This window comes from Nonomuraea sp. NPDC049486, assembly GCF_040676925.1.
Lineage (GTDB): Bacteria > Actinomycetota > Actinomycetes > Streptosporangiales > Streptosporangiaceae > Nonomuraea > Nonomuraea ferruginea.
Genome location: NZ_JBFAPV010000016.1, coordinates 1 through 54624, shown reverse-complemented (window position 1 = coordinate 54624; position 54624 = coordinate 1). Strand labels below are relative to the sequence as shown.

Genomic DNA, 54624 nt, shown 5'->3' with positions numbered 1-54624 from the left:
CCGATCAGCGCGGCGATGCCGACGGCCACGATGCCGACGTAGAGGGTGGTGCGCGCGCCCACCATGAGCTGGCTGAAGGTGTCGCGGCCGAACTTGTCGGCGCCCAGCAGGTAGCCGTCGCCGGGGCCGTGCAGTTTGTTGCCCGCGTCGACGAGCACCGGGTCGTGCGGCGTCCACACGAACGACACCAGCGCCATCGCCACGACCAGCCCGACGAGGACGGCGCCGCTGACGAGGCTCGCGTTCAGCCGGCCCTTCATCGTGCCCCCCGCAGCCGGGGGTCGAGCGCCGCGTAGGCCACGTCGACCAGGAAGTTGATCAGCAGGACGGCCAGCACCAGGACCATGACGACGCCCTGGACGAGCAGCAGGTCGCGGCCCGCGACGGCGTTCAGCAGCAGGTCGCCCAGGCCGGGGATGACGAACACCCGCTCCACCACGACCGCGCCGATGAGCAGCGTGGCCAGTTGCAGGCCGAGCACGGTCACCACCGGGACGGAGGCGTTGCGCAGCCCGTGCCGCCACAGCGCGCCCATCCGGCCGCGTCCCTTGGCGCGGGCGGTGCGCAGGAAGTCCTCGCGCATCACGTCCAGCACGGCGGAGCGGACGTAGCGGGTGAGCACCGCGCCCTGCACGAGTCCGAGCGACAGCCACGGCAGCAGCAGGCCGCGGAACCACTCGACGGGGTCCTCGGCCAGCGGCACGTAGCCGCCCGACGGCAGCACCTGGGCCTGCACCGCGAACACGAACACCAGCAGGATGCCCGCCAGGAACGCCGGAATCGCGATGCCCACCTGGCTGAAGGCGCTGATGGCGACGCCGAGCGGGTTGCGGTGGTGCACCGCGGCGAACGTGCCGGCCGGCACCGCGATCAGCAGGGCCACGAGCATGCCGCCGCCCACCAGCACGGCGGTGACGCCCAGCCGGTCGTTGATCTGCTCCCCGATCGGGGAGCTGGTCACGTACGAGGTGCCGAAGTCGCCGGTGGCCAGCCCGCCGAACCAGTCGAAGAACTGGGCCGCCGCCGGCCGGTCGGTGCCGAACTGCTCGCGCAGCTCGGCCACCGCCTCGGGGGTCGCGTTCACGCCCAGCGCCACCTCGGCGGGGTCGCCCGGCAGCACGGCCATGAACGAGAACACCAGCACACCGGCGACCGCGGCGCTCAGGACGAACACCGCGGCCCTCTTCAGCAGGTACAGGATCACTGCTTGGCGAGACCGGTGAAGTCGAAGGACTCGGAGATGGCGTTCTTCGGCAGGCCGGTCACGCCCTTCTTCGCCACGATCAGGTTCGGGAAGCCGAACAGGAAGTCGGCCGCGGCGTCCTCGGACAGCAGCTTGGCCGCCGCCTTGTAGTTGTCGGTCTGCTCCTGCTCGGTGCCCTCGTCGGCGGCGGCGAGCAGCTTGCCGAACTCGGGGTTGTCGTAGCGGAAGTAGTAGGACTTATCGGCGAAGATGCGGATGTCGCGGGGCTCGACGTGGTTGATGATCGACAGGTCGTAGTCGGCCTTGGTGAACACCGAGTCCAGCCAGCGGGCCGGGAACTCCAGCGGCTCGATCTCGGCGTTGATGCCGACCTGGGCCAGCTGCGACTTGACGACCTGCGCGCTGGCGACCGCGTACGGCAGGTTCGGGATGCGCATCTTCACGTCGTACGTCTTGCCGCCCAGCAGCTCCTTGGCCTTGGCGACGTCGTACGGGTAGTCGCCGGTGCGGTCCTCGTACCACGGGTCGGTCGGCGGCACCATCGAGCCGATCAGCTGGCCGCGCCCGGCCCAGGCGGTGTCGAGCAGCGCCTGGTGGTCGATGGCGTGGCGGACGGCCTGGCGCACCTTCTTGTCGTCGAACGGCGGCCGGCCGTTGTTCATGGACAGCACGACCTCGCCGTTGGTGGTGCCCTCGATGGTCTCGAACCGGTTGGGGTCGGCGAACTGCTGCAGCGACTCGGGCGCCTGGACCGCGGAGATGACGTCGATGCCGCCGGTCAGCAGCGCGTTGTTCATCGCCGTGGCGTCCTTGAAGTACTTCAGCGTCACGGACCCGATCTGCGGCTTGGTGCCCCAGTAGCCGTCGTTGGAGTCGAGGCGGATGTGGTCGCCGCGCCGCCACTCGCCCAGCTTGTACGGGCCGGTGCCGACAGGGGTGTTGGCCAGGTCGGAGACGCCGGTGCGGCTGAACATCGCGCCGAGCCGGGTGGCGATCGTGTAGAGGAAGCTGTTGCTCGGCTTGGAGAGCGTGACGACCGCGGTGGCGTCGTCCTTCTTCTCCACCTTCTCCACCACGTCGAGCTGGGAGGTGATCTTCAGCTTCCAGTCGCTCTTCAGCCGCTCGAACGAGAAGACCACGTCGTCGGCGGTGAAGGCCGCGCCGTTGGTGAACTTCACGTCCGGCCGCAGGGTGAAGGTGTAGGTCTTCAGATCGTCCGAGACCTCCCACTTCTCGGCCAGCAGCGGGACGATCTTGCCGTCCTGGTCGAGCTTGACCAGGCCCTCGTAGACGTTCACCAGCAGCGCCTGCGGGATGGCGGCGCCCTCGGTCGAGGTGAAGTCGAGGTTGGCCGGCTCGGCCACGAACCCGACCGACAACGTCTGCGCCTGGGGGGCCTGCTGCTCGCCGCCCGCGGTCTCGGATCCGCCGCCTCCGCCGCAGGCGGCGATGCTCAACAGGAGACCGCCCGCGGCGATCCAGGTCCCGATTCGCCTCATGTCCTTCAGCCTCCTGGCTAGTGCACTGGTCTGACCAGTAGGCTGCACATTGCCAGTCCGCTACGGCTCAGGTCAAGGGGGCTTCAATGGGTGGTCCACGGTTCGAGCCGGTGCGGACCGTACGCGCTTACGAGCGGATCGTGGAGCAGATCGAGGAGGCCGTCGAGACGGGGGCGCTCACGCCGGGCCAGCGGCTGCCGAGCGAGCGCGATCTCATGGCGCAGTTCTCGGTGAGCCGCTCCACGGTGCGTGAGGCGCTGCGCGTGCTGCAGGCGCGCGGGCTGGTCCAGTCGCGGCCCGGGGATCCCAACGGCGCCGAGGTGCAGCCGTTCTCGCCCGCCGCGCTGCACAAGTCGATGACCACGCTCGCCCGGGTGGACGAGCTGTCGCTGGGCGAGCTGGTGCAGTTCAGGATGGTGCTGGACGCGTCGGCCAACCTGCTCGCGGCGCGGCTGCGCACCGACGAGCAGCTCGCCGAGATGGACGCGGCCATCGAGCGGATGCGCCGGGCCGCCGAGGTCAGCTACGACGAGTTCAGCGCCGCCGACGTGGCCTTCCACGACGCGGTGGCGCGGGCCTCGCGCAACAAGCTCATCGAGATCAGCACCGGCGTGGTCCGGTCGATCGTGCTCAACCTGATAGCGGGCAAGATCGCCTCGTCGGACGACCGGGTGGCGCTCATGCGGCGCAGCATCCGGCACCACGAGGAGGTGCTCGACGCCGTGCGCGCCGGCGACGGGCCGCTGGCGGCCCGCCTGTCGCGGGAGACGATGTACGACTACTACGTCGACTACGTCCCGGCCGACGAGCGCCCCGCGCTGCGCGCACTGCTGGAAGAGTGAATGGTGCCGGCGGCGCAATCCGGGTAAAGAGTGTTATGTTGCAGCCGTGGCTGGGGAGGAGTCGGTGGCCGAGGCGTTCCTGCGCGAGCCCCGCCGCTACACCAGCCACCAGGTGGCCGAGATGGCAGGGGTGCCGGTCTACCGCGCGCGGCGGTTCTGGCGGGCGCTCGGCTTCGCGAACGTGGCCGACGACGCTGTGGAGTTCACCGACTCCGACGTCGAGGCGCTCAGGACCCTGCTCGGCATGGTCAGCGACGGCCTCTACGACGAGGAGCACATGCTACTGATCGCCCGCTCACTCGGGCGGGCGACGGCCCGGCTGGCCGAGTCGCAGGCCGAGCTGGGCGCCGAGGAGCTCGACCAGGCGGGGGTGCCGCTGGCCGAGCGGCCCAGGGCGTGGCGCCGGCGGGCCGAGCGGGTGGTGCCCGACCTGACCGGGCTGCTGGTCTACGCCTGGCGGCGCCAGCTCGCCGCCGCCGCGGGGCGGCTCGCGGTCCAGGACCTCAGCGCCGTACGGGTCACGGTCGGGTTCGCCGACCTGGTCGGGTTCACCAGGCTGAGCAGGCAGATCACCGAGACCGAGCTGGCCGCGCTGGTCGACAGGTTCGAGGGCCGCTCGGCCGACATCGTCACCTCCTACGGCGGCCGGGTGGTCAAGACGCTGGGCGACTCGGTGCTGTTCGTGGCGGACAAGTCGCATGTGGCCGCCGACATCGGGCTGCGGCTGGTGGAGACGCACGCCAAGGGCCGGGGCATGCCGGAGCTGCGGGTGGGCCTGGCGGCCGGGCCGGTGGTGTGGCGCATGGGCGACGTCTTCGGCACGACCGTCAACCTGGCCAGCCGCCTGACCGCGCTGGCCCTGCCGGGGACGATCCTGGCGGACCCGCAGGCGGCCGAGGAGCTGGAGGACAACCGGGCGTTCCAGCTGAGGGCGGTGGACCGGCTGTCGGTCCGGGGTCTCGGCGAGCTGGTCCCGTTCACCGTGACCCGCGCCTGAGCGCCGCCGGGCAACCGGGCCGTCGTCCCATCGCGTCTGTACCGTCAGCAACGCTCTGATGGGGAGGCGCATCCCGTGGCGGATAGAGCCATGTTTCAGGACTTCGTGGTGGCGCGGTCCGACCGGCTGTTACGCACCGCGTACCTGCTGACCGGCGACTGGGGCCTCGCCGAGGACCTGCTGCAGGAGTCGCTGACCAAGGCGTGGTTCGCCTGGCCGCGGGTGGACGAGCCGGAGCCGTACGTCCGCCGCGTCCTGGTCACCACCTACACCTCCTGGTGGCGCCGCAGGTGGCGGGCCGAGGTGCCCAGCGCGAGCCTGCCGGACTTCCCCGTACGGGATGACGACGCCGGGGAGCGGGCGGAGCTGTGGCGCGCGGTGCGCGGGCTGCCGGCCAGGCAGCGCGCGGTGATCGTGCTCCGCTTCTACGAGGACCTGCCGGTGGCCGAGGTGGCCGCGCTGCTCGGCTGCGGGACCGGCACCGTCAAGAGCCAGACGGCCAAGGCGCTGGCCAAGCTGCGGGTGAACGAGTCGATCATGAAGGAGCTGCGGTCATGACCGTTCAGGATCTCCGGGACGCGCTGCGCGAGCGGGCCGACGGACCTTCTCCGGCGAATCCGTCGCGCCACGAGCAGGTCCTGGCGCGCGTCCGCAGGGCCCGCCTGGGCAGACGGGTGACGGCAGGCGTGGCGGCGGGGGCGGCGGTGGCCGCCGCCGTGGTGCTGGGCGCGGCGGTCATGCCCGGCCCGGCGGCGCCGGAGACCACCGTCGCGGTGCGGCCGGCGGCGAAGCTGCCCGAGCGGTTCACCGCCCCGGACGGCACCGCGTACCGGCGCGTGGCGGTCACCACGATCAGGGCGGGCGGCGCGGACCGGGCGACGGTGCGGGTACCGGTCACCGGCGAGCGGCTCGACGTGGCGGCCGTGTGCGAGGGCGACCTCCAGGTGAACACCGGCGTGCGCGTCGCGGTCGACGGCCGCTCCAGCGGCCCCGGCCTCGGCCGCTGCTCGGCCAGGCGGGCGCTCCAGCCGCTCACGGTGCCCACCGGCGCCCGGGAGGTGAGCGTCACCTTCGACACGACCACCACCGGCACGGCCTGCGTGGTGCAGGGTGGGACGTGCCGGCCCGTGCCGCGGACCGAGGGCACCTGGACGCTGGGCGTCTACGCCTGGACGCCGCCGGACGCGCCCGTGCGGCCGGAGCCGGTCAAGGACCTGCCGGACAGGCTCGGCGGCCGGCCGCTCCTGGACTCGCGGACCGGGATGTGGCCGGCGGACGACACCGTGCGGTTCGAGTTCGACGCCACCGGTCGGTCCTTCGGCCTCGACCAGATCTGCGCCGGCGACCTCGCCGAGCGGCTCCGGTTCGAGATCACGGTCGACGGCGGGGTGGGCCACGGCAGCGGCTGCGGCGTGTGGCGGTCCGGCGCGTTCCCGACGGCGATGAGCGAGCATGAGGCGCGGCCCGGTGAGCGGGTCGTGGTGACCGCGAGGATCACCGTGGACGGCGGCCACCCCAACCGCCCCGTCCGCTGGTCGATCGGGCTCTACGGCGAGTAGGAACCATTTCCCGCCCGCCCTTGTTGCACCGGGATATGACACCGCTCTCGATCCTCGACCGTTCGCTGGTCCGGCAGGGGCAGTCGCCCGCGTCGGCGCTGCGCGACACCGTGCGCTTCGCCCGCGAGGCCGAAAAGCTCGGCTACCACCGGTTCTGGGTGTCGGAGCACCACAGCGTCCCCGGTGTGGCGGGGTCGGCGCCGACCGTGCTGGCGGCGGCCGTCGCGGCGGCCACCTCCCGCATCAGGGTGGGCACCGGCGGCGTGATGCTGCCCAACCACCGGCCGCTGGTGGTGGCCGAGCAGTTCGGCGTGCTGGAGTCGCTGCATCCGGGGCGGATCGACATGGGCCTGGGGCGGTCGGTGGGGTTCACCGGCGGCATCCGCAAGGCTCTCGGCCAGGGCAGGGAGGCCGCCGACGGCTTCTCCGGGCAGCTGGCGGAGCTGCTCGGCTTCTTCACCGGCGCCCAGGACGCGTACCCGGGGGTGCACGCGCTGCCTGCGGAGGGCCTGCGCCCGCAGGTGTTCGTCCTGGCCATGGGCGCGGGCGCGGACATCGCCGCCGCGCACGGCCTCCCCCTGGTGATCGGCGGCGGAGCCCCGGCAGGGGCCGCCGCCCGTTACCGGGCCGCGTTCCGGCCGTCGGAGTGGAGCGCGGCGCCGTACGTGATGGTGGCGGCGAACATCGCGGTCGGCGAGACCTCCGAGCAGGCGGCGCTGCTGCAGGTGCCGGAGGCGTGGTCGACGGCGCACTCGCGGGTCCGCGGCGTGTTCCCGCCGCTGCGCCCGCCGGGCGAGATCCTGCGGATGGACCTGCCGGAGCGCGAGCGCGCGCTGCTGGAGGACGCCCGCAAGGGCCAGATCAGCGGGACGGCGGACGAGGTCGCGACGCGGCTGCGCGACCTGGTGACGGTGACGGGCGCCGACGAGGTCCTGGTGACGATGAACACCTACGACCTGGACGACCGCCTGGAGTCGTACCGGCGGCTGGCCGCCCTGGCGTGAGAGATGGGCGCCGTCTTCGCGCCCATCTCACCGTACGGCCGTCAGCTGAGCTCCAGGATGAGCGCCAGCTGCGCGATGAGCACGACGGCGACCGTGCCGACGGCGGCCAGCGCGACGACCATGAGGGACGCGCGGAACAGCGCGGTGACGACCTTGCCGAGCCGGCGTACGGCCGAGATCACGGTCCAGCCGGCGAGGACGGCCAGGAGGTAGAGGAGGCCGCGGGCCATCGCGACGCCCTCAGGGCTGGCGATCGTTTCCATGAGTGCGGGAAGGGCAGAGGTGACGAACATGGTGGGGTCCCTGTGGTTCGGCATCGAGGGGCCTTGGAGCGTGCGGCACTCCGGGGAGTGACGCCTGTTCGTGAGGATGCTCGCCCGGGCGGCGCGGTCTCGCCGGAGGGTCTCTGATCGTCATCTGAATCCCCGTCTGAACTTCAGTAAATCTTCAGCCCCTGACTGAAGACTTGCCCTCCCTTTGATGCATTAATCCCTCTCCTGGGTAAGTCGTAGTGGATTAGAATGGCCGCTTCGCCGATGCGGCCCCGAAGTTTCGGCGTTGGCCTGCGTGTATGCCCTCGCCCCCGGCAGTGGGTAGAGGTTTACTTAAGGTGTTGAACCTCGGATGGGGGTGTCCTCATGGCGGATTCCGGCCAGGCCCTAGCGCACCGGCTCCGGCAACTGCGCCTTCAGCAGTGGCCCGGCAGGAGAGTCAAGCAGCCGCAGCTGGCCCAGGCGCTCAACGTCAGCGTGCCCCTCATCTCGTCGTGGGAGAACGAGGGCAACCCCAAGGTGCCGCCGGTCTCCCGCCTGGAGGCCTACGCGCTGATCTTCTGCAGCCGCCGCTCGCTCAGGGACGACGACCTCGTCCCGGTCGCCGAGGACGAGCTGACCGCGGAGGAGTCACAGCTGCGCGACAAGCTCCTGCAGGAGCTGCTCGACCTGCGCGCGGCCGCCCTGGACCAGAGACCGTCGAGCGCGGTCGTCAACCCGTGGCAGTTCGACGACGGCAAGCAGGTCGTCATCGTCTGCGCGCGGCTTCCCGGGGAGTGGCTGGCGCGCATGCCCTACGTCGATCCCGACGACCCGCACCACATCGAGCTCTACACCTACGCCGACCTCGACGCGCTCTTCGAGCTGCACGGCCACATCCGCGCCTTCAACCCGGCCAGCGAGGTCCGCCGCCACACCCCGGACGAGCTGGAGCCGGACGACCTCACCTCGCATCTGGTGCTGCTCGGCGGCGTCGACTGGAACGACCTGACCACCAACGTCTTCCAGGACCTCGGGCTTCCGGTCGAGCAGGTGAACGACTGGGACGGCGAGCACGGCCCCTACTTCTCCTCCTCGGACCGGCGTTTCCATCCCAAGCTGAGCGGCGGGCGGCTGCGCGAGGACGTGGCGCTGTTCTACCGGGGAGAGAACCCCTACAACGCCGAGTGCACGCTCACGATCTGCAACGGCATGTACGGCCGCGGCACGCTCGGGGTGGCGCGGGCCCTGACCGACGTCAAGTTCAGGGACCGCAACACCGCCTGGCTCCAGGAGCGCTTCGGCGGCCACGAGGCCTACGCGCTGCTGAGCAAGGTCCGCGTCGTCAACGGCAAGGTCATCACCCCCGACTGGACGCTCGACGAGCTGAGGCTGGTCGAATGGCCCGGCTGACCTCGCCGGCGTCGCATCACCATCCCTCCCACCGGCATCTGCTCCAGGCGACCGGCGCGCCCGCGGGCATGGCCAGGATCGACGCGATCGTGGTGCCCACCGCCCGCCCGAGCCGTTACCTCCGGCACGCCTCCCATCTGGCGGAGGTCCTGGGCTGCCCGCTGGTCGTGCTGTGCAGCGGCAGGTGGACCAGCGCCGAGCGGGTGCGGGCCGGGGCCGCTCCCGGCGCCGACGTGATCGCCATCGACTTCACGGCGAGGTCGGCGGCGCGGCTGCCCGCGCTCGAGACGTCCACCGCGCTCCCCCCGAGGCTGAGACGGCACACCGACACGGCCGCCAAGCGCAATTTCGCGCTGGCGCTGGCCAGGATGGCCGGCTGGGAGCGCATCGTGTTCCTCGACGACGACATCGAGGTGGGAGCGCCTGACGACCTCCGCAGGGCGGCCGGGCTGCTCGACGCCTTCGACGCGGCCGGGCTGTCGATCGGCGGGTTCCCGGACAACTCGGTCGTGTGCCACGCCTTCCGCGCCGTCGGCGGGCATCAGGAGACCTTCGTCGGCGGTGGCGCGCTGGTCGTGGAGACGGTGCGCGACGTCGCGTTCTTCCCGGACGTCTACAACGAGGACTGGTTCTATCTGCTGAAAGAGGACGGGCTGCGCCCGCTCGCCGTCACGGGCCTGGTCAAGCAGGCGCCCTACGACCCGTTCCGCACGACCGAGAGGGCCAGGGCGGAGGAGACGGGCGACGTGCTGGCCGAGGGCGTGTTCTGGCTGCTCGACGAGGGCAGGACCCTGCGGGAGGCCGATCTGCGGCATTGGACGGAGTTCCTGGCCAGGCGCCGCCTGTTCATCGAGAGCATCCTCGACCGCCTGCCGCGGGCCCGGGTGAGCCCGGACGAGCGGCGGCGGATGGAAGAGTCGCTCAAGGCCGCGCGCGGGCGGCTGGCCCTGATCAGCCCCGAGCTCTGTCTCGGATACCTCGACAGGTGGCGGGCCGACAGCAAGGTGTGGCGGGAGTTCGTGGAGCTGCTGCCCCGCGGCAGGCCCGTCGAGCAGGCGTTGCGTTATCTCGCCACGCCCGGCCGGGGCGCGCCGTGACCCTCGGGCGTAGCTCTTTCATCCTTTTGTGACAGATCACCGCGATAAGCTGGTTGCCAGCCGTTTCGCCGCTTGATTGTAGAAGTCATGCTGCATGTCCGGATCCGAGCCGCCGTGCACGGGGATCTCGTCGCCCTGGTCAACTCCCTCGGGCAGGAGCCGTACTTCCGGGAGCGGCTGGCGGGTCAGCGGGAGAAGCACGGGGTGCTGCTGGTCGCGTGGGACGGGTTCACCCCCATCGGGGACGTGTACCTGTGGCTGGACCCGGCCGAGGAGCCAGAGGTGCGGGAGCGGCTGCCCGGCGTGCCGTTGCTGACCCACCTGGAGGTGGCTCCCGAGCATCGCAACCAGCGGATCGGCACCCGGCTGATGGGCGCCGCCGAGCGGCGGTTACGCGAGCTCGGCCACGACCGGGTGGCGCTGGGCGTGGATCCGCGCAACCGCCGGGTGTGGCCGCTCTACAGGCGGCTCGGTTACGTGGAGTGGCCGCATCCTCCCGTGCCGACCACCCGCCGGATCTACCTGCCGGGCGGGCGGGTGGAGCAGGTGCCCGACGTGTGCCGGATTCTGGTGAAAGATCTTCGTGAACCTCGGGCCGGCGAAGGCTAGGATTCCCGAACGAAGTTCGGCCAAGTGAGGGATGTCCGGTATGACTACTCGCCAGCATGCCATCGGAGACCTGTTGCGCCGCTCCGCGGCCCGCTATCCCGCCAAGACCGCCATCGTCCACGGCGACCTGCGGCAGAGCTACGCCGAGCTCGACCGTACGGTGAACCGCACCGCCAACGCGCTGGCCTCGCGGGGCGTGGGCAAGGGCGACCGGTTCGCGATCCTCTCGCACAACGACCACGCGTTCGTGGTGGCCTACTTCGCGCTGGCCCGGCTGGGCGCGATCTCGGTGCCGATCAACTTCATGCTGGGCCCGGAGGAGGTCGCGTACATCCTGGAGCACGCGGGCGCGTCCGGGATGCTGGTGGAGGAGGCCCTGCTGCCGGTGGCCGAGGGCGCCGTGAGCGACCGGGTCGCGGTGCGCGGCGTCATCGGGGCGGGCCGGGACGGGTGGGAGCCGGTCGAGGACTGGATGGCGCACGGTGACGACGCCGAGCCGGTGGTGGAGATCGGCGACGACGACCCGATCCAGCTCATGTACACCAGCGGCACCGAGTCCCGGCCGAAGGGGGCGACCCTGTCGAGCCGGAGCCTGATCTCCCAGTACGTGACGTGCGTGGTCGACGGTGAGATGAGCGGCGACGACGTGGAGGTGCACGCGCTGCCGCTGTACCACTGCGCCCAGCTGCACTGCTTCCTCACGCCCGGGATCTATCTGGGGGCGACCAACATCGTGCTGCCCGGCGCCGACCCGGCAGCGATCCTGGCGGCGATCGAGTCGGAGCGGGCCACCAAGCTGTTCTGCCCGCCGACGGTCTGGATCGGGCTGCTGCGCCACCCAGACTTCGACCGCCGTGACCTGTCGTCGCTGCGCAAGGGCTACTACGGCGCCTCGATCATGCCGGTCGAGGTGCTGAAGGAGATCGCGGCCCGGCTGCCCGAGGTGCGGCTGTTCAACTTCTACGGGCAGACGGAGATGGCGCCGGTGGCCACGATCCTGCGCCCTGAGGAGCAGCTGACCCGGCTGGGTTCGGCCGGCCGGCCCGCGCTGAACGTGGAGACGCGGATCGTCGGCGACGACGGCGAACCGCTGCCGCCGGGCGAGGTGGGCGAGATCGCGCACCGCAGCCCGCACGCGATGCTCGGCTACTGGAACGACCCGGAGAAGACCGCGGAGGCGTTCCGCGGAGGCTGGTTCCACAGCGGCGACCTGGGTGTGATGGACGTGGACGGATACCTGTCGGTGGTCGACAGGAAGAAGTACATGATCAAGACAGGCGGCGAGAACGTGGCCAGCCGCGAGGTCGAGGAGGCGATCTACCAGCACCCGTCCGTGGCGGAGGCGGCCGTGTTCGGGGTGCCGGACGAGCGGTGGATCGAGGCCGTGACGGCCGCGGTCGTGCTGCGCGAGGGCGCGAGCCTCACCGCCGACGAGCTGGTGGCGTTCCTGCGGGGCCGGCTGGCTCCGTTCAAGACGCCCAAGCAGGTCCGGTTCGTAGCCGCGCTGCCCAAGAACGCCAGCGGCAAGGTGCTCAAGCGGGAGCTGCGCGAGGCGTTCTGACCGCCGCGCCGGTCCTCTCGCAAGGGCTCGCTGACCAGGGAAGACGACGCTGAGTCACGGTGTTGTACGGGAGTGCGCGACAACCTTCTCGACATCCGACGTATCTACTTCGAGCCCGCCGCCGCCGAGCTGCCGCGCGGCCGGGAGATACTCGGCCGCTTCCCTGGTGCCGAGCTGGTCGAGGTCGAGCGGCACGACCGCATCCCGGAGCTGTACGGCGACGAGGCGAACGTGGCCCGCTGGGTCCGGATCAAGACCGAGTCGCTGGTGCTCGGCACCAAGAAGTCGCTGACCGCCCGCCCGAACGGCCGCTCCAGCGACTTCGTCGCGCCGTCCACGGCCAACGGCTGCGCCATGGCGTGCGCGTACTGTTACGTGCCGCGCCGCAAGGGCTACAGCAACCCGATCACGGTGTTCGCCAACATCGACAAGATCACCGGCTACCTCGCCAGGCACGCCGCCAGGCAGGGCGTCAAGCCGGAGCCGGACCAGGTGGACCCGCACGCCTGGGTGTACGACATCGGCGAGAACTCCGACTGCTCGGTGGACGCGACGATCTCCAGGAACGTCCGTGACCTGGTGGAGCTGTTCCGGGACCTGCCGAACGCCAAGGCCAGCTTCGCCACCAAGTACGTCAACCGCGACCTGCTCGGCTGGGATCCGCGGGGGCGCACCAGGATCAGGTTCAGCCTGATGCCGGAGGCCGACTCCAAGCTGCTCGACATCCGCACCTCCCCGGTGGCCGAGCGCATCGCCGCCATCGACGACTTCGTGGCGGCCGGGTACGAGGTGCACGTCAACTTCAGCCCGGTGGTGGTCAGGGACGGCTGGCTGGAGGACTGGGCCGAGCTGCTGGACCGGCTCGGCGACGGGATCGGCGCGGCGGCGCGCGAGCGGCTCGCCGCCGAGGTGATCTTCCTGACCCACAACGACCGGCTGCACGAGGTCAACCTCGGCTGGCATCCGAAGGCCGAGGAGGTGCTGTGGCGGCCGGACCTGCAGCAGCCCAAGCGCTCGCAGACGGGCGGCTGGAACGTCCGCTACCGCACGGGCCAGAAGGGCCGGTACGTAGCCGCGCTCACCGATCTCATCGATGAGCGCCTGCCCTTCTGCCGGATCCGCTACGCCTTCTGACGAAGCCGCCGTCTTGTCCGGGCCCCCCGGCGAGCCCACGGCGGCCCCGCCCGGCGCGGGACGGGCCGCCGCCGGAGCGCGCCGACCGCTTCACCGCGCTCGCCGAGCTGCTGGAGGACGACCACGTGCTGGGACGGTCCCGGTTCGCTGCTGCGCTTCTCCTTCTCGGGGCTGCGCTACGTACGGGACGAGTGGGCGGAGTTGACTGGCGGGAGCTGGCGACGATCTTCTACGAGTGTTACGTGTGCGCGCGGCTGTTGGCGGGCACCCCATGAGAGCGCGTCGCCGTGCCGCGCATCCCGAAGATGATCACCGCTCCGGCGGCCAGGTGCATCAGGGCGAGCGTGAGCTGTGAGCCCGCGTTCACCCCGCCGAGCGGGCCGAGCAGCGACAGCACGAGGACGGCCGCGGCGACCGCGGTCCAGATGGCGCGGGCGCGCCGGGTGAGGCGTTCGAGGACGGCCAGCAGGGCCCAGCCGGCGAGCCCGGCGACGGCGGTGGCGATCACCACCGCCACGGGCCCGACCGCGATGGTCCCGGCTCCGCCCCGGGCGGCGAGGTCGACGCCGGCGATCGGGACGGCCACGAGCCAGACGGCCAGTGTGGCGGCGACGGCGACGGCGATGGTGGGAAGGCGGCGGGTCATGCGCGCGACTCCTCTCTCCTGAGCGGCTCGTACAGGCTGCTCCAGCCGTTGTAGAGCCCGCTCAGCACGTAGTGGACGTTGGTGATGATCACGGCGACGAGGGTCGCGACCGCGTACAGGAGCATCCCTGTCACGCGCACCGTGTCGACGGGCAGCGCGTACGCGATGGCCACCCGGGCGGCGGCGTCGAGCAGCAGCACGACGCCCCAGACGGCGGACGACACCCGCCAGACGCGGCGGAACCTGGGCAGCCGCTCCCAGTAGACCTCCCACGGCTCGCGCACCGGCCCGAACGGGTAACGGTGCTCCAGCAGCGGCCGGGTGAAGAGGTAGGCGAGAGGCCGGGACATCCTGGTCGAGGCCAGGAACCAGATGCCGGCCGCCGCCGTGACCCAGCCCTCCTTGGCCAGCAGCATCCGCTCGTCGCCGCTGACCAGCGTCACCACCACGGCGACGGCGAACATGGCGGTGAAGAACGCGCTCAGCCCGTCGAGCTTGCGCTCGCGCAGCAGCTTGTAACCGGTGAACCCGGCCGACACCAGCGTGTCGGCCAGCAGCGCCAGGTAGACGCTGACCCCCGCGGCGCGTAACCCGTAATAGATCACGACGGGCACGCCGATGTTGACGGCGATCGTCAGCCACCGCCCCCTCACGGCTCCGCCCTGGTGGCCAGGTCGAACATCGTCTCCAGCTCGCGCGCCGTCAGCTCCAGGTCGAGGCCGGGCCTGGAGCGCAGCAGGAACGGCAGGCCGTCGAGCGAGCGCTGGATCGTGGCGGCCATCACGAACGGGTCGAACGCGCGGAACTCCCCCCGCTCCTGGCCCTCGCGCAGAATGAGCTCCAGGTGGCTCAGCGTCCGAATCTCCTCCTCCGGGCCGTAGGAGCCGGCCTCGCCCGGATGGCTGAGGAAGATCGTCATCAGCGCCTCCATCTCGTCGCGGTGCGCGGCGTTGAACGCGACCAGGCCGCCGATGTAGGCGCGCAGCCGGCTCCTGGCGTCGGGCTGCGCGCTGACCCGCTCGTGCATGAACCGCCCGAGCTTCTCGTGCACGTGCCCGACCACGGCGGCCATCAGCTCGTCCTTGCCTGCGAAGTGGTACGAGATCAGCCGCGTGCTGCTCAGCCCCGCCCGCTCGGCGATCTTCGCGAACGAGGTGTGCCCGTAGCCGAGCCGCCCGAGGGTCTCGATAGTCGCGGCGATGATCTGCGCGCGCCTGGCGTCCCCCGTGAACGTCCGCTTTCTTACTTGCATGAGTAAACAGTAACTCATCCAAGTAACTCCGGGAACCCCTCTCGCGGGTTTACGGTGCGCCCATGACGATCCGCAGCCTGTTCGCGAGTGTGCTGGCCGTGCTGTCGGCCGGTACCGTCGCCCTCGTGGTGACCCCATCGACTTCCGCCGCGACGGCCGCCGACCACGGCCGCCGCGCCCAGCCGCCCGTCGTCATCGGCCATCGCGGCGCCAGTGCCCACCGCCCCGAGCACACGCTGCTCTCGTACGAGGCCGCGATCGCGATGGGAGCCGACTACATCGAGCCCGACCTCGTCCCCACCAAGGACGGCGTCCTCGTCGCCCGGCACGAGAACGAGATCTCGCAGACCACCGACGTGGCCGAGCGGGCGGAGTTCGCCGGCAGGCGCGCCACCAAGACGATCGACGGCCGCGCGGTGACCGGGTGGTTCACCGAGGACTTCACGCTCGCCGAGCTGAAGACCCTGCGGGCCAGGGAGCGGGTGCCCGACCTGCGCCCGGACAACACTGCTTTCGACGGGACGGCCCAGATCCCCACCTTCGAGGAGGTGGTCGAGCTGGCGCTGCGGCACGGGGTGGGCGTCTACCCGGAGACCAAGCACCCGACCTACTTCGACTCCATCGGCCTGTCGCTGGAGGAGCCGCTGCTGGAGACGCTGGAGCGCAACCGCGTGCGGAAGGCGTACATCCAGTCGTTCGAGACGGCCAACCTGCGCGAGCTGTCCGGCAGGACGCGGCTGCCGCTCGTCCAGCTCATCGGCGCGACCGGCGCCCCCTACGACTGGGTCGCGGCCGGGAACGGCCGCACCTACGACGACATGGTCACCCCGGAGGGCCTGCGGGAGGTCGCCCGGTACGCCGGCGCGATCGGCGTCGACACCCGGCGCGTGCTGCCCGTCGGCGCCGACGGCCGGACCCTGGAGCCGACCGCCCTGGTCCGCGACGCCCACCGCGGGCGGCTGGACGTGCACGTGTGGACCGTGCGCAACGAGAACTCCCAGCTCCCCGCCGACCACCGGCTCGGGAACCCCGACAGCCCCGCCTACCCGCGCGCCACCGGTGACGTGGCGGGCTTCCTGGGCCGGCTGCTGGAGCTGGGCGTCGACGGCGCGTTCTGCGACGACCCCGCGATGGGCCGGGCCGTCGTCTCGCGTCACGCCCGCTGACATGACGACCGACCAGCACGGGCTCGCCGTGAGCGGGGCGGGGCGGGCCGCCGTCCGCCACTACGACCGGGCCGTCGACGCGCTGCTGCACTTCCGTCCCGAGGTCGAGGCCGAGACGGCGGCGGCGCTGGCCGAGGCGCCCGGCTTCCCCATGGCCAACGTGCTGAGCGCCTACCTGGGGATGCTCACCACCGAGCCGGCCCCGGCCCGCGAGGCTCGCGAGCGCTTCGCCGCCTTCCTGCGCCGCGCGGACCCGACGGCGTGGTCACCGCGCGAGCGGGCGCACGCCGAGGCGGCCGGCGCGCTGCTCGGCGGCGACCTCACGCGCTGCGGCGCGCTGCTCGCGCGCATCACCGAGCGGCACCCGCGCGACGCGCTCGCGCTGGCCGCCGGGCACCAGGTCGACTTCTTCACCGGCGACGCCCGCTCCCTGCGCGACCGGATCGGCGGCGCGCTCAGCGCCTGGCACGACGACGACCCGCACTACGGGCATCTGCTCGGGATGTACGCGTTCGGGCTGGAGGAGGCCGGCCACTACGACCGCTCCGAGGAGGTGGGGCTGCGGGCCGTCGAGCTGAACCGGCGCGACGTGTGGGGCATCCACGCGGTCGCGCACACGTACGAGATGCAGGGACGTTTCGGTGACGGCATCCGCTTTCTGGACGAGCGGGTCGGCGACTGGTCCACCGGGACGTTCTTCAACGTGCACACCTGGTGGCACTACACCCTGTACGCGCTGGAACGCGGCGAGACCGGCCGGGTGCTGGACATCTACGACGCGGTGCTGGCCGGCGGCGAGACCGCGATGCAGTTGCTGGACGCCTCGGCCCTGCTGTGGCGCCTCTACCTGGAGGGCGTCGTGCCGGACGGGCGGTGGGCGGCGCTGGCGGACGCGTGGCCGGACAAGATGGACGAGGCCTGTCACGCGTTCAACGACATGCACGCGGTCATGGCGTACGTGGGAGCGGGCCGCGCCGGCGAGGCGGAGCGGCTCATCGCGGCGCGGGAGGCGTACGTGCGCGAGCCGCGTCCCGGGGTCACCAACCAGGCGATGACCGCGCGGGTGGGGCTGCCGGTGTGCCGGGCGCTGGTGGCCTACGGGCGGGGCGACCATGACCGGGTCGTCGAGCTGCTCCAGCCGGTCAGGCACCGGGTGAACGAGGCCGGCGGCAGCCACGCGCAGCGGGACGCGGTGCAGAGGACGCTGCTGGAGTCGGCGCTGCGGGCCGGGCGGCACGAGCTGGCGCGGGTGCTGGTGAGCGAGCGGGTGCACCTGCGGCCGTGCAGCCCGTTCAACTGGCTGAAGCGGGGCGCCCTGGCCGAGGCGCTCGGTGACCGCGCCGCCGCGGCCGCCGCGCGGGACGAGGCCGCCCGGCTGGCCCTGGCGGGAGGATCTGTCGGGGGCGCCGAGTAGGGTTTCGGCCATGGAAAGCCGACTGACCTTGATGGCCGTGCACGCCCACCCCGACGACGAGTGCCTGAGCACCGGCGGGGTGCTCGCCCGCTACGCCGCGGAGGGCGTCCGCACGGTTCTGGTCACCTGCACCAACGGCGAGCAGGGTGACGGCCCCGGCGGGGTGAAGCCCGGCGAGGCCGGCCACGACGCCGCCGAGGTGGCCGAGCGCCGGCTGGCCGAGTTGCGCGCCTCCGCCGACCATCTCGGCATCGAGCACGTCGAGCTGCTCGGCTACCGCGACTCCGGCATGGCGGGCTGGTCGACCAACGACCACCCTGACGCCTTCGCCAACGTGTCCGTGGAGTCGGCGGCCGCCCGGCTGACCGAGCTGATGGCGCGTTACCGCCCGCAGGTGGTGGTGACCTACGACGAGACGGGCGGCAGCGGCTACGGCCATCCCGACCACGTCCAGGCCCACCGCGTCGCCGTGGCCGCCGTCAACGGCGGCGGCGTCCCCGACAAGCTCTACTACACCGCGATCCCGCGCGCCGCGATCGCCAACATGGCCGCGACCCTCCGCGAGTCGGGCATCGACCTGGGCTTCGAGCCCGACGACGACTTCGGCACCCCCGACGAGCTGGTCAACGCCATCGTCGACGTCTCCGCCTACGTCGACCGCAAGCTCAAGGCCCTGGAGGCGCACGCCAGCCAGGGCGAAAACATCTTCCCGCTGCGCATGCCCCCGCAGGCCCAGCAGCAGATGTTCTCCCACGAGGCGTTCACCCGCGTCCAGAGCCGCGTCAAGACCCCGGCCCACGAGGACGACCTCTTCACCGGCCTCCGCTGACGCGACCCTCCTCGACCTGCCAGGCGGCTCTGCCCGCTCCGACCCGGGCGAAGGAAGGGCCGATGACCTCCGCGGTCACCGGCCCTGGCGCACGCATCGGGCGGCCACCGCCCCTCCACACGCATCGGGCCGGCGCGGGAGGACGGATCCTCTCCGGACACCGGCTGATCGTGCGGGGGGTGGCGTGAGAGGGTGGGCGGGTGATCGCGGTGCTGGGTGAGTGCGTCGCCGACGCGTTCGCGGAACGGCGGGCGGGTGAGCTGACGCTGCGGGTGCTGCCGGGCGGCGGGCCGGCGAACACGGCGGCGGCGCTGGCCGGGCTCGGCACGCCGGCGCGGTTCCTGGGGCGCATCTCGGGTGACGTGTTCGGGGAGCTGTTCCGGGAGCGGCTGGCCGGGGTGGATCTGACGTACGCCGTCGAGGCCCGCGAGCCGAGCACGCTCGCGGTGGCCGGCCTGGACGACGCCGGCAAGGCGCGTTACGGCTTCCACGCCGAGGGCACCGCCGACTGGCAGTGGACCGGCGCCGAGCTGGCCGGCCCGGTGCTGGACGGCGTGCGGTGCCTGCACACCGGGTCGCTGGCGCTGGTCAGGCCGCCGGGACGGGACGTGGTGGAGGCGTTCGCGGCGGCGGCCGCGCGGCGGGTGACGGTCTCGGTCGATCCCAACGTACGGCCGAGCCTCGCCACGCGGGAGGCGTACGCGGTCGAGCGGTGGTGCGCCTTCGCCGACATCCTGCGGCTCAGCGACGACGACCTGGCCTTCCTGCGGCCCGGCGAGCCGGTGGAGCGGGTGTGCGACGAGTGGCACGCCGCCGGGGCGCGGCTGGTGGTGGTGACGCGGGGCCCGGCCGGGGCGCTGGTGTCGCTCGGCGGGGCCCGGGCGGAGGTGACCGCGCCTCAGGTGGACGTGGTCGACACGGTGGGCGCGGGCGACGCGTTCACCGCCGGGCTGCTGCACTGGCTCGACGGGCGCGGGCTGCTCGGCGGCCGGTTGGACGGGCTGGATCCGGCCACGGCGCGGGAGGCGGCGGCGTTCGCGGCGAAGGTGGCGGCGCTGGCCTGCACGGTGCGGGGCGCCGACCTCCCCCGTGACGCCGGTGCGGTGGCGGGCCGCTGAGCGTCAGCGCGGGCGGGCCAGCGCGTCGCGGACGTCCATGAGGGCGAAGCCGAGCAGGTTGAGCCCGCGCCAGGTGGCGGGCGAGGCGGCGGCCGGGTCGTCGGCGGCCAGCCCGATGCCCCACACCCGGTCCAGCGGGCTGGCCTCGACCAGCACCCGCCCGCCGGTGGTCAGCAGGAACTCCTTCAGCTCGGCGTGCTGCCCGAACTTGGCGAGGTTGCCCCGTACCACGATCTCGTAGCGGTGGGCGGCCCAGGTCTCCTCGTCGAAGCCGCCGACGGCGCGCCCGAGCTTCTTCGCCTCGCCGGGATGGGCGGCGGCGAGGATCTTCTCGGCGGCCACCTCGTCGCCGAACAGCAGCGCCTTGTGCGCCATCATGTAGTGCTCGGCCGATCGGTAGTGGCGCCCGTCCTCGGTGAAGCCGGCGGGCCACCACTGGCTGAGGCAGCCGCGGCCGGCCGTGCCGTCGCGGGCGGGCTGGTGGCCCCAGAAGTAGAGATAGCGCGGCGGTCGCCCGGCCAGCTCTGCGGCCACGGCTTCGGGGACTGACCGGGGAAGCTTCTCGGACATGGCCTTACTGTGTCACAGCCTCCCTGTGTCACACCCGCGTCACACCCGCGCGACGGCATGCCCGTGCGGCGAGGGGCGCGGTTTGCCACAGGGGTGACCGGGGCAGACGAGGTGCTACGGACGAACCGGGAGTTTCCATGGCCGAGTATGAGGCGACGCGTGGCATGCCTGCCGAAAGTGGTGTGGTGTTCGGCGTGGCGTCCGACGTCACGCTGATGAACAGGTGGCTGCCGCACGGACTGTGGGTCCGCGGCAGCGGGCCGAACACCGTGGAGGCGGGCGGCGAGGTGGTGCCCGGTGAGGGCGAGCATGAGGGCCTGTTCCGCGCCCAGCGTGACCAGCTCAGGGTGGAGTGGGGCGGCCGTGATCATCCGGACTATTCGGGCTGGCTGCAGGTTTCGGACGCCGACAGCGGCACGAGTGAGGTGACGGTGCACATCTCCTTGCTGGACGAGCCGGAGGAGGAGACGCCGCGCGAGCGTGCCGACGAGGTGCGCGGCATGCTCGACGAGTCGCTCTCGCGCCTGCAGGACGAGATCGGTAACCGCCTGAACAACTCGGGCTGAATGGATGGAGTGGCTGCTCATCCTGCACGCGGCGGCCGCGTTCTGCGCTCCCTGGCTCGTCCGGCGGTTCGGACGGGACGCGCTGCTGCTGCTCGCGGCGGCACCGGCGGCCGGCTTCGTCTACACCCTGCTGGGGCCGGAGGCGTCCGTCCGTCCGTGGGCTCCGGCGCTCGGCATCTCGCTGGCGTTCCGCGCCGACGCGCTGGGCCTGCTGATGATGGCGCTGGTGACCGGCGTCGGCGCGCTCGTCATGGTCTACAGCTCGCGCTACTTCTACCGGGGCGACGAGGGCCTGGGGCGGTTCGGCGCGGCCATGACGGCGTTCGCCGGCGCCATGCTGGGCCTGGTCACGGCCGACGACCTGCTGCTGCTGTACGTGTTCTGGGAGCTGACGACGGTCTTCTCGTACCTGCTGATCGGGCATCACCCGGAGAGCCGGTCGAGCAGGCGGGCCGGCATGCAGGCGCTGGTCGTCACCACCCTGGGCGGGCTGGCGATGCTGGCCGGGTTCGTGATGATCGGGCAGTCGGCGGGCACCTACCAGATCTCCGCCATCCTGGCGGACCCGCCCGAGGTGGGGCCGGTGGCGCTGGTGCTGGTGCTGGTCGGGGCGCTGTCCAAGTCGGCGATCTTCCCGTTCAGCGCGTGGCTGCCCGCGGCGATGGCCGCCCCCACGCCGGTGTCGGCTTACCTGCACGCGGCGGCGATGGTCAAGGCGGGCGTCTACCTGCTGGCCCGGCTGGGCCCGGCGTTCGGCGACGCGACGGTGTGGCGGGCGGTGGCGGTGCCGCTGGGTGCGCTGACGATGCTGCTGGGCGGCTGGCGGGCGCTGCGGGAGACCGATCTGAAGAGGCTGCTCGCGTACGGGACGGTCGGCCAGCTCGGCTTCCTGATCGTGCTGTTCGGCGCCGGCACCGGGGCGACCGCGCTGGCCGGGGTGGCGATGCTGCTCGGGCACGCGCTGTTCAAGGCGACCCTGTTCCTGGTCGTGGGGGTGGTGGACCGCGCGGCGGGCCGGCGTGATCTGCGCGGGCTGAGCGGGCTGGGCCGTTCGATGCCGTGGACGTGCGCGGCGGCGGTGCTGGCCGGGGCGTCGATGGTGGGGCTGCCGCCGCTGGTCGGGTTCGTGGGCAAGGAGGCGGCGCTGGAGGCGCTGCTGGCCGACCCGTTCGTCCTGGCGGCGGTGGTGGCCGGGTCGGCGCTGACCGCCGCCTACACGCTGCGGTTCCTGTGGGGGGCGTTCGCGGACAAGCCGCACAGGAAGCGGTCGAAGCTGAAGCGGCCGCTGGTGCTCATGGTGGCGCCGGCCGTGCTGCTGGCCGGGCTCGGGCTGGTGCTGGCGCCGCTGGCGGGCATGTTCGAGACGGCCATGTCCGGCTACACGGCCTCCTTCCCCGACCCGGGGCACGGCACCCACCTGGCGCTCTGGAGCGGGGTGGGGGCGCCGCTGCTGCTGTCGGCGGCCACACTGGTCGTCGGCGTGCTGCTGTTCCTGGCGCGCGAGCCGGTGGCGCGGCTGGGGTCGGCGATGCACATCACCGACTCCGGCGTGGCGTTCTGGAACGCGCTGCGCCGCACCGACCTGGCGGCGCTCCAGCTCACCGGCATCGTCCAGCGCGGCTCGGTGCCCGACTACGTGCTCCTCACGCTCGCCACCCTGGCCGGCATCGGGACGCTCGCCCTGTCCTACGGTCCTCCGCTCGCGCTGGACGCGCCGGTGACGGGGTGGCAGCGGCCCGAGCAGCCGCTGCTCGCCGTGCTGATCGCGGCCGCGGTCGTGCTCGCCCTGCGTGCCCACAGCTATCTGCTGCTGGCCATCTCCTGCGGCATGACCGGGTACGGGGTCGCGCTGCTGTTCCTCGCCCACGGCTCCCCCGACCTGGCGCTGACCCAGTTCCTGGCCGAGACCCTCAGCATGGTCATATTCGTGCTGGTGCTGAGACGCGTGTCGAACCCGCCGGTGCCGGCCAGGCTGCCTTTCGCGCTCCGGCTCGGCATCGGTCTCGTGACCGGGGCGGTGGTGGTCGTGGCGGGCATCCTGGCGATGGACGCCCGGCAGGCCCCACCGGTCGGCGACCTCATGGCCGGGGCGGCGGAGCGGGCCGGGGCCGGCAACATCGTCAGCGCCCTGCTGCTCGACATCCGGGCCTGGGACACAATGGGCGAGAGCACCGTGATCCTGGTGCTCACGCTGGGCGTCACCAGTCTGGTGTACCTGCGCCGCACCTCGTACGCGATCGACAGGCGGCCGGCGCCCCCGCGCCCAGGCCGGCCCTGGCTGGCGTCGGCGCTGCCGGAGGAGCATCGGTCGCTCGCGTTCGAGGTGGCCGCCCGCCTGACCTTCCACACGGTCCTGCTGCTCTCGGTGTTCCTGCTGTTCGTCGGGCACGGGCGGGTCGGCGGCGGTTTCGCGGGCGGGATCGTGGCCGGGCTGGCGATCACGGTCCGCTACCTGGCGGGCGGGCGCGACGAGCTGGCCAGGGCGGTGCCGGTGCACCCGGGGGTGCTGCTCGGGGTCGGGCTCACGATGTCGGTCGGCACGGCGCTCATCGGGATGGCGTTCGGCGGTGAGGCGCTGCGCATGCTGGCCGCCGACGTGGCGGTGCCGCTGGTCGGCACCCTGCACCTGTCCACGGTGCTGCTGTTCGACCTGGGGATCTATCTGACGGTGGTGGGAATGGTGCAGGACGTGTTGCGGGCGCTCGGCGCCGAGGTGGACGAGCAGATCGAGGCGCGATGACGATCTCGCTGGTGCCGCTGGCCGTGTGCGGGCTGCTCGTCGCCGCCGGGATGACGCTGCTGCTGGAGCGGAGCCTGGCCCGGGTGCTGGCGGGCGTGATCCTGCTCGGCAACGGGGTGAACCTGCTGATCCTCACCACCGGCGGCGACGCCGGCGACCCGCCGCTGCTCGGCCGGGCCGAGCCGGACCAGATGGCCGACCCGCTCCCCCAGGCCATGGTCCTGACCGCGATCGTCATCACGCTGGGCGTCACCGCGTTCCTGCTCTCCATGGTGCACCGGGCCTGGCAGCTGCGCGGCTCCGACGAGGTGAGCGACGACACCGAGGACCGCTGGGTGCGGCTGCGCGCCCGGCGCGGGCAGCTGGGCGAGCGGGTGCGCGCCCGGCAGGCGGAGTACGACCGGCTGGTCGCCGAGCAGCGCGCCGAGTTGCACGCCGAGCTGCGTGACGAGCCGACCAGGGGTGAGCGGATGGCGCACCGGCGGGCCGACCGCAGGCGCCTCAAGGCCCGCCAGCGGGAGGCGCGCAAGCAGATGCGGCGGGCCATCAGAGCCGAGCGGGAGCGCCAGGCGCTCGCGCTCGACCCCGAGCTGGAGGGCGACGAGTAGTGGAGGCGCTGATCCCGGTCCCGGTGCTGCTGCCGCTGCTGGCGGCGGGCATCAAGCTGGCCATCGGCGCGCGGCTGCGGCATCTGCAGGGTGTCATCAGCATCTTCGCCCTGGCCGTCAACCTGGTGGTGTCGGCGGTGCTGCTCGCCCAGGTCGACCAGCACGGGCCGATGGTGGCGCGGATCGGCGGCTGGGAGACGCCGATCGGGATCTCGCTGGTCGCCGACCGGCTGTCCGCGCTCATGCTGGTGACCTCGTCGGCGGTGACGCTGTGCGTGATGGTGTACTCGGTGGTCAGCGCCTACGACCGGCAGGAGGACGTCGCCCCGATGGCGATCTTCCACCCGGCGTTCCTGGTGATGCTGGCCGGGGTGGCGAACGCGTTCCTGACCGGTGACCTGTTCAACCTGTTCGTGGCGTTCGAGATGCTGCTGAGCGGGTCGTACGTGCTGCTCACGTTCGGCGGGACCCAGTCCAGGATCCGGGCCGGGGCCACGTACACGGTCATGGCGCTGATGTCGTCGATGCTGTTCCTCATCGCGCTGGCGATCGTGTACGCGGCCACCGGGACGCTGTCGATCGCCCAGCTTGCCGTGCGGTTCGCGGACCTCACGCCGCAGGTGAAGCTGCTGGTGGAGCTGTTCCTGCTGCTGGCGTTCGCGATCAAGGCGGCGATCTTCCCCGTGTCGGGCTGGCTGCCGGACTCCTATCCGACCGCGCCCGCGCCGGCGACGGCGGTGTTCGCCGGGCTGCTCACGAAGGTCGGCGTGTACGCGATCTTCCGGCTGGAGGCGCTGCTGTTCCCCGGCGGGCCGGTGGGGACGCTGCTGCTGTGGGCGGCGCTGGCCACGCTGCTGCTGGGCGTGCTGGGCGCGGTGGCGCAGACGGACATCAAACGGATGCTGTCGTTCACGCTGGTCAGCCACGTCGGCTACATGGTGATGGGGGTGGGCCTGGCGACCGTGGCGGGGCTGGCGGGCGCCGTCTTCTACGCGGTGCACCACATGACCGTGCAGACGAGCCTGTTCCTGGTGGCGGGGCTGATCGAGCGGCGCTCGGGCACCACGTCGGTGAACCGGCTGGGCGGGCTGATGCGGAAGGCGCCGCTGCTGTCGGTGCTGTTCTTCGTGCCCGCGATGAACCTGTCGGGCATCCCGCCGATGTCCGGCTTCCTGGGCAAGCTGGCGCTGATCCAGGCCGGGCTGGAGGTCGGCGGCGCGCTCCCCATCGCGCTGGTCGCGGCCGCGCTGGTGACGAGCCTGCTCACGCTGTACGCGGTGGCGAAGGTGTGGGGCAAGGCGTTCTGGCGGGAGCCGCAGGGCGAGGGCGAGAGCCGGGCGGACGCCGGTGAGGAGCAGATGGAGCGGAGCGCGGCGAACACGCCGGGCCTGTACGGGCCGGTGACGGCGCTGGTGGTGCTGGGGCTGGCCTACACGGTGCTGGCCGGGCCGCTGTCGTCGCTGACCGAGCGGGCGGCCGACGAACTGCTGGCGCGGCAGCCGTACATCACCGCGGTCCTGGGGTCGGGATGACGGAGCCTTCGGAGGCCGGCCCTCAGGAGCCGGAGCGGCAGGGGAAGACGCGCGACCGGCTGGCGCCGCGGCTGTTCGGCCGGCCGGTGCCGCTGGCGCTGGTCTGCTGGCTGGCGCTGATCTGGATGATGCTCTGGGGCGATCTGTCCTTCGGCACCCTGGTGGGCGGGCTGATCGCCGGAGCCGTGGTCACGTGGCTGCTGCCGCTGCCGGTGCTCGATCCCGGCATCCGGTTCCGGCCGCTGCCGTTCGTCCGGTTCCTGGCCTGGTTCCTGCTCGACCTGGTGACCTCGACGGCGCGGGTGGTGTTCTGGGTGCTGCGGTCGCCGTCGCCGCCGACCGCGATCGTGCCGGTACGCCTGCGCACCTCGTCGGAGGCCATGACGGTCATGATCATGATCGGGGTGACGACGGTGCCGGGCAGCCTCGTGCTGGGAGCCGACCGGGAGCGGCGGGAGCTGACCATCCACGTGCTCGGCCGGTCCGGCCCCCACGCGGTGGTGGCGGCGCTGACCCAGGACGAGGTGACCGCGCTGGAGACGCGGATCGTGGCGGCGTTCGGTACGCGCGCCGACCGGAAGGAGCTCGGATGACCACGGTGTATCTGGTGACGCTGGTGCTGCTCGCCGTCGGCGCGGCGGGGGCGCTCTACCGGCTGGGCAGGGGCCCGACCACGCTGGACCGGGCGGTGTCGGTGGACATGATCACCTCGCTGGCCATGTGCGGCGCGGGCGCGTACGCCGCCGTCTACGGCGACTACTCCGACGTCCCGATCCTGCTGGTGCTGTCGCTGCTCGGGTTCGTCGGGACCGTCTCGCTGGCCCGCTACTTCCCGGAGGGGAACGAGTGAACGTGCTGGACGTCGCGGCGGCCGTCTGCCTGCTGGCGGGGGCGGCACTCGCGCTGACCGCCGGATGGGGCATGGTGCGCTTCCGCACCACACTCGACCGGATGCACGTCGCCACCAAGCCCCAGGTGCTCTGCGTGCTGCTGGTGCTGCTGGCGATGTGGCTGCGCCAGCCGACCTGGGCCACGGCAGGGCCGTTGCTCATCGTCGCCGTGGCCCAGATCATCACCGTGTCGGTGGCCGCGTACGTGGTGGCGCGGGCCGACTACCGCCGGTCAGACGCCGGCGGCGGCTCCTCCTGAGCGGCGGCCGTCGCTCTCGTCCGGCGCGGTGTCGTCGGGGCGGGCGGACCGGTCGAGCGCCGGCTGGCCGAACCACGCCCAGGCGGCCAGCGCCGCCACCCCGCCCGCGGTGACCCACGCCAGCGTGGAGTGGAACAGGAAGTCGACCACCAGCATCGTCGCGGACGTCATCGACAGGGCCAGCGCGAGGGCGCCCGCGAGACCGTAGTGGTTGGAGCGGCGGACCAGCTTCTCCTTCAGCCCCTGGCGGAACAGCACCCGGTGCTGGTTGGCCGGGGCGATGTAACAGATCGAGGCGCACGCCGCCGACACCAGCGCCACGAAGAACAACCACCGGTCGAACGCGCTCAGCCGCTCGAAGCCCTGCGAGAACGGCACGGTGAGCAGGAAGGCGAACAGCACCTGGACACCGGTCACCGCGACGCGGGCGCCCTGCAGTAACTCGACGAAGTTGCGATCGGCGCGTTCCTGCCGGGTCTCCTTCTCCTGTTCCGGCACCTGTTGCACGAGGACCGCCTCCCACCTGTTCCAATACATCTCGAAAGTCAAGGGGGTACTGCCAACGTCAAGGGATCGCAAACTCCCCGCCCGCCAGGAACGTTCCGACCACGCGGGCGAACTCGGCGGCCTGGTACTCCAGCGGCACCATGCCGCCGGCGATGACCGCGGCCGGCGCCCCCAGCCGGTCGGCCAGCGGGCGCAGCTCGGGGAAGGCGAAGGGGTCCTCGGCGGCGCCCACGCACAGGACCGGGCAGCGGATCAGGCCGAGCCGGTCCTCCATCCGGTAGGCGGCGACAGCGCGGTGCCCGCCGGTCAGGCCGGGCCGGGCGGCCAGCGCGTCGCGGACGAAGCGGGCCAGCAGGTCGGGGCGGCCCGGCGGGTAGAAGCCGGCCCGGCCCGCCCACAGCTCGACCAGGTGGGAGCCGTCCTCCCGCTCGGTCACGTGGTCCACCTGCGGCCGGCCTTCACGCCGCCGGCGCGCCTCGGCGTCCACCAGCGGCGTGGACGACAGCACCAGCCTGCTCACCCGCCCGGGGGCGCGGGCCGCCACCTCCACGGCGATCACCCCGCCCGTGTGGTGCCCGGCGACCGCGGCCGTCTCCAGGCCGAGCGCGTCCATGAAGGCCAGCACCCCGTCCGCGTACGCCTCGATCGTGTGCTCGGCCGGCGGCGCGGAGGCGCCGAAGCCGAGCGTGTCCATCGCGATCGCCCGGTGGCCCGCCCCGAGCAGCGGCAGCACCTCGCGGTACTCGTCCCAGGAGCGGGGCGTCTGGTGCAGCAGCAGCACCGGCTCGCCGGTGCCGCACTCGGCGTAGTGGATCTGTCCTAAAGGGGTGCGGGCGTAGCCGAATCCGATCATAGGCACCATCCTCCGTCAGGGGCGGCGGATGTCCTAGACACCGTGGTGTCGCCCAGGCGGCGCCGGGTAGGCGTCAGGCATGCTGGATCAGGGACAGAGCTGGGCGGAAGCGGCGGTGCTGACGGTCAACGCCGGCTCGTCGAGCCTCCGCCTCGACCTCGTCGACGGCGGCGTGGTCGTCGACGGCGCGCGTTCCCAGCGGGCGGTGGAGCCGGGGTCCGCGCGGTCGGAGGTGTCGGAGTTCCTGGGCCGCCACCTCGACAGGGACGTGGGCGCGGTGGCGCACCGGCTGGTGCACGGCGGCGAGCTGGTGACCGCGCCGGCGGTGGCCGACGACCACCTGGCGGCCGCGCTGCGCCGGATCACCGATCTTGCGCCGCTGCACCTGCCGCCGGCGCTGGACCTGCTGGACGCGGCCCGCGAGCTGCTGCCCGCGGTGCCGCACGTGCTCTGCCCCGACACCGCCTTCCACGCCGGGCTGCCCGACGCGGCCGCGGTCTACGCCCTGCCCAAGGCGTGGCGGGAGAGGTACGGGCTGCGCCGCTACGGCTTCCACGGCCTGTCGTACGCGTGGGCGACCGACCGGGCGGCCGAACTGCTCGGCCGTCCGGTCGCGGAGCTGGACCTGGTGCTCGCCCACCTGGGCGGTGGCGCGTCGGTGTGCGCGGTGTCGGGCGGGCGCAGCCTCGACACCTCGATGGGGTTCACCCCGCTCGACGGGCTGCCGATGAGCAGGCGCTCCGGCGGCGTCGACCCGGGCATGCTGATGTGGCTGCTCGACGGCCGGCTGAGCGCGGACGAGCTGCGCCACGGGCTGGAGCGCGAGTCGGGGCTGCTCGGCCTGTCCGGCGGCCGCTCGGGCGACACCCGCGACCTCGTCGCCGCCGAACGCCACGGCGACGAGGAGGCGGCGCTGGCCCTGCGGGTGTTCTGCCACCGGGTGAGCCGGGAGATCGCGGCCGCGGCGACGTCGCTGGGCCGCGTCGACGCGCTGGTGTTCACCGGGGAGATCGGCTGGGACCAGCCCGAGGTGCGCGAGGCGGTCTGCCGCCGCCTGCGCCTGCTCGGGGTCGAGCCGCCGGTGGGCGGCAACCGCGCCGACGACGGCCTGATCAGCCCGGCGGGCACCGCGGTGCCGGTGCTCGTCGTCGAACCGCACGAGGAGCTCCAGCTGGCCCGCGAGTGCCTGCGCGAGCTGTACGGGCCCGAGATCGAGGTCTAGCCGCGGCCGAGCGCCCGCATGGCGGGCAGGGCGCGGTCGTCGAAGCCGAACAGGGCCTGGTTCTCCCAGGCGTTGCCGGTGGACGGGTCGGCGGGGTCCCAGCCGTTGCCCGGCACGCCGGTCCAGGTGGCCTCCCAGGCGAAGACGCCCAGGCCGAGCCGGTCGGGGACGTTCCGTACGATGTCGGAGACCTTGCTCAGCAGGGCGGCCTGCCCGGCGGGGGTGGCCTGGTAGCCGGGGTACGGCTCGGGCGACAGGATGAGGTTCTCCCAGCCGTCGTCGTCGGCGGTGGTGAACGGGTAGCCGGTCTCCACGACGGCCACGGGCTTGCGGTAGCGGGTGGCGACGTCGTCGATGTTGGCCTGGAACGCCTCCAGGGTGCCGTGCCAGTACGGGTAGTACGACAGGCCGATCACGTCGTGGCGGATGCCGTGGGCGGCGGCGTTGTCGAACCACCACCGGTACAGGCCGTTGTCGCCGCCGTTGGCCAGGTGGAGCACCACGTCGGTGCGGCGGGAGACGTCCTTGACCGCGTCGTATCCGGCGTTGAGCAGCCGGGCGGTGTTCGCCCAGTTCTGGTTGCTCCCGTCGGGCCACAGCAGGCCGCCGTTGATCTCGTTGCCAACCTGGACCAGGTCGGCCGGGGTGCCCTGGCGGCGCAGCGCGTCCAGCACGTCGAAGGTGTGCGCGTACACGGCCCGGACCAGCTCGTCGAAGGGCAGGCTCGCCCAGGCGGCGGGCTTGAACTGCTTGCCGGGGTCGGCCCAGGTGTCGGAGTAGTGGAAGTCGACCAGCAGCCGGAGACCGGCCTTCTTGGCCCGCTTGGCGACGGCCAGGACCTGCGTCTTGGTGTTGTAGCCGTCGGCCGGGTCCACCCACACCTTGAGCCTGATGTGGGTGAGCCCGGCCTCGGCCAGGATGCGCAGCGCGTCGTCGCGGCGGCCGTCGGCGTGGCGGTAGACGCCGCCGAGCGCCTCGGACTTGGCGAGGCTGGAGACGTCGGCGCCGCGGACGGGCAGCCGCCGTTCGGCCTGGGCGGCGGGAGCCGCCGCGGCCAGGGTGGCGAGGCAGAGCAGAGCGACCAGTAACCGTCTCATGGGAGTGCTCTCCTAGGGGTGGGGGGATTGCTCCTCGACGACCGTCACGGCGCCGGCCGCGACGGTCACCGGCCCGTCGTGGTGCGCCCCGTCGAACACGCCCGTGCCGGTCACCCCCTCGACCGTCACCGGCTCGTCGCCGTGGTTGATGAGGAACAGGTGGCGGCCGCGCCGGACCAGTTCCAGCGTGTCGGGCAGGCCGCGCGGGCGGCTCACGCCGGCGCGGTCGAGCACCCCGGCCAGCAGCTCGCGCAGGCCGGTGACGGGGGCGGTGGCCAGGTACCAGGCGGTGCCGGCGCCGAGGTCGTGGCGGGTGAGCGCGGGATGCCCGGCGTCCGGCCCGGAGGCGAACTCGCGCTCGGCGACGGCCCCGGCCGGGTGGATCCGCTCGGACCAGATCCGTCCGTCGAGCCCGCCGGTGACGGCGACGGTCTCGTGCTCGCGCAGCGGGTGGAACTCCTCGATCGACAGGCCGAGCACCTCCCGCAGCGCGCCCGGGTAGGCGCCGGGGTGGATGGTGTCGTGCTCGTCGACGATGCCGGAGAAGTACGAGACGAGCAGGTTTCCGCCTGCTTCCACGTACCGGTGCAGGTTCTTGGCCGAAGCGTCGGTGAGCAGGTACGCGCTCGGCGCGACCACCACCCGATAACGCGACAGGTCGGCGGACGGGTGGACGAAGTCGACGGTGACGTGCTCCCGCCAGAGCGCCTCGTAGAAGGCGTCGGCCCGCTCACGGAACCGCAGGTCCACCGACGGCCGCCAGTCGAGCTCCAGCGCCCAGTACGACTCCCAGTCCCACACCAGGGCGACGTCGGCGCGCACCCGGCTGCCCCGCACGCCGGCGAGCCTGCGCAGGTCGGCGCCGAGCTCGACGATCTCGCGCCACTGCGCGGAGCCGGCGCCGGCGTGCGGCACCATCGCGGAGTGGAACTTCTCCGCGCCGAACCGCGAGGCGCGGAACTGGAAGAACAGCACGCTGTCGGAGCCGCGGGCGACGTGCGCGAGGCTGTTGCGGCGCATCTCGCCGGGCCGCTTGGCGAGGTTGCGCGGCTGCCAGTTGACCGCGCCGGCCGAGTGCTCCATGAGCATCCACGGCTCTCCCCCGGCCACCGAGCGCGCCAGGTCGGCGGACATGGCCAGGTCGATGTGGTTGTCCGGCTGCTCGGCCTTCAGGTAGTGGTCGTTGGCGACCACGTCGAGCTCGCGCGCCCACTGCCACAGGTCGGTCGACTTGCAGTTCACGGTGCCGGCGAAGTTGGTCGTCACCGGCACGCCGGGGGTGATCTCGCGCAGGATGTCGCGCTGCAGCGCGTAGTGCTCGCGGTGCTGGCCGTCGCTGAATCGGGCGAAGTCGAGCCGCTGGGCCGGGTTGACGGCGGTGTGGTTGTGGCGGGGGGCGTCGATCTGCGCCCAGTCGGTGTAGCGCTGCCCCCAGAACGCGGTGCCCCAGGCGTCGTTGAGCTCGGCCAGGTCGCGGTAGGCGCGGCGCAGCCAGTCGCGCCAGGCGGCGACGCTGTGCTCGCAGTAGCACTCGCCCAGCGGCGCCCCGTACTCGTTGTGCACGTGCCACATGACCACGGCGGGATGGCCGCGGTAGTGGGTGGCGAGCGCGCGCACCAGGCGGGCGGTGGCCTCGCGGAAGGCGGGCGCGCTGGAGCAGGCGTTCTGCCTGCCGCCGAAGCCGATCCGCACGCCGTCGCGGCCGACGGGCAGCGTGTCCGGGTGGCGGGCGGTGAACCAGGCGGGCGGCGCGGCGGTGGGCGTGGCCAGGTCGACCGCGATGCCGGCGGCGTGCAGCCGGTCGATGATCTCGTCCAGCCAGCCGAACTCGTGGCGGCCCTCCTCCGGCTCCATCAGCGCCCACGAGAACATGCCGAGGCTCACCAGGTTGACCCCGGCCTCGCGCATCAGGGCGACGTCCTCCTCGTGCACCTCGCGCGGCCACTGCTCGGGGTTGTAGTCCCCGCCGTAGGCGATACCGGCCGGACGCTCCGGATACATCCATCCCCCTTGTCGTACTTCTGTGAACGTGCACAGTAGCGCGCGTCACCGTTCTTGGAAACCGACCAGGAGACTAACGAGAACATAACGGGCCCTTGACCCCGCACTGATGGCTGATCCAGTCTGTGCACGTTCACAGAGAACATCTGGAGGTATGCATGCGTGCCACACGCCTCGGAGCCGCCTTGGCCGCAGCGCTCGCGGCCACCCTGACCCTGTCCGGATGTGGCGGCGGCGAGCCCGCCGGCACTCCGGAGGCGGCGCGGACGCAGTCTCAGGCCCCGCAGGGCCCGGTCAAGCTCACGTACTGGACGTGGGCTCCGAACATGGACAAGGTCGTCGAGGTGTGGAACAAGGCGCACCCCGACATCCAGGTGACGGTCAGCAAGCAGGCCGGGGGCGACGACGCCGCCGCCAAGTTCCTCACCGCGGCCAAGGCCGGCAACCCGCCGGACCTGGTGCAGGCCGAATACCAGCACCTGCCGTCGTTCGTGGCGGCCGAGGCGGTGGCCGACCTCAAGGCCGAGACGGAGGCGGTCAAGGGCGAGTTCGGCGAGGGCGTGTGGGGGCTCGTCACGCTCGGCACCGAGGGCGTGTACGCGGTCCCGCAGGACAGCGGCCCGATGATGCTCTTCTACCGCCAGGACCTGTTCGACGAGTACGGCATCGAGGTCCCGAAGACCTGGGACGAGTACGCCGAGGCGGCCCGCGCCGTGCGGAAGAAGGACCCCAAGGTCTACCTGGGCACCTTCTCCAGCAAGGACCCCGGCGCGTTCACCGGCCTCGCCCAGCAGGCGGGCGCCCAGTGGTGGTCGATCAGCGGCGAGGCCTGGAAGGTGGACATCGCCGACGCGCCCACCGTCAAGGTCGCCGACTACTGGGACGGCCTGGTCAAGGAGGGCGCCATCGACGACACGCCGTACTTCACCCCCGAGTGGAACAAGGCGCTCGCCGACGGCAAGCTGCTCACCTGGCCGTCGGCGATCTGGGCGCCGGGCACGCTGGAGAGCAACGCGCCCAAGGCCGAGGGCAAGTGGGCGATCGCCCCGATGCCGCAGTGGAACGCCGGCGAGAACCACACCGGCTTCTGGGGCGGCTCCTCCGTGGCGGTCGCCGCCAAGTCGCCGAACAGGGCCGCCGCGGCCCGGTTCGCCACCTGGCTCAACACCGACCCGGAGGCGGTCGGCGCGCTGGTGAAGGAGGCCGCGATCTATCCGGCGGCCACCAAGGCGCAGACGGCGCTCACCGAGGCGCCCGGCTACTTCGCCAACCAGCCGGACTTCTGGCAGCAGGCCGCCCAGGCCTCCGCCGGGGCGCGCGGCTTCACCTTCGGGCCCAACGTCGGCGTCACGTACAACGCCTTCAGGGACGGCTTCGACAAGGCGTTGCAGGACGGCAGCCCGTTCTCCGGCGCCGTCAGGGCGATGCACGAGGCCACCGTCGCCGACATGCGCAAGTCCGGGTTCTCGCTCGCGTCATGACGTACTCCGCGAAGAGGCGGCGCGCCGCGCGCCGCCCCTTGCTCGCCCCGTACCTGTTCCTCACCCCGGCGATCGTGCTGTTCGTGCTGTTCCTGGCGGTGCCGATCGGTTACACCGCCTACCTGGCGATGCGCCGGACCCGGGTGTCCGGGCTCGGGCTGGGGGGCGGGTCGCGGCGCGAGGTGTTCGCCGGGTTCGACAACTTCGCCGCCGCGATCACCGACGGCGAGCTGTGGGCCGGGTGGCTGCGGGTGCTCGGGTACGGCGCGATCGTGCTGGTCGTGATGCTGGGGCTGGCGCTCGTGTTCGCGCTGGCCCTGGACTCGGCCCGGGTGCGGCTGGCCCGCTTCGGCCGGATCGCGATCTTCCTGCCGTACGCGGTGCCCGGCGTGGCCGCGTCGCTGCTGTGGGGGTTCCTCTACCTGCCGTCGCTCAGCCCGATCCGGGCGGTGCTGGACGTGGACCTGCTCGGCGCGACCACGGTCACGTACTCGATGGCCAACGTGGCGGTGTGGGGCGGGACCGGCTTCAACATGCTGGTGCTCTACACGGCGCTGCGGGCGGTGCCGCGCGACTACTACGAGGCGGCGCGGCTCGACGGCGCCACCGAGACGCAGATCGCGCTGCGGATCAAGATCCCGCTGCTGATGCCGGCGATCATCCTGACCACCGTGTTCTCGATCATCGCGACGATCCAGGTGTTCACCGAGCCGACCACGCTGCGGCCGTTCACGAACACGATCAGCTCCACGTGGAGCCCGCTGATGAAGGTCTACCGGGACGCGTTCGTCACCGGTGACCTGTACGCGGCGGCGGCCACCTCGATCGTCATCGCCGCCGTCTCCTTCGTCCTGGCGTTCGGATTTCTGCGCGTGGTCCGCGACCGCGCCTTCGGGGAGGGCTGATGGCCGCCGTCACGACCCGCCGGTCCACCGGTCTGCTGCCGACCGCCGTGCTACTGGCCGGCGCGATCTACTGCCTGTTCCCGGTGAGCTGGGTGCTGATCGCGGCGACCAAGTCGCCCGGGGAGCTGTTCACCACGCCGACCATGGCCTTCGGCACCGGCTTCCTCTCCAACGTGTCCGATCTGCTCGCCTACCGCGACGGGGTGTTCTGGCTGTGGCTGGTCAACACGTTCGTCTACGCGGGCGGCGGTTCGCTGCTGGCCACCGTGGTCGCCGCGGTCTCCGGGTACGCGCTGGCCAAGTACCGCTTCCCGGGCCGGGCGCTGATCTTCAACCTGCTGATCGGCGGCATCCTGGTGCCGGCCGTGGTGCTGGCCATCCCGCAGTATCTGCTGTTCTCGAAGGTGGGGATGGCGGACACGTACTGGGCGGTGCTGCTGCCGCAGATCCTGTCCCCGTACAGCATCTACCTCGCCCGGGTGTACGCGACCGCCGCCATCCCGGACTCGCTGCTGGAGGCCGGGCGGATCGACGGGGCCGGCGAGTGGACGCTCATGTCGCGGGTGGCGCTGCCACTGATGGTGCCGGGCATGGTGACGATCTTCCTTTTCCAGTTCGTGGCCATTTGGAACAACTTCCTGCTGCCGTTCATCATGCTGGGCGACGACGGCAAGTTCCCGCTCACGGTCGGGCTCTACACGCTGCTGGCGGCCGGGGCCAACCAGCCGGCGCTGTACAACCTGATCCTGACCGGCGCGCTGCTGTCGATCATCCCGCTGATCGCGCTCTTCCTCACGATGCAGCGATACTGGAGGACAGACCTGTCCTCCGGAGCGGTGAAATGAAGCGCCCTACCATCCACGACGTCGCCGCTGCCGCGGGCGTGTCCCGCGGCACGGTGTCCAGGCTGCTCAACGGCGACCGCTACGTCAGCCCGGCCGCGCGGGCCGCGATCGAGCGGGCCATCACCGAGACCGGCTACGTCGTCAACCGCGCCGCCCGCAGCCTGGTCACGCAGCGCACCGGCTCCGTGGCCATGGTGCTGTCGGAGCCGGACCAGATGCTGTTCGAGGACCCCAACTACAGCACGCTCATCCGGGTGGCGATCCGCCGCCTGGCCGAGCGCGACATCTCGCTGGTGATGATGCTCGCCGGCAACGAGGGCGACCGCGACCGGGTGGTGCGCTACGTGCGCGGCGGCCACGCCGACGGCGTGCTCCTGGTGACGACCCACGCGGGCGACCCGCTGGCCGACGCCCTCGCCGCCGCCGCCCCCGCCGTCTCGTGCGGCGCGGTCATCGGGCGCGAGAACGTCATCCCGTACGCGGCCGCGGACGATCGCCTGGGCGCCCGGCAGATGACCGAATACCTGGTGAGCCGGGGCCACAAGCGGATCGCCATGATCACCGGCCCGATGGACACCCCCGGCGGCATCCAGCGCCTGGAGGGCTTCGCCGACGTGCTGGGCCGCAAGGCGTCCAAGAAGCTCATCGCGCACGGCGACTGGACCCAGGCCAGCGGCGAGCGAGCCATGGCCGAGCTGCTGGAGCGCACCCCTGACCTCGACGCGGTGTTCGTCGCCTCCGACCTGATGGCGGCCGGCGCCCTGACGACCCTGCGCGCGGCGGGCCGGCGGGTGCCGGACGACGTGGCGGTGGGCGGCTTCGACGACTCCTCGGTGGCCACCTCCACCCTCCCGCCGCTCACGACGATCAGGCAGCCGCTGGCGGAGATGGCGAACGCGACGATCACCCTGCTGCTGGCCCGGCTCGACGGCGCCGAGAAGCCCGAACCGGTGGTGCTCCCGACAGAGCTCATCATCCGAGAGTCCGCCTGACCCCGTCTCCCCTTGCCGGGTCATGCGCCGACTGTCATATGCGGTTTCACCCCGCGAGCAGTTGGTGGAGCCGTCGTGCTTCCCGCACCAGCCGGGTGGAGCCCTTGCGCGCCGCTACGGCCGCCAGTTCCGGGATCTCGCCGCGCGCCCCGGCGAGCGCGGCGGCCCGGGCGCCCACGGCGAGCAGGTCCGCGAGCCCGTTGCGCGGGCGCTCCCCCGCGGCGGGCAGCACGCGCGGCAGCAGAGGGGCCACCACCGGCCACACCGCCGCGTGCGCCCCGGCCTGGACCGCCTCGTCGAGCGCGGACACCACCCGCGACAGCATGACCAGCCCCGGCGGCAGCAGCCCGGCGACCGCCCCCGCCAGCCGCTGCGCGGGCACCTCGTCCCGGGCGGCCAGGGTGAGGAGCGCGTCCACGGCCGCCGCCCGCTTCGCGACGTCCGGCTCGCTCATCCCGACGGCCAGGGCGTGCGCCACCGCCGTCCCGGCGGGCCCGTCGCCGTGCGCCAGCGCGGCGAGCGCGAGATGCCCGTCGCCCCAGGCGTCGAGGGCGGTCAGCAGATGCGCCGCCACCAGCTCGCGATGCGACGGCGCCGCCATCGGCCACCAGCGCATCGTGGAGGACCAGGACGTGTCCCGCCGCGCCAGGTCGTGCAGCGGCTCCGGCAGCTCCAGCTCGGACTGGAGCTCCTCGCCCGCCCACCCGTATCCGACGCGCCTGACCATCGAGCACCGGACCTCGGGGTCGGGCAGTCCGCCGCCGCGCAGCCACGCCGCGCACTCCCGGCCCGCCCGCGTGCCGAGCTTCTCCGCCCGCTCCGCCACCGCCTCGCCGACCGTACGCGGCAGCCGCAGGAGGGCGTGCGCGAGGTCGGCGGGCAACGGCTCCAGGCCGGCCGACGCCAGCCGTTCGAGGCGGTCGAGCAGCACCTCGGGAGCGATGTGGCCGGTGCCGGAGGTAGGCGTGGCGAGCAGGAGGGGCGGTGCGGACGCCGTCTCGTAGGCGGCGATCAGTTCGCGGGCCCGCGCCTCGTAGAGCCGGTCCAGCCCGCCGCCTTCGCGGTTGACCCGGCCGCCGCGGATCAGCGCGGTGAGCCGCAGGCTGTCTTCCGGTGAGGCGAACGCGAGCACCGCCCGCATGAGCAGCTGGTGGAGCCGCTCGTCGCTCCCATACGGGTGATGGCAGCCGAACAGGTGCGGGTCCAGCGGATGCCACCAGGGTCGCAGCGCCTCGCGCAGGGTGTCCGGCTCCCGGTGCGCCCACTCGGCGAGCCCGGCCAGGACCCGCTCGAACGTGTCCGCTCCCGACTTCGGCCCCACGGCGGCGACCGCCTCGGCGAGTTCGCCCGGCGACGCGATGGGCGGCGGCGGGCTCGGCGCGGGCGCCGCGACCAGCGCGGGCGCCTCGGCCGCATCGGCCTCGACGGCTTCCCCGTACGCGCCGGCGATCTTCTCCCGCAGCTCGGCGGGGAGCCCGCCCGCGGCGTCCAGGACGGCCTGCCGCCCTTCCTCGCCCGCCCGTCCGGCCAACCGCACCGCCGCCCGGACGGCGTACTCCTGCAGCGCGAGCGTGTCCTGCCGGAACACCGCCGCCACCACCGCCAGCGCGGCGTCGACCCGTTCCGGCCCGCGCCCGGCGGCGTCACGCGCCCACGCGACGGCCGCCCGCACGAGCTTCTTCTCCTGCCGGAACGCCAGCGCTCCCGCCGCCTCGGCGAACAGCTCCGCCTCCAGCCGCCCCGCCTCGTCGGCCTGCCGCAGCCGCGCCAGGGCCATGTCAGCCACGGTGACAGGCGCGGCGGGCAGGATCGCCGCGTAGTCGCGGACCCGCCCGGCCACCTCGTCGAGGTCCGGAGCCAGGTCGTCGTGCAGCTGGGCGAGCACCGGCGGCGCGTCGGGCCCGTCGCGCAGCAGCCGTCCCATGACCTGGCCGAGCACCTCGCCGCGATCCAGGCGACCGCTCTCGATCAGCCGCAGCACGCCATCGCGCTGCGGCCACGAGAACGCCTCCCGCAGCCCGGCCGTCTCGAAGATCCTGGGCGCGAGGTGCGGGAACAGGGGATCGTCAGCGCCCGGCGCGGATCCGAGCCGCCGCACCCACCCGGTCAGGAACGGGTCGCTGTCCGGCGGCTCGATGCCGGTCGCCCTGACCAGAGCCGCGACGATCTCCCACTCGCGTTCCTGGTCCGCCCGCAGCCGCAGCACCGTCCGCCGGGCGAGATCCTCCTGCCACTCCACCGGGCGCGTACGGACCAGGCCGAGGACGCGCGGCGCGTCGTCGCCCGCCGGATCGCGCCACCGGAGCTCGCGCCGGAAGATCCACGAGGTCACGGCCGCCGCCCCGCCGAGGCAGCCGACGCCCGCCATGAGCAGGGGCCGTAACTGGCCCGTCCACTCCCAGAACCTGCCGGCGTACGCCTTGTTCTGCGCCGCGAGGTAGGGCGCGAGCTCGGCGGCGACGGCCTTCCTCGCGTCCGCGTCGAAGGCGGCGACGGAGCGGACGGTGCCGGCGGTGTCGCCGGCCTGGATCAGCTTGAGAAGATCTTTCCACGGTGCGGACATGGCGCGGACCCTACTGACCCGGCCCGACAATTCACCGATCCGGCGACCTCAAGCCAGGTATGGAAGAGTTGCCGTCCATGGAACAGCGTGTGTTGGGACGTACCGGACGGCGAGTCGGTGTGGTGGGACTGGGAGCCTGGCAGCTCGGGGCCGACTGGGGGCAGGTGAGCGAGGACGACGCGGTCGCGACGCTCTCGGCGGCGGTCGGCGACGGGGTGACGTTCATCGACACCGCCGACGTCTACGGCGACGGCCGCAGCGAGCAGATCGTCGGCCGGTTCGCCAAGGCCCACCCGGACCTCACGGTGGCCACCAAGATGGGCCGCCGGATGGACCAGGTGCCGGAGAACTACGTGATGGCGAACTTCCGCGCCTGGAACGAGCGCTCCCGCCGCAACCTCGGCGTCGACACCGTCGACCTGGTGCAGCTGCACTGCCCGCCCACGCCGGTGTACTCGTCCGACGCGGTGTTCGACGCGCTCGACACGCTGGTCGCGGAGGAGAAGATCGCCGCGTACGGGGTGAGCGTGGAGACGTGCGAGGAGGCGCTGACGGCGATCGCCCGGCCGGGCGTGGCGACGGTGCAGATCATCCTGAACGCGTTCCGGCTCAAGCCGCTGGAGCGGGTGCTGCCCGCGGCCCGCGAGGCGGGTGTCGGCATCATCGCCCGGGTGCCGCTGGCCAGCGGCCTGCTGTCGGGCCGGTACGACGAGAACACCACGTTCGCGCCCGACGACCACCGCACCTTCAACCGCCACGGCGAGTCGTTCGACGTGGGCGAGACGTTCTCCGGCGTGGACTTCCGCACCGGCCTGGAGGCGGTCCGGCGGCTGGCCCCGCTGGTGCCCGAGGGGGCGACGATGGCGCAGTTCGCGCTGCGCTGGATCCTCGACCAGCCCGGCGTGTCCGTCGTCATCCCCGGCGCCCGCAACCCGGCCCAGGCCGCCGCCAACGCCGCCGCGGCCGCGCTCCCGCCCCTCCCGCCGGAGACCCTCCAGGCCGTACGCGACGTGTACGACGAGCTCATCCGCCCGCAGGTGCACGACCGATGGTGAGCCGGAGGGTTCTCGTCACCGGGGCGTCGCGGGGCATCGGACGAGCCGTCGCGACGGCGTTCGCCGAGCTGGGTGACCGGGTGGCGGTCCACCACCGCGACTCCCCCGCCCTCGCCTCCGGCCTGCTGGACGAGCTGCCGGGCGAGGGACACACGGTCGTCCAGGCGGACCTGGCCGACCCGGAGGCGGTGCGCCGCGTCGTGGACGAGGCGGCCACCGCCCTGGGCGGCATCGACGTGCTGGTCAACAACGCCGGCGTGTTCCTGCACCACCCGGTCACGGACCTCACCTACGAGGAGTGGCAGGCGGCCTGGCGCCGGACGCTCGACCTCAACCTGGCCGGCGCGGCGAACATGATCTGGTGCGCGCTCCCCCACATGCCGCGGGGCGGCCGCATCGTCAACGTCTCCTCGCGCGGCGCCTTCCGCGGCGAGCCTGACAGTCCCGCGTACGGCGCCAGCAAGGCGGGCCTGAACGCGCTCACCCAGTCGCTCGCGGTGTCCCTGGCGCCGAAGGGCATCGCGGTGGCGGCGGTCGCGCCGGGCTTCGTCGAGACGGACATGACGAACGAGCACCTCAAACCGCCCAGGGGCGACGAGATCCGCGCCCAGAGCCCGTTCGGCCGCGTGGCCCGCCCGGAGGAGATCGCCGCCGCCGTCGTGTACCTGGGCTCGCCGGAGGCGGAGTGGGCCAGCGGCACCATCATCGACCTGAACGGCGCCAGCTACCTGCGCTGAGAGGCGGGGCCGGGTGGTAGGAGAATGGCATCTTCGACTTCTGACATCGCCGATCACGGCTCCCGGCGAGATTCTCCGGGAGCCGTGTTGCCGTAACGTGTCAGACCTTGTTCACCGGTTCCTGGAGTTCGGTGACCCACTCGTCGTGGTTGTCGGGACACTCCAGGTTGATCTCCCGGGGGTAGCCGACGGAACGGTAGCCGTTGGCGTCGATCCAGCGGCCGAGGGTCTGGACGGTGGGCAGGACGGTCTCCATGGAGCCGCGGTGCATGACGGTCGCCGCCTGCTCGACGGGCGGCAGGTCCACGATCCGCAGCCCGTCGTCCTCGCCGAGGGGCGCGGAGACCTCGACGCCCGCTCGGATGAGGATCCCGCCGTCCGGCGCGTCCTCGTAGCAGGCGACCGCGGGCCCGGAGGGGGCGATGCCCGCCGCCTCCAGGCGCCGGGACAGCTCCTCGTAAAGCGGCTGGATGACCGGGCCGACGGTGTCGAAGTCCGGTGCCACCGCGGTCAGTTCGGCCACCCGCACGCTCGGCAGGCTCTTCAGTACGACATCGTTGCTGGGCATCTGCCCCTCGCTCTCGATCGAGCGGAGCCTCGCCTCGACCTGGGCCAGCCGGGCCGCCGCCGCCGTGATCGCCGCCTCCAGGTCGGCGCGCCGCAGCCGGAGCATGGCGCGCAGTTCCCCGATGGTCACCTTCTCGTCCAGGATCGCCCGGACCTGTTGGAGGGTGAAGCCGAGGTCCTTGAGCGCGATGACGCGGTTGAGGCGGGCCAGCTGGGCGGCCGTGTAGTAGCGGTAGCCGGTGGCCGGATCGACGTGGGCCGGGCGCAGCAGACCGGTGGCGTCGTAGTGACGCAGCATCCGGACCGAGACGCGACCGTGCCTGGCGAAGTCTCCGATGGTGAACATGATGTCTCCAAGTCGACCGCCTGACACGGTGTGAGGGTCAAGAACGCGGCACGGATGCCGAGGCCTGAGCCGGCGGAACGTGGACTACCCGCCGAGCCCGTCGAGATAGGCGCGGGAGGCGGCGAGGGCTTCGAGCATGTCGCCGTCGCAGCGGTCGAGCTCGACGATCCGCCAGGCGTCGGCGGGGGCGGCCGCCAGGATGTCCGGGATCGGCAGCGTGCCGGAGCCGACCGCGGTCATGGCGTCGTCGACGGTGCCGGGGCCGTCCTTGACGTGCAGGTGGGTGACCCGGTCGCCGAGCCGGGCCAGCAGGCCGGGCACGTCGGCGCCGCCCACCACGGCCCAGTAGAGGTCCACCTCCAGCAGGACGTCCGGGTCGAGCAGTTCGGCGAGCACCTCAAGGGCGTGCCGGTCGCCGATCCGCGCCGACAGCTCCCAGTGGTGGTTGTGGTAGCCGAGCCGCAGCCCCGCCCCGGCGGCGCGGGCGGCGGCGGCGTTGATCAGGCGGGCGCTCTCCTCCACGGCGGCACGATCGGAGAACCCGTCCGGCGGGATCGCCGGGATGATCACCGTGTCCGTGCCGATGGCCGCGGCGGCCTCCAGCACGGCGGGCGCGTGCTCGTCCAGCAGCGGCCCGTGCAGCGAGCAGGCGGTGAGCCCGTTCGCCTCCAGCAGGTCGCGAAAGGCGCGCGGGTCGTCGCCCAGGAGCCCGAAGGTGGGCTCCACGGCCCGGTACCCCATCGCGGCGAGGGACGTCAGAGTCGTCGTCGGCCGCACGGTCATCTCGGCGCGTACGGAGTAGAGCTGGACGGCGGGAACAAGCACGACATACCCCCTGCGACTACACGATCCAGTCCATTGATCTTAAGGAGCCGCCGGCATCCCGGGAAGCGGCGCCACCTTCGAGGGCTCACCACGCACTGAAGTAATTCGTATTAGCAGGTTGACTCGCGCTTTTCGCTGACCGATGCTCGGTGATCACACCGGCCCCCCGCCGGTGTGATCACGAAAGGGCAGAGCATGTCCGATCCGATCCTCGACCGCCGCACGATCCTGCGCGCCGCCGCAGGCACGGCCGTCGCCCTCCCCGCACTCTCCTCCCCCGCCGCCGCTGCCGCCGCCGGGCCCGCGGGCTTTCCCTCGTACGCCTACCTCGGCCGGTCGCTGAACACCTCGGCGCTGCGCTACAACCCGACCGGCGAGCTGATCTTCCCGTGCGTGCGCGGAACGTACGACCGCATGCCGGGCGGGCTCGGCAGGTACTACCTCTACTACGCCCCGCACGACGCGCCCGGCGGCATCTGCCTGGCCTACGGCGACTCACTCGCCGGGCCGTTCACCGAGTATCACGCCAACCCGATCGTCAGCCGGCAGTGGGGCTCGCACTTCAACGTCAGTCACGTGTCGTCACCGCACGTGCTCTGGCACGCCGCCTCCCGCCGCTGGTACCTGTACTTCCACGGCGAGAACAGCACGACCCGGCTCGCCACCTCGGCCAACGGGGTCGACTTCAGCTACCACGGCGTCGTGCTGAACACCTCGATGGTGCCCGGCATCTCGGAGGCCTCCTACGCGCGGGTCTTCGACCACGCGATCCCGGCGCGGGGCGCCCGGTACGTGATGGTGTTCATGGGCAACCACGGCGGCAACCGCAAGATCTTCTGGGGCTGGTCGGGCGACGCGGTGAGCTGGCAGTTCGCCCCTAACCCGCTCATCTCCCCCGCGGGCGACGGCCTGACCGACCTGAGCGGGCCGCACCTGCTCAAGCGCAACGGCACCACGTACGTCGTCTACCACGGCAACTCGGGCAAGATGTATCTCACCGAGGTCGGCAACTCCTTCGACCGGGAGGTGCACCTCGGCGTCTTCCACACCCCGCTGACCGGCGGCCCCGACTCCCGGCGCTCGGCCGCCCCGGCCTTCGGCACCGACGGCGGCGTCTCGTACATGTTCTACGAGGCGGGCCAGCGCGGCTCCACCGTGATCGCCGTGGCCCGCGCCACCTCCTGATCCCGTACCTCCTCGACCCCGCTGAGCCCCGTCCTGTCCCTCCCGGGTTCGGCGGGGCCGGGCGTCGCCCGCCGCGTGCTTGCCGGCCGGCGAGTCTGCGAAGATCAGGTCGAACGTCCCGAGCGCGGACAGCATCTCCAGCGCGTCGCCCGTGCGGAACTCCACGAACCCCGGCCACTCCCCCTGCCGGGCGAGCCCGGCGCGCCCGGCGTCGCGCTCGATGGTGGTGACGGTGACGTCCGTGCGCGGCGTCAGCCCGGACGCGAGCCAGGCCGTCCCCACTCCCGTCCCGGTCCCGATCTCCAGCACCCGCGCCCGCGCCGGCAGCCCGGCGGCGAGCACGGCGAGGAGCCGTCCGACACCCGGGTCACACGAGTACGCGAACCCGGCCCGCTCCGCCCGCTCGGTGGCCCGCCGTACGAGATCCTCCATGAGCACAGGATTCCCTATGCTGCCGACCCATGACGATCGACGGTGACTACGGCCTGCCCGGTTCGCTCGGCAGGGTGCTGCGGGCGGTGGCGGACGAGCGGGTGGCGCAGGACCGGCGGTGGGGCGTCCAGGAGGGCCTCACCGACGGCACCGGCCCGCAGCACGGCGACGAGGCGGAGCGGGCGAAGCGGGAGACCGGGGAGGCGTCCCGGGAGGGGCGGCTGACCTGGCGGCACGTGCTGGTGGAGGAGGTGCTGGAGGCGTTCGCCGAGGAGGACCCCGACCGGTTGCGGGCGGAGCTGACGCAGGTGGCGGCCGTGGCGGTCAAGTGGATCCAGGACATCGACCGGCGCGCCGCCCGGGACCGGTTCCGGGCGATCGTGGACGTGCACGTGCTGCTGGTCCGCGACGGCGAGGTGCTGATGGGGCGCCGATCCGGCACTGGATACGCCGACGGGCTGTGGCACCTGCCGAGCGGCCATCTGGAGGCGGGCGAGTCGGCGACGGAGGCGGCGGCGCGGGAGGCCCGCGAGGAAGTGGGCGTCCGCGTCGACCCCGCCGACCTGGTCTTCGCCCACGTGATGCACCGGGCACCGGAGCGGGTGGGGCTCTTCTTCGTGGCGGAGAGGTGGGCGGGCGAGCCGTACAACGCCGAGCCGCACAAGTGCTCCGAGCTCGGCTGGTTCCCGCTGGACCGGCTGCCGCAGGACACGGTCGGCTATCCGGCCGAGGCGCTGCGCGGCATCGGGCGCGGTGAGGCTTTCGGCCTGTACGGGTTCTAGCCCGGCGGATACTTGGCCGGGTCGGCGCGCCCGCGGCCGGCGAAGTCGTCGGCCAGTTCGGTGATGGTCTCGCGGCCTTCCAGCAGATACAGCCAGGCGACCGGCAGGGCGTCCTCGCCGCGCACGGCGCCGAGAAGATTGCCGGTCATGGAGCCGGTGGAGTCGCTGTCGCCGGAGTGGTTGACGGCCAGCAGCAGCGCCGCGGCGAAGTCCTTCTCGCGCGTGAGCGCGCAGTAGACGGCGATGGCCAGCGCCTCCTCGGCCACCCATCCCCCGCCGAGGCTCTCCACCCGCTCCGGGCTCGGCTCGCCCTTTCCTGCCAGCTCGTCCGCCGCCCGCAGGGCGACGCTGGTCTCCTCGTGCCCGGGGTACGTGGCCAGCAGGCGGAGCGTCTCGTGGACCGCCTCGTACAGGGTCAGGTCCTCGGCCACGAAGTGGACGAGGGCGGCGAAGGCGCCGGCCGCGTAGTAGCCGGTGGGGTGGCCGTGGGTGATCCGCGCGCAGGCGGCGGCCAGCTCGAACGCCTCCCGCGCGGAGCCCCCGAGAAGCCCGAACGGCGCCGACCGCATGACGGTGCCGCAGCCCTTGGAGTCGCGGTTGACCGGCCCCGGCTCTCCCAGGGGCCCGTCCCGGCCGGGCCGCGCGCGCAGCCCCGACAGGCACGCGTTGCCGGGCGCCCGCCGCGCGTACAGCCACCGCTGCTCGCGCAGCCAGCCCGTACGGTGGTGCGGGTCGCCGGGCGGGGGCGGGGCGTCGTGCCGCTGGGTGTCGAGCCAGCGCAGGTAGGCGGACCGGACCACCTCCGGGGTGTCCGCGAACCCCCGGGTGGCGGCCCTCAGCTCGGCCCTTATCAGCCCTTCCAGCGTGAAGAGCGTCATCTGGGTGTCGTCGGTGATCAGGCCCGCGCGGCCGATCCCGTCGGTCACCATGCCGGTGACCCCGGCCTGCCCATGACGGGCGCGGATGCCCGCGATGGAGTCGAACTCGATCGCCCCGCCGAGCGCGTCGCCGATCGCCCCGCCCAGCACGCATCCGCGGACCCGGCTCCGGTACGTCACTTCCGCCATGGCCCACACCTTATGCCCGGCCTTGTCGCGTACGGGAAGGATGGGCGCGGCCCTGTCAGTGGGCGTGCTTGTGGCCGAACGTCCAGGTGATCGTGGAGGTGAGGGCGTTCTCGCGGTACGCGGGATCGCGGATGAAGCCGGTGGAGTCGGAGACGACGACGGTATAGGTGCACGAGTGCTTCGACCGCAGGTCCTTGCGCCCGCACCACGGAGCCTCGGGCTTGCCGCGCTGCTTGGGCGGCTTGTGCTCGCCGGCCTGCACGGAGGCCAGGCCGGCCCACTCCGCGATCTCGTGCCCGTTGACGAACCACCGGGTGGACACGGTCGGGATGTCGACGTGGGTGACGGTCAGGGTGGCCGACTTACGGATCGGCCTGTCGCTCGGCGGGGTGGCGGCGTCGACGATGCCGGTCAGCTCGTAGAACTTGCGGGTCATCTCCTCGCGGCCGACCGAGTTGAAGGGCTTGCGCAGGGTGCGCATCAGCGAGTCGTCGCTGGGCCGGTGGATGCCGAGATTGTGGTAGTAGGCGCCTTCGAAGGCGCCGATGACGCCGCCGTCGGGGGTCTCGGCCCCGAGCCAGCGCCACCACTTGGTCCGCCGCGCGGTCTGCTCTCCGGCGTCGTGGACGGAGACGTTGGCGTCCGGCGGCTCCTCGCCGGTGTAGACGCTGCCGTCGTCGGGATAGGCCCAGTACGGGTACTCGTCGGCGAGGTCGCCGAGGGAGTGGCCGAGTTCGTGGGGAAGGATCTCCGGGCCGGAGACGTGTCCGCCGGAGAAGGTGACCAGGTCCTCCTCGATGTAGCCGGCTCCGCCGTACGTGCCGCTGTTGACGACCACGGCGATCTGGTCGAAGGCGGGCGCCAGGGCGGCGTAGGACTCGGCGGCGGGCACGTCGACGCAGACCAGGCGTGCCAGCCCGTCGCAGTAGTAGGTGCTGTGGAGCGCGGTGTCCTTCTCGATCCCTTCGGCGGGGTCGTTGTCGGAGCCGGAGTCGTTGGAGACGACGTTGACCTGCCAGACGTTGAACAGCTTCCGGTAGCTCTTGAACGGCTCGCGCTCGGCCAGCAGGTTCCAGCTGGTCTCCACCTGGGAGGTGTAGAGGTCCATCTCGGACTCGGTGAAGCCGTCGCCCAGGTAGACCAGGTCGATGCGCTTGTCGCTGGGGCCGTTCACCTCGATGGGCGTCACGGTGGCGGACGGCGCCTGCCGGGACCTCGCCCGCGGGCCGATCTCGCCCGGCACGTCGGTGTAGCCCCGCGGCCCGCTCTCGTCGAAGATCTCCACCTTGTGGTCATCGGACGCGGTCGCGGGCGGGACCGAGAAACACGTCGCGAGGAGTACGCCCCCCACGACCAAGCCAAGTTTGCGCATATTTGTCTCCATCGACAGCGATATGGCGCAGATTGTTCGCGGCTGCGCGTTCATGGGGCAATAACGCTGCGGTGTCGATCCGGGCCGGCGGCAGAGGGCGTCCGGCGGGCCGCAGGTCGGCGCGCCACATAACCCGGGAGTTATCCCCTTTCGGGATGGCCCTCCTCGTGGGTACGGGCACCCACGCGCGCCCGATCACCCTAGGGTTATGTCGTACTAGATTTGCCGCATGCAGCTGGAGTTGCGGCACCTTCGGACGTTGTGCGAGATCGCGAACGCGGGCAGTCTCAGCAAGGCGGCGGTCGTCCTGGGCGTCTCGCAGCCCGCTCTCACCGCCCAGCTGCGGCGGATCGAGGCCACGCTCGGCGGGCAGATCTACCGGCGCGGCCGGCTGGGCATGACCCCGACCCCCTTCGGCCGGTTCGTGCTGATCCGGGCCAGAGCGGCGCTCCAGATCGTGGACGAGCTGATGACGGACACCACGCCCGCCCCGGACCGGCCGCGCGTCGCCCGGATGGGCGGCTACGCCAACCCGGTGCTCGGCGGCCTGCTGCGCAGGCTGTTCGGGACGCCGGGCACGCCGATCACCGTGCACACCGAGCACTCGCCCCGCCTGCTCATGGACCTGCTCGCCTCCAAGCGGCTGGACGCGGCCACGCTCGTCGACTACCCCGGCCACGAACTGGCCGTGCCCACCGCGATAGGCGTGCGCCCCATCGCCATGGAGCCGGTCTTCGTCGCGATGGCCGCAGGCCACCCTCTCGTGTCACTCGAAGAGGTGCCCCTCGCCCGGCTGGCCGACGACGACTGGGTCCTGTCGCCTCCTGACGGGGCGGGCTGGCCCGAGTGCTTCGTCACGGCGTGCCGGGACGCCGGCTTCGAACCTCGGGTGCCGCACATCATGATCGAGGCGCCGATGATCCGGCTGCTCGTCGCCGCGGGGCAGGCCGTCACGCCGTGCCAGGCCACGTTCCCGCCCGGCGACGGCATCGTGGTCCGCCCGCTTGCGGGCGCCCCGCTGTGGATGAGGCACCTCGTCGCCTGGCGCCTCGACGGCGCGCTCGCCGACCGGGCGGGCGAACTGGTCGCCCTCGCCACGCAGGCCCACCAGGAGGCGCTGGCCGCCCACCCGGTCTACAGCGCCTGGCAGGCACGACGTCACTTCGGAGGTGATCCGCAGCACTGAGGGGGCCGCTCCCCCGGCACGTGCGGGGAAGCGGCCCGATGCGGTGCTACTGGGGCAGCGGGGCCACCTCGCGCACCTTCTCCGCGGCGGCGGCCAGCGAGTCCCTGGTCACCTCAGGCGCCTCGCCCTGCTTGTTCTGCGGCAGCGGCTTCACCTTCTTGCAGGCGGACGGGTAGCGGTCGCAGTAGCTCTGGGTCGTGCCGACTGACGTGGCGTTCAGCATCGCGTGGCCGGTGGCCCGGGTCAGCGTGTCGGTGGCGGCGTTGAAGATCTCGTTGAGCCGGCGCGAGTCGGCCGGGTTGTTGACCCGCAGCGGGGTGCCGGTGCCGGTCGACATGCCGAAGATCGTGTCGCCGTCGCCCAGCGTGTGGATCGGGCTGATCGCGCGGGCCAGACCGTCCTGGGAGTTGCCGGCCATCCGCGCGGCGGCGGCCTTCTCCAGCGGCGCGTTCGTGGCGACCACGGCGATCGTGGTGTTCAGCGACGGGGCGTCGGCCTTGGCTTCCGGCCGGCACTCCTTGGCCTTCGGCGTCTCCAGGCCGCGGAACTCGCCCGCCACCTCGTACCGGGCCGCGAACAGCGAGCAGTCACGCGGGTCGACCGGCGAACCGGCCGAGTTCACCACCACGATGGCGCCGACCACGGTGCCGTCGCTGAGGGTCATGCTGGCGGTGCCGACGCCGCCCTTCAGCCCGCCCGCGCGGGCACCGGTGCCGCCGCCGACGACGCCCTGACGTACCGGACCTTCCTTGGCGGCCTGCGCGGCGAGGTAGCCCCATTCGGGCGTGGTGCGGGCCTTGAAGTCGCCGCCACGGCCGAGGTCGTAGATGTCGGCGGCGGGGACGATCGGCGCGACTCCCGAGCCGACCCTGACGCCCTCGCCGCGCTCCTCCAGCCAGCGGATGACGCCGTCGGTGGCGGCCAGCCCGTACATGCTGCTGCCGCCGAGCATCACCGCGTTCACGCCGGGGTTGGAGTTGAGCGGGTCGAGCAGGTCCGTCTCCTTCGTGGCGGGGGCGCCGCCGCGCTGGTCGACGCCGGCCACGGACATCGTCGGGGTGTAGATCACGGTGGTGCCGGTCAGGTAGGGCGCCCTGGCCGACTGGACCTGCCCGACCTTGATGCCGGGCACGTCGGTGATCGCGTTGTCGGGGCCGGGCAGCCCGGGGGTGTTCGCGGCGGTGGCGGCCTGCGCGGACGCGCTTCCGGGGACGGTGAGCATCAGTGCTCCGGCCAGCAGTGCGACGAGGCGTGGCTTCATGGATCCCTCATTCCAGTGGGGGGCGGGAAGGGACGTCGGGGAGTGCGCGCGCTACTGAGTGCACTGAGGCTACTGGTCGGACCAGCAAAGGTAAAGATCGTAGTGTGCCGATTTGTAGCTATAGTCGGCGTTTTCGCCAGTACGTCCGCGATCGCGTGAGTTCGCCGGCCCCCTGCCGGAAGGACGTCCGACGTTGGGCGTCGATTAACACGGCCTCCCTAGCGTGCCCGACATGAAACGTGCACTGCTCGCCCTCGGTGTCGCCACGCTGGTCACCGGCCTCGCCGCGCCCGCCGCGGCCAAGCCCGCCGCCCCCGGCCGGGCCACCCTCACCGGGTTCGCCTCGCTGCCCGCCGAGACTTTCGTACCGAACAGCGAGACCTCGGGCACCCAGCTCGGCCCCGACCCGGTCAACGGCCTCACCCCGCCCTTCGCCGGCCAGCCCGTGCAGGGCTTCAGCGGCATCGTGCCCCGGGGCGGCGGCGTCTACGAGATGCTGTCCGACAACGGCTTCGGCAGTAAGGGCAACAGCGCGGACTACCTGCTGCGGGTGCACCGGGTCGAGCCCGACCTGCGGGGCGGCACGGTGAAGGTGCTCGGCGGGTTCGACCTCGCCGACCCCGACCGGCACATCACGTTCCCCATCACCAGGGAGGACCGCCGGCTGACCGGCGCCGACTTCGACGTGGAGTCGATCGTGCGCGCCACCGACGGCACCTACTGGATCGGCGACGAGTTCGGCCCGTTCCTGCTGCACTTCTCCTCGACGGGCAGACTGCTCGAAGCGCCCATCCCCCTGCCCGGCGTCCAGGCGCCGGAGAACCCGTTCCTGAACGGCGCCGAGCCGAACCTGGGCCGCAGCAAGGGCTTCGAGGGCATGGCGCGCTCGCTCGACGGCAAGCGGCTCTACCCGCTGCTGGAGGGCACCGTCAGCGGCGACCCGGCCGGCACCCTGCGCATGTACGAGTTCGACGTGCGCGAGCGGGCCTACACCGGCAAGCGCTGGACCTACCCGCTGGACGCCCCCGGCCACGCCATCGGCGACGCGGTCGTCGTGGACCGGAACCGGTTCCTGATCATCGAGCGTGACGGCGCCCAGGGCGACGCGGCCAGGACCAAGAAGATCTACCTGGCCGACGTCCGCGACCGGAACCACGACGGCGCCATGGACAAGACGCTCGTCGCCGACCTGCTCGACATCGCCAACCCCAAGGGCCTCGGCGGCTTCGGCAGGACGTTCCGCTTCCCGTTCGAGACGATCGAGGACGTGGCCATCCTCGACGACCGCACCCTGATCGTCGCCAACGACAACAACTTCCCGTTCTCCACCGGCCGCACGCCCGGCAAGCCGGACGACAACGAGTTCATCACCATCAAGCTGCCGCGCCCGCTGCACGCCACCCGCTGACCCTCATGTGCCCGTGCCCCTCCCGCCCTGGGAGGGGCACGGGCACGTCGCCTCCTCGGCGTGCACGGTGGAGCCGACCTCGTGGAAGAGCCCTCTTCCGGCCCTCCGCCGATCCGGCAGGTGGTGGCCATCCGGGAGACCGGCAGCAGTGAGCCGTCGCCCCGCTCGAACCACTGACGCTCCCCCTGCGCGGTGCCGCCGGTTCGGCCTGAGGGCTGACCTCCATGATCTGCCCTCGGTTACCCATGAGGACGGCAACGACCACGAGGTTGTGCTCGGCACCGAGACGGTGTGCGGAGGCTTGCCTGCCGGGGCCAAAACAGAAGGCACGTTCGTGATGAACGCGCCTTCCGGGGGGCCGTGGCCCCGGATAAGCATGTCGCCGTAGTGGCTGCTTCAAGCAGACCCCGGGCACTGGTGCGGGACATGCCGGTTCGGGCAGCAGATCATGCCGATCGTGGCGAACCGGCCGCCGTGCAACCACTCACCCCATTGCACGTCCACCCCGCGGGGCAACAGGTCGCGGGCGGACTGCAACCGATCTTTCATCGGGATGCGGTCGGGCCACAGCAGCGCGGTGCAGGTCCTGCCGTACTCCTCAGCCAGCCAGGCCACGGCGGGGCCGACCTGGTCGAAGGTGGCCGCGATCCGTGATGGGGGTTTGAGCAGCCAGTCGCCGGTCCGCATCGGAGGGAGGAGCGACGCGGGAAAGTCCGGCGAGGTGGGGCGGCGACCGGCCTCGTTCGCACGTTCCGATCCCGGGCCGGTCCACTGGTAGGCGTGCCAATGCATGGTGAGGCGCTCCGGGTACGGTTGGGGGCGGCGGCCCCTGCTTGCTGTGATCAGGCAGGGACCGCCGTCGACGCGGGTGATGCCTACAGAGTGGACAGGCCGGCGGCGCGAAGCTCGTCACCGGTGAACCGGAGCGTCCCGGCATCCGGGTTCTTCGAGTCACGCACCGCGTAAGCGTCCTCCTCCCCCGGGATGGGCGCGATCAGGACACAGGTGTCCATCTCCTCCTCCTGCTGGTTGCCGCCACAGGCCCGGCTGAACGACACCCCTTCGAGGTGACAGCCATACAGATCCATTGCGTGGTCTTCCTTTCGTCCGAGCCCTCAGGGTCGGGCTCCGTTCTGGCCCACGAACGGTACCTGTACCCGCCTATTCATGGCTAGTCCAAGCCCGACCTATACTGTTTGGTCTAGCTATGGAAGTCAGTGACGGTTTAGGGTTCGGCCGTGATGTTGCCTGATACGCCGTGGACTGAAGACGACTGGAATCCGGAGTTCTATCGGTACGAGCAGATCGCGGACTGGATCCAGCAACGGATCGAAGCGGGAGAATATCCTCCACGAACCGTGCTCTCCGAAATTCAGCTCCAGGGATATTTCGGTACGGGACGCACCACCATTCGCAAGGCGTTCGAAATCCTCCGCGAGCGCGGGCTGATCATCACGAAGCCCGGCAGAGGATCCGTGGTCATGCGAAGGGCAGGCACAACGGACTGATATTCAAGCACTGGTTACCCCGCTTGGCACCTGTCACTTGACCACGGCGTTGCGCCAGTAGCGGACGCTCGTCGCACCGATGACATCGGCATACTCCTGATATATCTCCTCCAGACAAGCCAGGAGCGCTTGAGCGTGCTTCTCAAGACCAAGAACGGTGAGCGAACGCAGGATCCTGCTGATACGCAAGAAATTGTGGTTGTACGGGGTGAGCCATACAGAGGCTCGGTCGGAGAAGTCACCACCGGGTGAGACCCGAGGCGACTCGAAGGGACCGTCGAGCCTCAAGCCATAGAAGGCGAGCATCCGGAGCAAGGATTCCGTCAGCTCGTTCTGAAGGCCGCGATCGGACCTGAACGCCTCGATGTCGTTCTCGTTGAGGACTGGTGCGTTGTGATTCGCCATACTGGGCTCTGGTAGCGGGAAAAGCCACTGGATGTAGTCGTGGACCGCTTCCAGGGCAAGGAAGTCCTGGCTGCGGACATCATCAAGCGAACGTCCGCGGTCATCGGTGCCGATCTGCCGGTAGAAGGCGACGACAGCGCTGGTTTTCATAGGCTCTTCACGTTGATGTCGGCTCGCAGACGCTTACAGCGATTCTGAGGAGATGTGCCGCCTCCCGGAGGGAGACTTGGGGAGGACTCTTGTCGTCAGCACGGAAGACGACCACGTTGATGCCGATTCTTCGGTAAGCGTCAGCGTAAAGAATCTCCGACCAGGCGAGCAGCTGGGCAAGGAGTGCACGGGTGGGCTTGATCGAGCCGTGCCCGGCACCGAGTAGAGGAAGATACACGGTGGACAGACGACGGTCGCGGGCCACGGTGCTCGCCCTGCGAGCGATCAGAGCCAGCGCCACCGGATCCGCCCGTAGCCCCTCGCCCTCCCGTTCGGTGGTGGCGGCAGCAACCAGCAGGTGAAAGTTCCCTTCCAGGGGTCGGTCGATGTAGGCCGCCGTCCCCAGCCTGTAGCTGCGGGTCTCCTTGCCGTTGATCTTGACGATCTGGGCAGGCATACCAGCCAGACTCTCGGCGATGGCCCGCTCCAGATCGGCGACGCGCCCCCTGTAGTGGGCATGGACGAAGGCCCCCGCGGCGCTTCTGGTGTCACTCAGGCACGTGCCGTTGAAGTACTCGTTGGCGGGCAGGACGATCAGAGCGCACGACGGGTCGCCGGCGATCTCTTCTATGCGGCCGAGCCTGATGGACAGTTCATTCTCACCGATGCGCGTACTGACGGAGTCAGCGTCCGAGGTGATTCTTATTCGACGCTTGGCAGGCACGGGAAAGGCCATGGCGGGAGTTTGCAAGGTGCTGACGGCGGCGAGTACAACGAGTCCCAACCCCACCAAGGCCACCGGATAGACCGGAGCCGCGAGCGGCACTATATCCAGCTTGGCGATATCCTTGACCTGAAAGAAAGAGACAAGAAGAAATAGAGTGCCGATCGCCAGAGCGATGACCTGGAACCTGACCTGGACTAACGCTTCGATCATGCCTTGCATAGGGCTGGCATCCTTGGCTGTCACCTGCGTTTCTGGCCTGGATCGTACATCAGCCGGCTGGAGCGTCACTTAGTGCGTGTTTGAGAAGATCGTTCATGTACGGCGTGGCAGCGTGACGACCGGCTCGCGAGCGGCCAAGGTGTCCGGATGCCCCCGCAGCGCTACC

The 54624-nt window shown here is 71.9% G+C and carries 55 protein-coding genes and 1 pseudogene (1 of these 56 only partly in view); 33 read left to right on the top strand and 23 right to left on the bottom strand.

Translation table 11 applies throughout. The features are described 5' to 3' along the window. The 3 genes in view from AB0K05_RS35775 to AB0K05_RS35765 are tightly spaced (each overlapping or abutting the next) and all read right to left on the bottom strand, a layout consistent with a single transcriptional unit that may run on beyond the window. Positions 1-260: the start of an ABC transporter permease gene (locus tag AB0K05_RS35775; protein ID WP_219549119.1), read on the bottom strand. 574 nt of this gene lie to the left of the window's left edge; the window shows 260 of its 834 coding nt (coding positions 1-260); its start codon is at positions 258-260; the stop codon falls past the left edge of the window. Then, on the bottom strand, positions 257-1204 hold the full coding sequence (locus tag AB0K05_RS35770) for an ABC transporter permease (RefSeq protein ID WP_148032126.1): 948 nt from the start codon (positions 1202-1204) through the stop codon (positions 257-259). The genes AB0K05_RS35775 and AB0K05_RS35770 overlap by 4 nt, the downstream gene beginning before the upstream one ends. Continuing rightward, on the bottom strand, positions 1201-2703 hold the full coding sequence (locus AB0K05_RS35765; protein ID WP_148032127.1) for an ABC transporter substrate-binding protein: 1503 nt from the start codon (positions 2701-2703) through the stop codon (positions 1201-1203). The genes AB0K05_RS35770 and AB0K05_RS35765 overlap by 4 nt, the downstream gene beginning before the upstream one ends. A gap of 86 nt (positions 2704-2789) precedes the next feature. Between AB0K05_RS35765 and AB0K05_RS35760 the strand changes: the two genes are divergently transcribed. From AB0K05_RS35760 to AB0K05_RS35740, 5 genes are all read left to right on the top strand, one after another. Beyond that, complete coding sequence (locus AB0K05_RS35760) at positions 2790-3545, top strand: FadR/GntR family transcriptional regulator (protein ID WP_148032128.1); 756 nt, start codon at positions 2790-2792, stop codon at positions 3543-3545. Between the two features lie 46 nt (positions 3546-3591). Next, positions 3592-4542, top strand: coding sequence for an adenylate/guanylate cyclase domain-containing protein (locus tag AB0K05_RS35755; RefSeq protein ID WP_364235201.1), 951 nt, complete (start codon positions 3592-3594; stop codon positions 4540-4542). A 90-nt stretch (positions 4543-4632) separates the two neighbouring features. Next, complete coding sequence (locus tag AB0K05_RS35750; RefSeq protein ID WP_148032129.1) at positions 4633-5100, top strand: SigE family RNA polymerase sigma factor; 468 nt, start codon at positions 4633-4635, stop codon at positions 5098-5100. Continuing rightward, positions 5097-6101, top strand: a complete 1005-nt coding sequence (locus AB0K05_RS35745; RefSeq protein ID WP_364235198.1) for a hypothetical protein — start codon at positions 5097-5099, stop codon at positions 6099-6101. The genes AB0K05_RS35750 and AB0K05_RS35745 overlap by 4 nt, the downstream gene beginning before the upstream one ends. 35 nt (positions 6102-6136) lie before the next feature. Continuing rightward, complete coding sequence (locus AB0K05_RS35740; protein WP_364235195.1) at positions 6137-7105, top strand: MsnO8 family LLM class oxidoreductase; 969 nt, start codon at positions 6137-6139, stop codon at positions 7103-7105. A 41-nt stretch (positions 7106-7146) separates the two neighbouring features. Here the strand turns inward: AB0K05_RS35740 and AB0K05_RS35735 are convergent, their stop codons facing one another. Next, entirely contained in the window at positions 7147-7398 is a 252-nt protein-coding gene (locus AB0K05_RS35735; protein ID WP_148032132.1) for a hypothetical protein, read from the bottom strand. Positions 7399-7743: 345 nt separating this feature from the next. Between AB0K05_RS35735 and AB0K05_RS35730 the strand changes: the two genes are divergently transcribed. From AB0K05_RS35730 to AB0K05_RS35710, 5 genes are all read left to right on the top strand, one after another. Further along, positions 7744-8769 carry an XRE family transcriptional regulator gene (locus tag AB0K05_RS35730; protein ID WP_364235192.1) on the top strand — a complete coding sequence of 342 codons (1026 nt, stop codon included), beginning with the start codon at positions 7744-7746 and terminating at the stop codon, positions 8767-8769. Further along, positions 8757-9866, top strand: a complete 1110-nt coding sequence (locus AB0K05_RS35725; protein ID WP_364235190.1) for a hypothetical protein — start codon at positions 8757-8759, stop codon at positions 9864-9866. The genes AB0K05_RS35730 and AB0K05_RS35725 overlap by 13 nt, the downstream gene beginning before the upstream one ends. An 87-nt stretch (positions 9867-9953) precedes the next feature. Further along, positions 9954-10475: a GNAT family N-acetyltransferase gene (locus AB0K05_RS35720; protein WP_148032135.1), complete on the top strand. Its 522-nt coding sequence runs from the start codon at positions 9954-9956 to the stop codon at positions 10473-10475. Between the two features lie 40 nt (positions 10476-10515). Further along, positions 10516-12036 (top strand): acyl-CoA synthetase, encoded by a 1521-nt coding sequence (locus AB0K05_RS35715; RefSeq protein ID WP_364235187.1) that lies wholly within the window; start codon positions 10516-10518, stop codon positions 12034-12036. Between the two features lie 72 nt (positions 12037-12108). Further along, positions 12109-13170 carry a spore photoproduct lyase family protein gene (locus tag AB0K05_RS35710; RefSeq protein ID WP_271279301.1) on the top strand — a complete coding sequence of 354 codons (1062 nt, stop codon included), beginning with the start codon at positions 12109-12111 and terminating at the stop codon, positions 13168-13170. A gap of 238 nt (positions 13171-13408) precedes the next feature. Here the strand turns inward: AB0K05_RS35710 and AB0K05_RS35705 are convergent, their stop codons facing one another. Genes AB0K05_RS35705 through AB0K05_RS35695 form a run of 3 tightly spaced genes read right to left on the bottom strand, consistent with a single transcriptional unit; the run spans position 13409 to position 15068 of the window. Next, positions 13409-13816, bottom strand: coding sequence for a DUF6069 family protein (locus tag AB0K05_RS35705; RefSeq protein WP_271279302.1), 408 nt, complete (start codon positions 13814-13816; stop codon positions 13409-13411). Then, a complete protein-coding gene (locus tag AB0K05_RS35700) occupies positions 13813-14469 on the bottom strand; it encodes a VC0807 family protein (protein ID WP_148032140.1) in 657 nt (218 codons plus the stop codon). The genes AB0K05_RS35705 and AB0K05_RS35700 overlap by 4 nt, the downstream gene beginning before the upstream one ends. Then, positions 14466-15068, bottom strand: coding sequence for a TetR/AcrR family transcriptional regulator (locus AB0K05_RS35695; protein WP_219549101.1), 603 nt, complete (start codon positions 15066-15068; stop codon positions 14466-14468). Before AB0K05_RS35695 ends, AB0K05_RS35700 begins: the two co-directional genes overlap by 4 nt. A gap of 62 nt (positions 15069-15130) precedes the next feature. Here AB0K05_RS35695 and AB0K05_RS35690 point away from each other — a divergent pair, with 62 nt between their 5' ends. The 4 genes from AB0K05_RS35690 (at position 15131) to AB0K05_RS35675 (ending at position 19595) form a co-directional block, all read left to right on the top strand. Then, the gene (locus AB0K05_RS35690) at positions 15131-16234 is read left to right on the top strand and encodes a glycerophosphodiester phosphodiesterase family protein (RefSeq protein WP_271279303.1); all 1104 of its coding nucleotides are present in this window, start codon (positions 15131-15133) and stop codon (positions 16232-16234) included. Between the two features lies 1 nt (position 16235). Continuing rightward, positions 16236-17648, top strand: a complete 1413-nt coding sequence (locus AB0K05_RS35685; RefSeq protein ID WP_364235183.1) for a tetratricopeptide repeat protein — start codon at positions 16236-16238, stop codon at positions 17646-17648. Positions 17649-17658: 10 nt separating this feature from the next. Beyond that, a complete protein-coding gene (locus tag AB0K05_RS35680) occupies positions 17659-18477 on the top strand; it encodes a PIG-L family deacetylase (protein WP_148032142.1) in 819 nt (272 codons plus the stop codon). Positions 18478-18677: 200 nt separating this feature from the next. Further along, positions 18678-19595 carry a carbohydrate kinase gene (locus AB0K05_RS35675; RefSeq protein ID WP_364235180.1) on the top strand — a complete coding sequence of 306 codons (918 nt, stop codon included), beginning with the start codon at positions 18678-18680 and terminating at the stop codon, positions 19593-19595. Between the two features lie 3 nt (positions 19596-19598). Here the strand turns inward: AB0K05_RS35675 and AB0K05_RS35670 are convergent, their stop codons facing one another. Further along, positions 19599-20165, bottom strand: a complete 567-nt coding sequence (locus AB0K05_RS35670; RefSeq protein WP_219549090.1) for an NADAR family protein — start codon at positions 20163-20165, stop codon at positions 19599-19601. Positions 20166-20302: 137 nt separating this feature from the next. Here AB0K05_RS35670 and AB0K05_RS35665 point away from each other — a divergent pair, with 137 nt between their 5' ends. The 7 genes from AB0K05_RS35665 to AB0K05_RS35635 are packed head-to-tail and all read left to right on the top strand — an operon-like array spanning position 20303 to position 26760. After that, positions 20303-20731 (top strand): SRPBCC family protein, encoded by a 429-nt coding sequence (locus AB0K05_RS35665; RefSeq protein WP_148032145.1) that lies wholly within the window; start codon positions 20303-20305, stop codon positions 20729-20731. 4 nt (positions 20732-20735) lie between these two features. After that, positions 20736-23471 (top strand): Na+/H+ antiporter subunit A, encoded by a 2736-nt coding sequence (locus tag AB0K05_RS35660; protein WP_364235175.1) that lies wholly within the window; start codon positions 20736-20738, stop codon positions 23469-23471. Beyond that, positions 23468-24079 carry a Na(+)/H(+) antiporter subunit C gene (locus AB0K05_RS35655; protein ID WP_219549082.1) on the top strand — a complete coding sequence of 204 codons (612 nt, stop codon included), beginning with the start codon at positions 23468-23470 and terminating at the stop codon, positions 24077-24079. The genes AB0K05_RS35660 and AB0K05_RS35655 overlap by 4 nt, the downstream gene beginning before the upstream one ends. Continuing rightward, complete coding sequence (locus tag AB0K05_RS35650; protein ID WP_148032148.1) at positions 24079-25611, top strand: Na+/H+ antiporter subunit D; 1533 nt, start codon at positions 24079-24081, stop codon at positions 25609-25611. The genes AB0K05_RS35655 and AB0K05_RS35650 overlap by 1 nt, the downstream gene beginning before the upstream one ends. Next, positions 25608-26204 carry a Na+/H+ antiporter subunit E gene (locus AB0K05_RS35645; protein WP_271275845.1) on the top strand — a complete coding sequence of 199 codons (597 nt, stop codon included), beginning with the start codon at positions 25608-25610 and terminating at the stop codon, positions 26202-26204. The genes AB0K05_RS35650 and AB0K05_RS35645 overlap by 4 nt, the downstream gene beginning before the upstream one ends. Next, positions 26201-26461, top strand: a complete 261-nt coding sequence (locus AB0K05_RS35640; RefSeq protein ID WP_148032150.1) for a monovalent cation/H+ antiporter complex subunit F — start codon at positions 26201-26203, stop codon at positions 26459-26461. The genes AB0K05_RS35645 and AB0K05_RS35640 overlap by 4 nt, the downstream gene beginning before the upstream one ends. Next, positions 26458-26760 (top strand): monovalent cation/H(+) antiporter subunit G, encoded by a 303-nt coding sequence (locus tag AB0K05_RS35635; RefSeq protein WP_148032151.1) that lies wholly within the window; start codon positions 26458-26460, stop codon positions 26758-26760. The genes AB0K05_RS35640 and AB0K05_RS35635 overlap by 4 nt, the downstream gene beginning before the upstream one ends. Here the strand turns inward: AB0K05_RS35635 and AB0K05_RS35630 are convergent. Further along, a complete protein-coding gene (locus AB0K05_RS35630) occupies positions 26734-27297 on the bottom strand; it encodes a DUF6328 family protein (protein WP_271275844.1) in 564 nt (187 codons plus the stop codon). The genes AB0K05_RS35635 and AB0K05_RS35630 overlap by 27 nt on opposite strands. 28 nt (positions 27298-27325) lie before the next feature. Then, the gene (locus AB0K05_RS35625; RefSeq protein WP_271275843.1) at positions 27326-28120 is read right to left on the bottom strand and encodes an alpha/beta hydrolase; all 795 of its coding nucleotides are present in this window, start codon (positions 28118-28120) and stop codon (positions 27326-27328) included. A 79-nt stretch (positions 28121-28199) separates the two neighbouring features. On the opposite strand from AB0K05_RS35625, the gene AB0K05_RS35620 reads away from it, so the two are divergent. Continuing rightward, entirely contained in the window at positions 28200-29342 is a 1143-nt protein-coding gene (locus AB0K05_RS35620; RefSeq protein WP_271275842.1) for an acetate/propionate family kinase, read from the top strand. Here AB0K05_RS35620 and AB0K05_RS35615 read toward each other — a convergent pair. Together AB0K05_RS35615 and AB0K05_RS35610 are read right to left on the bottom strand one after the other, a co-directional pair. Continuing rightward, a complete protein-coding gene (locus AB0K05_RS35615) occupies positions 29339-30439 on the bottom strand; it encodes an arabinogalactan endo-1,4-beta-galactosidase (RefSeq protein ID WP_271275841.1) in 1101 nt (366 codons plus the stop codon). The genes AB0K05_RS35620 and AB0K05_RS35615 overlap by 4 nt on opposite strands. Positions 30440-30451: 12 nt before the next feature. Beyond that, positions 30452-32440 (bottom strand): beta-galactosidase, encoded by a 1989-nt coding sequence (locus AB0K05_RS35610; protein ID WP_364235166.1) that lies wholly within the window; start codon positions 32438-32440, stop codon positions 30452-30454. Positions 32441-32598: 158 nt separating this feature from the next. On the opposite strand from AB0K05_RS35610, the gene AB0K05_RS35605 reads away from it, so the two are divergent. The 4 genes from AB0K05_RS35605 to AB0K05_RS35590 are packed head-to-tail and all read left to right on the top strand — an operon-like array spanning position 32599 to position 36663. Continuing rightward, on the top strand, positions 32599-33921 hold the full coding sequence (locus AB0K05_RS35605; RefSeq protein ID WP_271275839.1) for a sugar ABC transporter substrate-binding protein: 1323 nt from the start codon (positions 32599-32601) through the stop codon (positions 33919-33921). After that, positions 33918-34826: a sugar ABC transporter permease gene (locus tag AB0K05_RS35600; RefSeq protein WP_271275838.1), complete on the top strand. Its 909-nt coding sequence runs from the start codon at positions 33918-33920 to the stop codon at positions 34824-34826. Before AB0K05_RS35605 ends, AB0K05_RS35600 begins: the two co-directional genes overlap by 4 nt. Beyond that, entirely contained in the window at positions 34826-35671 is an 846-nt protein-coding gene (locus AB0K05_RS35595; RefSeq protein WP_148032158.1) for a carbohydrate ABC transporter permease, read from the top strand. Before AB0K05_RS35600 ends, AB0K05_RS35595 begins: the two co-directional genes overlap by 1 nt. Beyond that, positions 35668-36663: a LacI family DNA-binding transcriptional regulator gene (locus AB0K05_RS35590; RefSeq protein WP_364235162.1), complete on the top strand. Its 996-nt coding sequence runs from the start codon at positions 35668-35670 to the stop codon at positions 36661-36663. The genes AB0K05_RS35595 and AB0K05_RS35590 overlap by 4 nt, the downstream gene beginning before the upstream one ends. Positions 36664-36709: 46 nt before the next feature. Here the strand turns inward: AB0K05_RS35590 and AB0K05_RS35585 are convergent, their stop codons facing one another. Then, on the bottom strand, positions 36710-39226 hold the full coding sequence (locus AB0K05_RS35585; RefSeq protein ID WP_364235160.1) for a DUF6493 family protein: 2517 nt from the start codon (positions 39224-39226) through the stop codon (positions 36710-36712). A 77-nt stretch (positions 39227-39303) separates the two neighbouring features. Here AB0K05_RS35585 and AB0K05_RS35580 point away from each other — a divergent pair, with 77 nt between their 5' ends. Together AB0K05_RS35580 and AB0K05_RS35575 are read left to right on the top strand one after the other, a co-directional pair. After that, positions 39304-40281 carry an aldo/keto reductase gene (locus AB0K05_RS35580; protein ID WP_364235157.1) on the top strand — a complete coding sequence of 326 codons (978 nt, stop codon included), beginning with the start codon at positions 39304-39306 and terminating at the stop codon, positions 40279-40281. Beyond that, complete coding sequence (locus tag AB0K05_RS35575) at positions 40278-41018, top strand: SDR family oxidoreductase (protein ID WP_364235468.1); 741 nt, start codon at positions 40278-40280, stop codon at positions 41016-41018. The genes AB0K05_RS35580 and AB0K05_RS35575 overlap by 4 nt, the downstream gene beginning before the upstream one ends. 100 nt (positions 41019-41118) lie before the next feature. Here the strand turns inward: AB0K05_RS35575 and AB0K05_RS35570 are convergent, their stop codons facing one another. Both AB0K05_RS35570 and AB0K05_RS35565 read right to left on the bottom strand, forming a co-directional pair. Next, on the bottom strand, positions 41119-41931 hold the full coding sequence (locus AB0K05_RS35570; protein ID WP_271275834.1) for a MerR family transcriptional regulator: 813 nt from the start codon (positions 41929-41931) through the stop codon (positions 41119-41121). Between the two features lie 84 nt (positions 41932-42015). After that, on the bottom strand, positions 42016-42756 hold the full coding sequence (locus tag AB0K05_RS35565) for a sugar phosphate isomerase/epimerase (protein ID WP_364235154.1): 741 nt from the start codon (positions 42754-42756) through the stop codon (positions 42016-42018). 195 nt (positions 42757-42951) lie between these two features. Between AB0K05_RS35565 and AB0K05_RS35560 the strand changes: the two genes are divergently transcribed. Then, complete coding sequence (locus tag AB0K05_RS35560; protein WP_364235151.1) at positions 42952-43941, top strand: hypothetical protein; 990 nt, start codon at positions 42952-42954, stop codon at positions 43939-43941. A gap of 96 nt (positions 43942-44037) precedes the next feature. On the opposite strand, the pseudogene AB0K05_RS35555 reads toward AB0K05_RS35560, so the two are convergent. Further along, positions 44038-44373: pseudogene (locus AB0K05_RS35555) on the bottom strand (class I SAM-dependent methyltransferase); the annotation flags it as partial. 29 nt (positions 44374-44402) lie between these two features. Here AB0K05_RS35555 and AB0K05_RS35550 point away from each other — a divergent pair. Beyond that, a complete protein-coding gene (locus tag AB0K05_RS35550) occupies positions 44403-45155 on the top strand; it encodes an NUDIX domain-containing protein (protein ID WP_364235148.1) in 753 nt (250 codons plus the stop codon). Here the strand turns inward: AB0K05_RS35550 and AB0K05_RS35545 are convergent. Then, positions 45152-46222, bottom strand: a complete 1071-nt coding sequence (locus tag AB0K05_RS35545; protein WP_364235146.1) for an ADP-ribosylglycohydrolase family protein — start codon at positions 46220-46222, stop codon at positions 45152-45154. The genes AB0K05_RS35550 and AB0K05_RS35545 overlap by 4 nt on opposite strands. A 55-nt stretch (positions 46223-46277) precedes the next feature. Beyond that, complete coding sequence (locus AB0K05_RS35540) at positions 46278-47594, bottom strand: M64 family metallopeptidase (protein WP_364235143.1); 1317 nt, start codon at positions 47592-47594, stop codon at positions 46278-46280. Positions 47595-47823: 229 nt separating this feature from the next. On the opposite strand from AB0K05_RS35540, the gene AB0K05_RS35535 reads away from it, so the two are divergent. Then, positions 47824-48780 (top strand): LysR family transcriptional regulator, encoded by a 957-nt coding sequence (locus AB0K05_RS35535; protein ID WP_364235140.1) that lies wholly within the window; start codon positions 47824-47826, stop codon positions 48778-48780. Between the two features lie 46 nt (positions 48781-48826). Here the strand turns inward: AB0K05_RS35535 and AB0K05_RS35530 are convergent, their stop codons facing one another. Then, entirely contained in the window at positions 48827-50041 is a 1215-nt protein-coding gene (locus AB0K05_RS35530) for a P1 family peptidase (RefSeq protein WP_364235137.1), read from the bottom strand. Between the two features lie 232 nt (positions 50042-50273). Here AB0K05_RS35530 and AB0K05_RS35525 point away from each other — a divergent pair, with 232 nt between their 5' ends. Continuing rightward, positions 50274-51449, top strand: a complete 1176-nt coding sequence (locus AB0K05_RS35525; RefSeq protein WP_364235134.1) for an esterase-like activity of phytase family protein — start codon at positions 50274-50276, stop codon at positions 51447-51449. 396 nt (positions 51450-51845) lie between these two features. Here AB0K05_RS35525 and AB0K05_RS35520 read toward each other — a convergent pair whose 3' ends face one another. Together AB0K05_RS35520 and AB0K05_RS35515 are read right to left on the bottom strand one after the other, a co-directional pair. After that, entirely contained in the window at positions 51846-52136 is a 291-nt protein-coding gene (locus tag AB0K05_RS35520; protein WP_271275829.1) for a hypothetical protein, read from the bottom strand. Between the two features lie 188 nt (positions 52137-52324). Continuing rightward, positions 52325-52537: a DUF397 domain-containing protein gene (locus AB0K05_RS35515; RefSeq protein WP_271275828.1), complete on the bottom strand. Its 213-nt coding sequence runs from the start codon at positions 52535-52537 to the stop codon at positions 52325-52327. Positions 52538-52690: 153 nt separating this feature from the next. Between AB0K05_RS35515 and AB0K05_RS35510 the strand changes: the two genes are divergently transcribed. After that, the gene (locus tag AB0K05_RS35510) at positions 52691-52957 is read left to right on the top strand and encodes a winged helix-turn-helix domain-containing protein (protein WP_271275849.1); all 267 of its coding nucleotides are present in this window, start codon (positions 52691-52693) and stop codon (positions 52955-52957) included. A gap of 33 nt (positions 52958-52990) precedes the next feature. Here the strand turns inward: AB0K05_RS35510 and AB0K05_RS35505 are convergent, their stop codons facing one another. Together AB0K05_RS35505 and AB0K05_RS35500 are read right to left on the bottom strand one after the other, a co-directional pair. After that, a complete protein-coding gene (locus tag AB0K05_RS35505) occupies positions 52991-53512 on the bottom strand; it encodes an opioid growth factor receptor-related protein (protein ID WP_364235130.1) in 522 nt (173 codons plus the stop codon). A gap of 7 nt (positions 53513-53519) precedes the next feature. After that, entirely contained in the window at positions 53520-54458 is a 939-nt protein-coding gene (locus AB0K05_RS35500; protein ID WP_271275826.1) for a macro domain-containing protein, read from the bottom strand. Positions 54459-54624 lie beyond the last annotated feature (166 nt).

Bases quoted from the DNA above. Each gene is read 5' to 3' on its own strand.
- AB0K05_RS35765 (WP_148032127.1), bottom strand. From the start codon at position 2,703: ATGAGGCGAATCGGGACCTGGATCGCCGCGGGCGGTCTCCTGTTGAGC.
- AB0K05_RS35760 (WP_148032128.1), top strand. From the start codon at position 2,790: ATGGGTGGTCCACGGTTCGAGCCGGTGCGGACCGTACGCGCTTACGAG.
- AB0K05_RS35750 (WP_148032129.1), top strand. From the start codon at position 4,633: ATGTTTCAGGACTTCGTGGTGGCGCGGTCCGACCGGCTGTTACGCACC.
- AB0K05_RS35745 (WP_364235198.1), top strand. From the start codon at position 5,097: ATGACCGTTCAGGATCTCCGGGACGCGCTGCGCGAGCGGGCCGACGGA.
- AB0K05_RS35740 (WP_364235195.1), top strand. From the start codon at position 6,137: ATGACACCGCTCTCGATCCTCGACCGTTCGCTGGTCCGGCAGGGGCAG.
- AB0K05_RS35735 (WP_148032132.1), bottom strand. From the start codon at position 7,398: ATGTTCGTCACCTCTGCCCTTCCCGCACTCATGGAAACGATCGCCAGC.
- AB0K05_RS35730 (WP_364235192.1), top strand. From the start codon at position 7,744: ATGGCGGATTCCGGCCAGGCCCTAGCGCACCGGCTCCGGCAACTGCGC.
- AB0K05_RS35725 (WP_364235190.1), top strand. From the start codon at position 8,757: ATGGCCCGGCTGACCTCGCCGGCGTCGCATCACCATCCCTCCCACCGG.
- AB0K05_RS35720 (WP_148032135.1), top strand. From the start codon at position 9,954: ATGCTGCATGTCCGGATCCGAGCCGCCGTGCACGGGGATCTCGTCGCC.
- AB0K05_RS35715 (WP_364235187.1), top strand. From the start codon at position 10,516: ATGACTACTCGCCAGCATGCCATCGGAGACCTGTTGCGCCGCTCCGCG.
- AB0K05_RS35705 (WP_271279302.1), bottom strand. From the start codon at position 13,816: ATGACCCGCCGCCTTCCCACCATCGCCGTCGCCGTCGCCGCCACACTG.
- AB0K05_RS35695 (WP_219549101.1), bottom strand. From the start codon at position 15,068: ATGCAAGTAAGAAAGCGGACGTTCACGGGGGACGCCAGGCGCGCGCAG.
- AB0K05_RS35690 (WP_271279303.1), top strand. From the start codon at position 15,131: ATGACGATCCGCAGCCTGTTCGCGAGTGTGCTGGCCGTGCTGTCGGCC.
- AB0K05_RS35685 (WP_364235183.1), top strand. From the start codon at position 16,236: ATGACGACCGACCAGCACGGGCTCGCCGTGAGCGGGGCGGGGCGGGCC.
- AB0K05_RS35680 (WP_148032142.1), top strand. From the start codon at position 17,659: ATGGAAAGCCGACTGACCTTGATGGCCGTGCACGCCCACCCCGACGAC.
- AB0K05_RS35670 (WP_219549090.1), bottom strand. From the start codon at position 20,165: ATGTCCGAGAAGCTTCCCCGGTCAGTCCCCGAAGCCGTGGCCGCAGAG.
- AB0K05_RS35665 (WP_148032145.1), top strand. From the start codon at position 20,303: ATGGCCGAGTATGAGGCGACGCGTGGCATGCCTGCCGAAAGTGGTGTG.
- AB0K05_RS35660 (WP_364235175.1), top strand. From the start codon at position 20,736: ATGGAGTGGCTGCTCATCCTGCACGCGGCGGCCGCGTTCTGCGCTCCC.
- AB0K05_RS35655 (WP_219549082.1), top strand. From the start codon at position 23,468: ATGACGATCTCGCTGGTGCCGCTGGCCGTGTGCGGGCTGCTCGTCGCC.
- AB0K05_RS35645 (WP_271275845.1), top strand. From the start codon at position 25,608: ATGACGGAGCCTTCGGAGGCCGGCCCTCAGGAGCCGGAGCGGCAGGGG.
- AB0K05_RS35640 (WP_148032150.1), top strand. From the start codon at position 26,201: ATGACCACGGTGTATCTGGTGACGCTGGTGCTGCTCGCCGTCGGCGCG.
- AB0K05_RS35630 (WP_271275844.1), bottom strand. From the start codon at position 27,297: ATGTATTGGAACAGGTGGGAGGCGGTCCTCGTGCAACAGGTGCCGGAA.
- AB0K05_RS35625 (WP_271275843.1), bottom strand. From the start codon at position 28,120: ATGATCGGATTCGGCTACGCCCGCACCCCTTTAGGACAGATCCACTAC.
- AB0K05_RS35620 (WP_271275842.1), top strand. From the start codon at position 28,200: ATGCTGGATCAGGGACAGAGCTGGGCGGAAGCGGCGGTGCTGACGGTC.
- AB0K05_RS35615 (WP_271275841.1), bottom strand. From the start codon at position 30,439: ATGAGACGGTTACTGGTCGCTCTGCTCTGCCTCGCCACCCTGGCCGCG.
- AB0K05_RS35610 (WP_364235166.1), bottom strand. From the start codon at position 32,440: ATGTATCCGGAGCGTCCGGCCGGTATCGCCTACGGCGGGGACTACAAC.
- AB0K05_RS35605 (WP_271275839.1), top strand. From the start codon at position 32,599: ATGCGTGCCACACGCCTCGGAGCCGCCTTGGCCGCAGCGCTCGCGGCC.
- AB0K05_RS35600 (WP_271275838.1), top strand. From the start codon at position 33,918: ATGACGTACTCCGCGAAGAGGCGGCGCGCCGCGCGCCGCCCCTTGCTC.
- AB0K05_RS35595 (WP_148032158.1), top strand. From the start codon at position 34,826: ATGGCCGCCGTCACGACCCGCCGGTCCACCGGTCTGCTGCCGACCGCC.
- AB0K05_RS35590 (WP_364235162.1), top strand. From the start codon at position 35,668: ATGAAGCGCCCTACCATCCACGACGTCGCCGCTGCCGCGGGCGTGTCC.
- AB0K05_RS35585 (WP_364235160.1), bottom strand. From the start codon at position 39,226: ATGTCCGCACCGTGGAAAGATCTTCTCAAGCTGATCCAGGCCGGCGAC.
- AB0K05_RS35580 (WP_364235157.1), top strand. From the start codon at position 39,304: ATGGAACAGCGTGTGTTGGGACGTACCGGACGGCGAGTCGGTGTGGTG.
- AB0K05_RS35570 (WP_271275834.1), bottom strand. From the start codon at position 41,931: ATGTTCACCATCGGAGACTTCGCCAGGCACGGTCGCGTCTCGGTCCGG.
- AB0K05_RS35560 (WP_364235151.1), top strand. From the start codon at position 42,952: ATGTCCGATCCGATCCTCGACCGCCGCACGATCCTGCGCGCCGCCGCA.
- AB0K05_RS35550 (WP_364235148.1), top strand. From the start codon at position 44,403: ATGACGATCGACGGTGACTACGGCCTGCCCGGTTCGCTCGGCAGGGTG.
- AB0K05_RS35545 (WP_364235146.1), bottom strand. From the start codon at position 46,222: ATGGCGGAAGTGACGTACCGGAGCCGGGTCCGCGGATGCGTGCTGGGC.
- AB0K05_RS35540 (WP_364235143.1), bottom strand. From the start codon at position 47,594: ATGCGCAAACTTGGCTTGGTCGTGGGGGGCGTACTCCTCGCGACGTGT.
- AB0K05_RS35535 (WP_364235140.1), top strand. From the start codon at position 47,824: ATGCAGCTGGAGTTGCGGCACCTTCGGACGTTGTGCGAGATCGCGAAC.
- AB0K05_RS35530 (WP_364235137.1), bottom strand. From the start codon at position 50,041: ATGAAGCCACGCCTCGTCGCACTGCTGGCCGGAGCACTGATGCTCACC.
- AB0K05_RS35525 (WP_364235134.1), top strand. From the start codon at position 50,274: ATGAAACGTGCACTGCTCGCCCTCGGTGTCGCCACGCTGGTCACCGGC.
- AB0K05_RS35520 (WP_271275829.1), bottom strand. From the start codon at position 52,136: ATGCGGACCGGCGACTGGCTGCTCAAACCCCCATCACGGATCGCGGCC.
- AB0K05_RS35515 (WP_271275828.1), bottom strand. From the start codon at position 52,537: ATGGATCTGTATGGCTGTCACCTCGAAGGGGTGTCGTTCAGCCGGGCC.
- AB0K05_RS35510 (WP_271275849.1), top strand. From the start codon at position 52,691: ATGTTGCCTGATACGCCGTGGACTGAAGACGACTGGAATCCGGAGTTC.
- AB0K05_RS35505 (WP_364235130.1), bottom strand. From the start codon at position 53,512: ATGAAAACCAGCGCTGTCGTCGCCTTCTACCGGCAGATCGGCACCGAT.
- AB0K05_RS35500 (WP_271275826.1), bottom strand. From the start codon at position 54,458: ATGCAAGGCATGATCGAAGCGTTAGTCCAGGTCAGGTTCCAGGTCATC.